Here is a 56515-nt window from a genome sequence, read left to right on the forward strand (position 1 = left end):
GAAGGCGCCACCGTGGTCAACAAAACCGGCGCAACCATGGGTGAACTGGTCGACGCGATCCGCCGCGTCAGCGACCTGATTGGCGAGATTTCATCGGCCAGCAGCGAGCAAAGCCTGGGTGTGCAACAGGTGGGCCAAGCCGTGGCCCAGATGGACGAAGCCACCCAGCAAAACGCCGCCCTGGTGGAGGAAAGCGCCGCCTCGGTGGAGTCGCTCAAAGAGCAGGCGCAACAACTGGTGCACGCCATTTCGGTGTTCCGGCTTGGGGATGACAATAGCCGTTCTTACGCCGCACCACGGCTGAGCTGATCGGCTGGAGTTGGCGCACACCATGTTCTCTCACATCTTTGTTGGCACCAACCATTTCGAGTCTGCTTTGGCCTTCTACCAGCCGCTGATGGAGGTGCTGGGGGTGCAGGCGCAGTTTGTTGAGGCTGATCGGCCTTGGGCCGGTTGGCAGTCGCAGCCCGACCCGAGGCCGCTGTTTTTGCTGGGCAAGCCGTTTGACCAGCAGCCCCATACACCGGGCAACGGGCAGATGGTGGCGTTTCTGGCCAGCAGCCGAGCCATGGTGGATGCAGCCTACGCGGTGGCGCTGCAGCATGGCGGAAGTTCAGAGGGGGCGCCGGGTCTGCGCCCGCAGTACCACGCCAACTATTACGGGGCTTATTTTCGTGATCCGGATGGCAACAAGTTATGTGTGGCTTGCCACACCGCCGGGGACTGAGCTGTCCGCCAGCTGATGGCGCGCTGGCTTAGGCGTCGAGGTCGAGCAGGGCGCCTGCCATTTTGTTGCTGGTCTTGAACACCGCCAGGTTCGCCAGGTAGGCGTGTTTGGCCTGCAGCTGCGAGACCACGTCTTCCTCCAACGCCGCACCGGGCTGGGACGCTTTACCCACACTGGCCGACACACCGCCTTCGGATTGTTCGGTCAGAGCCACCTGTTGCCGCGTGAACCCGTCGGTGTTGAGTTTGGCCACGTTGTGCGCCGCCACATTGAGCTGGGTCTGGGCGGCATTCATGCCCGAGAGGGAAATAGATGAAACAGAGGCCATGGTGCTTCCTGTGGCGAAGGGGGAGGGCGCCAATGTAATCACACTCTCAGGGTTTGACAAGCGCCGCGTCCAGACCAAGGGCTTTGATTTTCTGAATGCCAGCCTCGGCCTGGGCCGGTTTGACGTAGGGCCCGACCCGAATCCGCGTGCGTGGCCCCTGGCTGGTGTCGATCTCCTGCGCTGTGGCGGGCAAGCCAGCGGCTTGTAATTTGGCCAGCGCATTACGCGCGTTGTCCGGGTTGGCAAACAGGCCTGCGTTGATGTAGAGGCCTTTGGTGGGCGGCGCTGCCTTGGTGACCTGGCTTGCCTTGGCGGCCGTGGTTTTGGGGGCTTTGGCGCTGGCAACTTTGGCCACCGGTTTGGAGGCGGCGCGTGCTGCCGGTTTGGACGCAGAGGGTGCTGCCGAGCTGTGTACCGAGGCTGGCGCAGCGCTGCGACCCCGAGGCGCGCTGGCGGCGCGTTCCAACGCCGAAGCCGCAGCTTGGGGCGGGGCGGAGGCCACCAGCGCGGCAGAGGCTGCGGGCTGGGTGAAAGTGGCCGGCAACACGGTGGGCACCGAAGCCGCGGCCGATGCGGGCATTGCCAGGGGGGCAGAAGCAGCGGTAGACACCGCTGCCGAAGCTGGCGTGGTGTTGGCCGCTGAGGCAGCGGACGCCGCCGACAGAGCAGACACCTCCAGCGGTGTCGAGGCCGCTGACGCAGGCGCCAGCGCAGCCGATGCCACCTGGCTGGCCGCAGGCGCAGCGGGTTCAACGGCACTGGCCGCCAGGGCGGGCGCGGGAGTGCTGTCTGGCAGCGGGGTGTCGGTGCCATCCCACCCCACCCAGCGCAGGTAAGCCAGCCCCGCCAGTGTCAGCAGCAAGGTGTTGGTCAGCAGCAGCCGGATAAAACGCTGGCGGGTGCTGGCCCGCTGGCTGAGCTGGGCGCAGGCCTGCACAAGGGTCTTGTTGTCGGCCACCGCGCTCATCATGGCTTGGCGGCAGTGGTTGTAGAGCAGGGCGTTGCCCCACAGCCCGCTGGCCAGCATGCCCAACCCCAGGCAGGTCAGCAACAGCTGGTAGATCAGCTCGTGGGGCCAGTCCAACACCAGCAGGCCCAGCGCCACCAGCAGCACCGCACCGCCCAGCAAAGCCCCTGCAAACACCAGCGCCGGGCCCCACAAGCGCCGGAAAATCATCCAGTTGATGGTGTACAGGCAGGCCGACAGGTTCCACGACAAGGTGGCTTGACCGGCGGCTTCAAAGCGGCTGAAGATGGGAAGGTAATAATCCTTGCCAATCGGGCCAACCGCCGCGCCGTACAGCGTGGTCATCGCCATGGTGGGCGAGCTGTCCAGCGAGACGGTGTCTTGGGCACGGGTGATGGGTTCGGGCATGGTTTATTTTGGCATGGGCACCCTTGGCTGGGTAGGGTCTTTGCAAACTATTGATTAAATAGCAACAAGCGCATACAGAACGAGGGGCAACGTATTTTTTTATGGATATTTTTATTTCGGTCTTCATCATTGGTTTTGGCCTGAATTCGTTCACCCAGCGTGACCAGCAGGTGCGTATTGCCCTGCTTGGCGCCTACCTGGCCAAATTCCAGATCGAGAAGCTGATGGAGAGCCTGCTGCAGGGTTATTTGCGCGCCCTGGGTGAACCCGATGCACAGCGCCGGGCCGCCATCTGGAGCATGCTCGAGCCCGCCGAGACCGAGCTGTGCAACCAGTTCAATGCTTTTGTGTTGTCGTTCTCCAAAGTGCCTGAACCCCAGGCCCGCATCAGCAAGCTGCCGTTTGCGCTGCCTTACATCACCAAATGGCTGCCGGGTTACAGCTTTGACGCCCGCAAGGCGCTGAGCCTGCACGCCCACGCGATCACCCAGGCGGCCAGCCCGCAGCCTGGCCAGAGCCACAAGGACAAGGCCTTCACCCTGATGGCCGAGCTGTTCCTGATGCAACACACCTGCCACTGGTTTTGCCGTTCGCGCATGGTGGCATCCGCCCGCCTGTTGTCGCAGCACAAAAGCCCGTACCCGCAGGTGCTGCGCTCGGTCGCATCGTCCACGCGCGAGGCTTATCGCGCCCTGGTCGGGGTGTAAATGCCTGCGCCCAAGCTCTGGGGCCGGATCAAGGCCGCGTGCCTGGGCAGCCCACCGGTCCTGACCGATGTGCAGCGGGCCCAGGCGCTGATTGCGGCGATTGATGCCGGTGGCATCCCGCTCAACGCGGCCCGCATCAACGCCATTGCCCGCAGCCTCGGGCTGGAGGTGTCCACCCACGCCCCGGTCAACGACACCCTGGCCCGCATCCGGCTGGCACTGCAGCGTGTGACGCTGCCAGACTCCCCCAAGCTTTGATGACAATACCCGCCATGACATCCTCTCCCATCCAGACCCTCACCCTGACCCGCCCCGACGACTGGCACCTGCATGTGCGCGACGGTGACGCGCTGGCCACCGTGGTGCCCCACACGGCCGCCCAGTTTGGCCGCGCCATCATCATGCCCAACCTGCGCCCGCCGGTGACCACCACCGAGGCCGCGCTGGCCTACAAAGCGCGCATCCAGGCCGCCGTGCCGCCGGGTGTGGCCTTTGAGCCGCTGATGACGCTGTACCTCACCGACAAGCTGCCCGCCGACGAAATCCAGCGCGCCAAAGACGCTGGTGTGGTCGCCGCCAAACTCTACCCAGCCGGTGCCACCACTAACAGTGACGCCGGTGTGACCGACCTCAAGAAGATCTACAAAACCCTGGATGCCATGCAACGCGCGGGCCTGCTGCTGCTGGTGCATGGCGAAGTGACCTCGCCCGAGATCGACCTGTTTGACCGCGAGGCGGTGTTCATCGACCAGCAGCTGATCCCGCTGCGCCGCGACTTCCCCGAGCTCAAGATCGTGTTTGAGCACATCACCACGCGCGAAGCCGCGCAGTATGTGCAGGAGAGCGACCGTTTTCTGGGCGCCACCCTCACCGCGCACCACCTGCTCTACAACCGCAATGCCATCTTCACCGGCGGCATTCGGCCACACTATTACTGCCTGCCGGTCTTGAAGCGTGAAACCCATCGTTTGGCCCTGCTGGCGGCAGCCACCAGCGGCAACCCGAAGTTTTTCCTGGGCACCGACAGCGCACCCCACGCGGTGCACCTCAAAGAACACGCCAGCGGTTGTGCCGGCTGTTACACCGCCCACGCCGCGATGGAGTTGTATGCGCAGGCTTTTGATTCTGCAAACGCACTCGACAAACTCGACGGTTTTGCCAGCTTTTTTGGCGCCGACTTCTACGGCTTGCCGCGCAACAGCGGCCAGATCACGCTCAAGCGCGACAGCTGGACGCCGCCCGCCAGTTTTGCCTTTGGCCAGGCCGAACTCAAACCCCTGGCCAGTGGTGAAGCGCTGGCCTGGCGGCTGGTGGCCTGAGTCACAGCGCACGCGCCAGATTTACCCCTGCACAAGGAGTTGCCATGAATGTGTTCCTGATCGACGCCGACAACCTCAATTCGGGCGCCTGGGTGGACGAGGCCTTTCGTGTGCTGCAGGAAACGGAAGGCCCCTTGCCGGTGCGCCGTGCCTACGGCAGCGCGGAGAACCTCAAAGCCTTGGCCGACACCTTGTGTGCCTGGGCGGTACGCCCGTTTGTCAATTTGGCCTTGACAAAAAACACCACCGACATGGCGCTGGCAGTGGACGCGATGGAGCTGGCCTGCCAGAGCCCCACGCCCGGCCTGATCGTGATCGGATCGGGGGATGCCGACTTCACGCCGCTGGTGGTGCGCCTGCGTGAGCGAGGCATCCGTGTGGTCTGTGTCTCCGAGCGCAGCAAGATGGGCCGCGAGGCTTTGCCCGCCTATGACCGGGTGATCCTGGTCGGCCCGGAGCAGGGCACCGCACCCTCCGCGCCGGCCCGCAAGACCGCGCGCAAAACGGCCGCCAAAACCAGCAGCCCGGCGGCCAGCCCCAAACCAGCGGCGGCCAAAACCCCTGCCAAAAAAGTGGCGGCCAAAACCAGCACACGCACCAAAGCGCAGCAGGAGCAGCCAGCCACCAGCCCGGTGCCCGTGCCACCACCTGCACCCGAGAAACCAGCGCCCCAACCTGCTGAAGGTGCGGCCCATGCCATGCCGCTGTTGGACCTGGCAGCCATTCTGGCGGCCGTGCCTGCCTTGCAAACCGGGCAGGCGCAGCCGCTGGCGGCTGTGGCCAAGGCTTTGCTGGACGCCCGCTTGCGTGGCAAAAACATGACGGCCACCAAATTACTCAAAAAGTTTCCCCAGCAGTTTGTGCTGGCCCCACCCGAAAAACCCAGAACGGTGCAGTACATCCCGGCACCGCCAGCGGCTTGATTGCTGACATCGACTGGGCCGCACCCTGGCTGGCGCCCTGGCGCCAGCGTGGCGAGCCCATCACGCAGCAGGTGCTGGCCGGTGTGGCCCAGCCCGAGGCGCTCAATGCGGCTGCACAACAGCTCTGGCCCGCGCCCGGTCGTCCCCCCGTGCACTTTGTGCCACAAACCGATCTGCCCGCAGGCAAAGCCTACGAACAGTATATTTTTGAGAGCGGACAATGCCCGACCCGCGAGGGTTTGCACGACTTTTTCAACGGATTGATGTGGTTGCACCTGCCCCGCACCAAAACCCGCCTGAACCAGTTGCAGGCGGCGCAGATCGAGCGCCTGGGCATTGCCCCGGTACGCGGCCCCGCGCGGGATGCCCTCACGCTGTTTGACGAAAACGTGGCGCTGCTGCGTGCGCCCGATGCTTTGTGGAACGCGTTGGTGGCCAAAGACTGGTCACAGGTGTTTGGCAGACTGCGCCCGCTGTGGCATGAGTCCAGCCTGTGGTTGTTTGGTCACGCTTTGATGGAAAAACTGGTTGTCCCAAGAAAACCGGCTACAGCCCACGTCTACCGGGTGTGTCCTGCTACGGACGACATAGCAAGCCTGGATACCTGGCTGGCAACTGATCTGAGCGCAGACAGGCTGGCTGAGAAACCCTTTGCCCATCTGCCGGTGCTCGGTGTGCCGGGCTGGTGGCCGGGCAACGAGGTGCCTGGTTTTTATGAAGATGCCTCGGTGTTCCGGGCGCCGCGCTGCGCAGCACACAAATAGCTAAACCGCATGTGGATTTGGCCGCCGATTGGCTTGAATTCGCGCGCTTCACCCTTACCATTCGCGCCAACACGCGGCACATTGGTCGCACAACACACTGTTTTTACCAAGAGGAAACCATGAAACGCATTCTTTTGTTTGTACTCACCAACGTCATGGTGGTGGCCGTGCTGGGCATTGTGGCCAGCCTGCTGGGGGTGAACCGATTCCTCACCAGCAACGGCCTGAACCTGGGTGCTTTGCTGGGTTTTGCGCTGGTGATGGGTTTTGGTGGCGCGATCATTTCGTTGCTGATCAGCAAACCCATGGCCAAGTGGACCTCGGGCGTGCGGGTGATCAACCAGCCATCCAATGCCGACGAAGCCTGGATTGTGGACACCGTGCGCAAGCTGTCTGAGAAAGCCGGTATCGGCATGCCCGAAGTCGGCATTTTTGAAGGTGCCCCCAACGCTTTTGCCACCGGCGCGTTCAAGAACTCGGCGCTGGTGGCGGTCAGCACCGGCTTGCTGCAGGGCATGACACACGACGAAATCGAGGCGGTGATTGGCCACGAAATCGCCCACGTGGCCAACGGCGACATGGTCACCATGACGCTGATCCAGGGGGTGATGAACACTTTTGTGGTGTTCCTGAGCCGGGTGGTGGGGTCGCTGGTGGACAGCTTCCTGCGCAAGGGTGACCAGGAAAACACCGGCCCCGGCATTGGTTATTACGTGACCACCATCGTGCTCGACATCGTGCTGGGTTTTGCTGCTGCCATTGTGGTGGCCTGGTTCAGCCGCCACCGCGAGTTCCGCGCCGATGCGGGTTCTGCCCAGTTGCTGGGCCGCAAACAGCCGATGATCAACGCCCTGGCGCGCCTGGGCAGTTTGCAGCCGGGTGAGTTGCCCAAGAGTGTGGCGGCCTTTGGGATCGCCGGTGGCATCGGGCAGCTGTTCTCGACCCACCCGCCGCTGGAAGACCGTATTGCCGCTTTGCAAAACGCACAAAGCTGATTTTTCACACGTTGAGTTTTGATTTTGGTGCCCCAATCAGGTGTATCCTGGTTGGGGCTTTTTTGTGCTCTAGTCCTTGTGTTTAGATGGCTTGTTGCTATTTGTTTTGGTGTTCTCTTGTGGCTGAGTAGACTGCATTCGTGGTACGCCACAAGACTCAGGACGACGCGGCACTCAGCTCCGCGGCTGTCCTCCGCCCTGCGGGCTCCCCCTTTATGCCGCTGCGCTGAATGCCACGCCGTCCTGAGTCAGCCAGCGTGGTGGCATGGCATGGAAATCCGCTGCATGAGTCCCTACGTTGATGGTCACCGATAGCGTGGTGGCAGATGTGCTTGCCTGTTTGTCTCCAAGCAGGGATGGGGGTATACCGCTGGCCCCTGATGACATTGGGGTGAGTGGCGCAGCGGCATAAAGGGGGAGCCCGCAGGGCGGAGGACAGCCGCGGAGCCATTCGCCCCAGTGTCATCAGAGCGCGCACCAGAGACAGACCAAGCCAAACAAAGCCATAACCGCTAGACTCAACCCATGGAACTCTCAACCTGGCTTACCTTCTTCGCGGCCTCCTGGGCCATCAGCATCTCCCCCGGCCCGGGCGCCATTGCGTCCATGAGCGCGGGGCTCAACCACGGTTTCAAATACGGTTATGTCACGATATTTGGCTTGGTGCTGGGCATCTGGACGCAGTTGCTGATTGTGGGTGTAGGGCTGGGTGCGCTGATGGCCACCTCACACACCGCGTTTGTGGTGGTCAAGTGGCTGGGTGTGGCTTATCTGGTGTGGCTGGGCATCCAGCAGTGGCGCGCACCTGCGCGGCCCATGGTGGCGGCGTCCGACAGCGACGAGGTGGTGAGCCAGCGCAAGCTGATCCTCAAGGCCTGGATGATCAATGTGGTCAACCCCAAGGGTACGGTGTTTTTGCTGGCGGTGGTGCCGCAGTTCATCAGCACCGCTGAGCCCTTGTTGCCGCAGTACCTGATCATCGGCGCCACCCTGGCCTTCACCGACATGGTGGTGATGGCAGGTTACACCGCGCTGGCTTCGCGCGTGCTGGGCGCGCTCAAAAAACCGGCCCACATCCGTGCCATGAACCGCACCTTTGGCAGCCTGTTTGTGCTGGCCGGGTCCCTGCTGGCGCTGTTCAAACGCTCGGCCTGAGTGTTACGTCTTTGATAGCTGCTGGCCCTTGATCTATCAGGGCTAGAGGTCGATTTTCTCTATATCCACGGGTCAAGTGCTGGCGCGCACCACCAGCCGGTAACCCAGATCGACACCAGGTGCGGCCACCGGTTCGCGGTTGATTAGCGCCACCAACATGTTGGCCGCGGCTGTGCCGATTTCGCTGCGTGGCGTGTGCACGGTGGTTAGCGCTGGCAACATCTGGTCGCTGCCGGTCAGGTCGTTGAACCCGGCAATCGCCACCCGCTCTGGCACCGCCAGCCCCAGGCGCAAAGCTGCCAGCAGGGCGCCTTGCGCCAAGTCGTCGTTGCAGAAAAAGATGGCATCCACCTCGGGCTGCGCCTGCAGGATCTGGGTCAACATCTCCCCACCCAGGGCCATGGAAGAGGGCGCGGGGTTGAGCCACTCCAGCTTGGGGTCATACAGCTGGGCCTGCTGCAGCTCGGTTCGCCAGCCCGCCAACCGCTGGCGGGTGCGTGGGTCGAGCTGGGCACCCGCAAAAGCGATGCGGCGTTTGCCACGTGCCAGCAGGTGGCGGGTCATCTCGGCACCCGCGTCGGTTTGTGAAAAGCCCACGCTGTAAACGCCCTCGGTGTTGGACACCTCCATCAGGTGCACACAGGGCACCCCACTGGTCGCCATCATCTGACGGGTGGCTTCGTTGCGCTCAAACCCAGTGACCAGCAGGCCCGCCGGGCGGTGCTGCAGCAGCTCGCGCAGCAGGTGTTCCTCTTCGTTGGCGTCGTAATGGGTCACGCCCATCAGCATCTGGTAACCCGCCGGGCGCAGGCTGCGCTGCACCGCCTCCAGCACATCCACGAACAAGGCGTTGGAGAGCAGCGGCACCAGCACCACCACCTGGGCGCTGTGGCGCGAGGCCAGGGCGCGCGCGGCCGGGTCGGGCACATAACCCAGCTCCTTGGCCGCCGCCTGCACCCGAGCCACCAGCAGCGCGTCCACCGCGCGCTCACCCCGCAGTGCGCGCGACACGGTGATTGGGCTCACCTGCGCCAGTTGGGCCACATCGGCCAGGGTGACACGGCCGGTGGCACGAGATCGGGGGCTGGATTTTTTTGTGGAGGACATAGGGTAAATACTAGGGTACAACCAAAGTGAGCGGGACTAGGATAGCGCTATCCGAAGGTCGGAGTCAAGCCAGATTGCTCCTTCGCCGCTTGTTGTCAAGAGGCACGGTGGGGCAAGTCGGCAGCGACGCCGCCTTTTTATTTGATTTTTTGGGATAGCGCTATCCAAACAACGATGATGAATATTTCAATTGTGATTATGGGGGTGGCCGGGTGTGGCAAGTCCAGCCTGGGCAGTGGTGTAGCCAAGGTGTTGCAGCTGCCACTGGTGGAGGGCGACGACTTCCACAGCCCCGAGAGCCGCCAGAAGATGAGCCAAGGCATCGCCCTGACCGACGAAGACCGTGCGGGCTGGCTCGACCGTTTGGGTGAGCAGCTGCGCCAGCAACCGGGTGGCATTGTGCTGACCTGCTCGGCGCTCAAACAAGCCTACCGTGACCGCCTGCGCTTGGCCTCGCCGGGCTTGCGGTTTGCCTTTCTGCAGATCAGCCGCGAAGATGCTCAGGCGCGGGTGGGTTCACGCGACGCGCATTTTTTCTCGACCACGCTGGTCGACAGCCAGTTTGCCACGCTGGAAGTGCCCACCGGTGAGCCCGGTGTGTTGACGCTGGACGCGGCCAAACCGCTGCCGCAACTGCAGGCTGAAGTCGCGGCCTGGATGACTCACAAGGAGTTGACATGAGCAACAGCACACACATCGCACCCAAGGACAGCACCTTCCGGCGGCTGGCCAGCACCCTGATGGCGATTTGCCTGGGGGTGATGGCGCTCTCCGTCTTTATCAATGTGGTGCTGCGTTACGGCTTTGGCAGCGGTGTGGCCGCCAGTGAGGAGCTGTCGCGGCTGCTGTTTGTCTGGATGGTGTTTATTGGCGCCACCGCCGCCTACCCGGCCGGTGAACACATGACCTTCACCAGCCTGGTTGGTCTGCTGCGCGACAAGCCTCGGGCTTTGTTGGCCGCCACGCTGATGATCCGCCTGCTGGTGGTGACCTCGAGCGGCCTGATTGCCTGGGGTGCCTGGCAGCAGGTGGTGGTGGGCTTGGACAGTTATTCGGTGGTGCTGCGTTACCCCACCGCGTTGTTGCCGTTGCCCGCCTTTTTGTGTACCAGCGCGATTTGCGTGATGGCTTTGGTCGAATTTATCAAGCGCACGCCCTTGTTTTTGGGTGTGACCGCAGAGCAGGAGTAAGTCGTCATGTCAATCGAAGGTCTGGCTTTTTTTGTGTTCATCGGTGGCATGTTGTCGCTGCTGGGCATTGGCATGAACATGGGGTTGGCGCTGGCGCTGACCGGTGCCGCTATGTCCTACGTGCTTGGCTTCTGGGACACCCAGTTGCTGGCGCAAAACCTGGTGGCCGGGGTGGACAGCTTCCCGCTGCTGGCGGTGCCGTTCTTCATTCTGGCAGGGGAGCTGATGAATGCGGGTGGCATCAGCCAGCGCATCATCACCATGGCGCAGGCCTGGGTTGGTCACATCCGTGGTGGCCTGGGGTTTGTGGCGATTGGTGCTGCGGTGTTGATGGCCAGCATGAGCGGCTCGGCACTGGCCGACACCGCTGCCCTGGCGACCATTTTGCTGCCGATGATGCGCCAGCAAGGTTACCCCTTGCACACCTCGGCCGGGCTGATTGGTGCGGGCGGCATCATTGCGCCGATCATTCCACCCAGCATGCCGTTCATCATTTACGGCGTGACCACCAACACCTCGATCTCGCTGCTGTTCCTCTCGGGCATCGTGCCGGGGCTGATCATGGGTGTGGGCCTGATCTTTGCGTGGAAGCTGGTGCTGCGTGACCTGAGCCTGCCCAAGGGTGAGGCGCTTCCGATCAAGGCACGTCTCAAAGCCACGCTTAAGGCCTTCTGGGCGCTGCTGATGCCCATCATCATCATTGGCGGCATGAAGTCTGGCCTGTTCACCCCGACCGAGGCCGCCGTGGTGGCGGCGTTTTATTCGCTGGCAGTGTCGCTGTTTATCCACCGCGAAATGAAGCTGGTGCAGATCTACGACGTGCTGGTGCGTGCCTCTCGCACCACGGCCATCGTGATGTTCTTGTGTGCCGGTGCCCAGGTGGCCAGCTACATGGTGACCCTGGCTGACCTGCCCAATGTGTTGACCGCATGGCTCGGGCCCCTGGTGGAAAGCCCCAAACTGCTGATGGTGGTGATGATGCTGGTGCTGGTGATGATTGGCACCTCGCTCGACCTGACGCCCACCATCCTGATCTTCGCCCCGGTGATGTTGCCGATTGCGGTCAAGGCGGGTATTGACCCGGTCTACTTTGGCCTGATGTTCATTCTGAACGGCTCCATCGGGCTGATCACCCCGCCCGTGGGCACGGTGCTCAACGTGGTGGCCAGCGTGGGGCGGGTACCGCTGCACCATGTGATCCGGGGCATCAGCCCGTTCTTGATCACCTACCTGTGCATCCTGGCCCTGTTTATTGCGTTCCCGCAGATCGTTACCGCACCCGTCGCCTGGATGCGCTGACGTTCATTTTTCCAACTCTTTTCACGCGTTCCATTTCAACAACAGGAGATTCTTATGACATTCCTTCGCAGAACCCTCATCGCCGCCGCCAGTGTGGCCGTGCTCAGCGCCTCGTTTTCCGCGCTGGCGCAAGACATCAAGCCGCGCCTGATCCGTTTTGGTTATGGTCTGAACGAACAAAGCAACCAGGGCCGCGCCGCCAAGGTGTTTGCCGATGAAGTGGCCAAACTCTCAGGTGGCAAGATGAAGGTGCGAGCCATTGGCGCCGCCGCTCTCGGCCCGGACAACCAGATGCAACAGGCGCTGATTGGTGGCGCGCAGGAAATGATGGTCGGCTCTACCGCCACGCTGGTGGGCATCAGCAAAGAAATGGCGCTGTGGGACACACCGTTTCTGATTGGCAACGTGAAAGAAGCCGACACCCTGCTGGATGGCCCGATTGGTGACAAGGTACGCAACAAGCTACAGGACAAAGGCATGGTGGGCCTGGTCTACTGGGAAAACGGCTTCCGTAACCTGACCAACAGCAAACGCGCCATCACCAAGATGGAAGACATGCAAGGCATCAAGCTGCGTGTGATGCAGAACAACGTGTTCCTGAGCAGCTTCCAGACCCTGGGTGCCAACGCCATCCCGCTGGCATTTTCTGAACTGTTCAGCGCACTCGAAACCAACACGGTCGACGGCCAGGAAAACCCGTTCAACACCATTTTGTCGAGCAAGTTCTACGAAGTGCAGAAGTACATGACGGTGACCAACCACGTCTACAGCCCCTGGATCGTGACCGCCAGCAAGAAGTGGTGGGACCAGCTCTCCAAAGACGAACAAAAGGTGCTGATGGACGCTGCCAAGACCAGCCGTGACTTCGAGCGCAAAGACACCCGCGACGAAGCCGCCAAGGCCATGGGTGACCTCAAAGCCAAGGGCATGCAGATCAACGAACTGTCTCCCGTTGAAGCCGGCCGCATGCGCGACAAGCTGACCAAGGTGTACGCCACGATTGGTGCCGACATCGGCATGGACCTGTGGAACGAAACCCAGGCTGAGCTCAAGAAGATCCGCGGCGGCAAGTAAATGCTGCCGGGGCTGGGGGGCGGTTCGTTGGGAGCCGTGCCTCTGGCTCAGGTTGACCAGCATGTCACGATTGATAGCGCCTGACCCTCGATTCTTAAGGGGTATAGGCGCTTTTTTCATATGAAGTCGGTGGCAGGTGTCTCCTGCCGGGCTGTTGCGCCCGCGCCACCCCCTAAGAATTTCTCCCCATTCCTGCCGTACCTCTGTGAGGCGCGCGCTATAGTGATTGCGGCCCCCTAGCCCCCGCACCTGATCCAGCCAGCGGGACGACGGGGCACATCTGCCCACCCCGCCAGGGGGTTCGGCAACATCAAACAGGCCTCAAGCACATCGCTTCACATCCTTCAGGAATTTTTCCATCATGGACATCCCACGGATATTCACCATCACTGAAAGCGCGCACCGCATCCACAACCCGATCACCCCCGACAAACTCGCCACCCTCGGCGCGGCATTGCGCCTGGCACCGGGGGCCAGCCTGCTCGACCTGGGCAGCGGCTCGGGCGAGATGTTGTGCACCTGGGCGCGCGACCACGGTATCACCGGCACAGGCGTCGACATGAGCCAGCTGTTCACCGAACAAGCCCAAGACCGTGCAGAAGAACTCGGCGTGGCCCATCAGGTCAAGTTCATCCACGGCGATGCCGCCGGTTATGTCTCTGACCAGAAGGTCGATGTGGCCGCCTGTGTGGGTGCCACCTGGATTGCTGGCGGCGTTGCGGGCAGCATCGCTCTGCTGACGCAGAGCCTGCGCCCCGGCGGGATCATCCTGATTGGTGAGCCGTTCTGGCGCCAGTTGCCTCCGACAGAAGAGGTAGCCAAAGGCTGCCTGGCCCACGCCATCAACGACTTCCTCACGCTGCCTGCACTGGTGGCATCTTTTGGCCAGCTGGGTTACGACGTGGTTGAAATGGTGCTGGCGGACCAGGACGGCTGGGACCGCTACGAGGCCGCCAAATGGCTCACCATGCGCCGCTGGCTGGCGGCCAACCCGGGCGACGCGTTTGCGCCCGAGGTGCGCGCCCAGCTGAACTCGGAACCCGAGCGTTACGCCACCTACACACGTGACTACCTCGGCTGGGGCGTGTTTGTGCTGATGCCACGGTGAGTCAACCTACCCACCCCGCCCAGATGCAACTCGTCCTTGTGAGTGCCTGCCTGATTGGCAGCCCGGTTCGCTACAACGCCATCCACAAACGCTGCGATAGTGACGTGTTGGCACGCTGGTTAGCGCAGGGGCGCGTCGTGCCAGTCTGCCCCGAGGTCTCGGGCGGCCTGCCTGTGCCACGCCCAGCCGCTGAAATCAGTTTGGGCGCGGGTGGCGCCAAGGTCTTGTTGGGGCAAGCCAGCGTGTTTGACCGACAGGGCCAGGACGTGTCGGATGCGTTCATCTCCGGCGCCCAGCACGTGCTGCTGCAAGCCCAAAGCCAAGACATCCGCGTGGCCGTGCTCAAGGAAGGCAGCCCCTCCTGCGGCTCGGGCTACATCTACGACGGCACGTTCGCAGGCGTGCGCGTGGCCGAGCGAGGGGTGTTGGCTGCTCTGCTGGGAAGTGCGGGTATCAGAGTCTTCAGCGAAGAGCAATTTGTGGAGGCAAACGAGTTGCTGCTGCAGCTGGAGGCGGGGGAAGCGGCCTGACCCGAAGCCAACGCGCCATGACGCAGGTATGGATGGATTGGTATGGTATTGATAGCTTCTGACCCATGATCTATAAGGGCTGATGACGCTTTTTCTATCAATGGACTGAATGCAGATGTGACATGTCAAACGCGCAGGTGTTTCGCATCGCCGCATTCGACCGTTGCGCCCATGCCACCGCAGGAAAAACCTCGCCTCGACATGCCTACCCCCGTGACGTGCCAGCTATAGTGCTTGAACCCCATCACCCCTCGCAAATGATTCAGCCAGAGGTACGGTTGGGCAACCGAGGAGGCGGGTTTGGTAGACGTTTTGAATACGGTAATTGCGGCTAGGATTTGCAGTCCGAATGCTGGCAACCAGCAGTGCTGCGCCTCATTTTGCTACTGCGATCAAACCTGCAAACCCAGTTTATGCCATCGTCTATCTTGTGAATGCCAAGATACGCGTTCGGCTGTATTGCGCTAGGCAGCATCACCAGGCAGCCTATGGATATTGAGGAACTACCGCTCATTGACGCACTCAGAGGGTTGGCAATGCTCCAGCAAGAGTTCCTTCGTCTTGCGCTCTACGTTGCATCTCAGGGCCCTGCTACTTTTGAAGGGGAAAGGCTGGTATGCAGTCTTGGTGACAGCCAGAGGCGCATTAGCACGAGTCTAGCGATGGGAGCTGGCCAATCGTTAGAAACATTGCTTCGCATGGCCAAGCTTCGTGGCATTCCCGTTCGAGATGCGTATCCTGTTGCCCGTTCAGCATTCGAGTCTTTTCTAAACGCCAGCTATCTTCTAGCTGAGTCCGATGAAGTCGCATCGAGGGCTATTCGATATATCGACTATGCCGCTTGGAAACATTTCAACAGAAAAAGAGGGCGCGGAGAGTTTGCTCTGGAGATCCGCTCAGACGCCGATCAGCAGGCCACCCTCGAGGAGAAGTTTCCGGAGTTCAGTGGAAAAGGCAAAGGCCGTTGGACGAATCATGATGTTCCAAGCCGCATCAAAATGGTGGGAGAGCTTGCAGGCCGTCGCGCTGCGTCACGCTTGCTCGCGGCAGATTTCCTTCTCTACAGTCTTTCGTCAGAAATTATTCATGGCTCGCCCTTCGGCGTAAGTTACTTTTTTTCAGCTCATCAGACCGGCGAGAAAACTACCGACGGATTTAGGGCCGCGACAATATGTCAACTTGAAGAAATCTTGATCGGTGTGATTCACGCTGGTTGCGGTTATCTTTCAGCTTTTTTTGGGCTGCAGGATATGCAAGCGCCGTTGAAGGCAGAAGAAAAAATCTTCAATCGGCTCTTTGAGTTGAGCACAAAGCCGTCCGACGCATTTCCGCCAGCTTCACTATGCCCTGCTGGTTGACAGTAGCGGTTGGTGCGGGCGGTATGGCGAAGATGAGGCCTAACTTGGCCGATCCCTTTGATCGTTGGCCGCTGTCAGGAAATTTGTCCGATAGCTTTTGGTTTCAATCTGACTTGCTTTCCCCGACCATGTATCCAAAACCGTTGAAGGCGAGTGGTGGGGTAACCGGGCGCAGAACCCATTCGCGTGGTGAGACAGGTGGCGCACCACAGTCAGACGCGACACTTAGGCAAGCAGTTCACTCAAGCCGCTTCCCGCGAGGGGGCCGGAGAACGGTTACCCCGCCGCTCGCCTGGCGCCACGCGAATCAGTCAATCAAAAAAACGATAGCTACAAGCCCTCGAAGAATAAGGGCTAGAAGCCAATTTGACCAATAACTACCCAGCCACCCGCCGCGCCAACGCCTCAGCCAGCTTGATGCCATCCACCGCCGCCGACAGGATGCCACCCGCGTAACCCGCGCCTTCACCACCCGGGTACAGGCCTGCGGTGTTGATGCTCTGAAAATCCTCCCCACGCGGCATACGCAAGGGGGACGAGGTGCGGGTCTCAACCCCGGTCAACACCGCGTCAGGCAGGTCAAAACCTTTGATCTTTTTGCCAAACACCGGCAGCGCCTCACGCAGCGCGGTTATCGCGTAGTCGGGCAGGGCACCATGCAAATCACCGAGCTTGACGCCCGGTTTGTACGAGGGCAACACACTGCCAAACTGGTTTGATGCTTCCCCCCGGATGAAGTCACCCACCAGTTGGCCGGGCGCCTCGTAGGTACTGCCGCCCAGCACATAGGCATTGGCTTCAAGCTGGCGCTGCAGGTTGATGCCTGCCAGCGGGTGCACGGCTTGGGGATCATTTGCTCTTAATTCCAGAGCTTCCTGCGCATATTGCGCACCGGTTACATGCCCAAAAGCTGCAATAAACGCGGCGCTGTCCTGCGGGTAATCGACGGGTTCGATGCCCACCACCAGCCCGGCGTTGGCGTTGCGCTCGGCGCGTGAATACTGGCTCATGCCGTTGGTCACCACGCGGCCCGGCTCGCTGGTGGCGGCCACCACGGTGCCGCCCGGGCACATACAAAAGCTGTAGACCGCACGGCCATTCTGCGCGTGGTGCACCAGCTTGTAGGCCGCAGCGCCCAGCACCGGGTTGCCCGCGTGGCGGCCCCACAGGGCTCGGTCGATCAGGCTTTGCGGGTGCTCAATACGAAAGCCCACCGAAAAGGGTTTGGCCTGGGTGGCCACACCGCGCCCATGCAGCATGGCAAAGGTGTCGCGGGCGCTGTGGCCCAGCGCCAGGATGACCTGGTCGGCGCGCAAGTCGTAGGTTTGGCCGCTGGTCTGGTCCAGCACCGTCAGGCCACGCAGTTGGCGTTGGCCCTTGGCTGTGTCGACCTCCACATCCATCACGCGTTGCTCAAACCGGATCTCGCCACCCAGCGCGATGATGCGTTCGCGCAGGTTCTCCACCACCTTGACCAGCTTGAAGGTGCCGATGTGCGGGTGCGCTTCCACCAGAATCTCGGGCGGCGCGCCAAAGTTGACAAACTCGGTCATCACCTGGCGGCCCAGGTGGCGCGGGTCCTTGATCTGGCTCCACAACTTGCCGTCTGAAAAGGTGCCGGCGCCGCCTTCACCAAACTGCACATTGCTCTCGGGGTTGAGCACGTGTTTGCGCCACAGGCCCCAGGTGTCCTTGGTGCGTTCACGCACCTTGCGGCCACGCTCCAGCACGATGGGTTTGAACCCCATCTGCGCCAAAATGAGCGCGGCAAACATGCCACATGGGCCAAAACCCACCACCACCGGGCGCAGCGGCAAATTGGCGGGCGCGGTGGCCACCAACCGGTAGGCCATGTCGGGCGTGGGTTGGATGTGTGAGTTGCCCTGGAACTGGGCCAGCAGCCGGGCTTCCAGCGCCGGATCGTTCAGTGTGACATCGACGATGAACACCGCCAGCAGCTCGGCCTTGCGCGCGTCAAAACTGCGTTTGAAGACGTGTAAATGGGCGATGGCTGTTACGTCCACACCCAGCGCCTGCGCGCTCATTCGCGTCAGGGCCTCAAACGGGTGGATGATGGGCGCACGGTCGGCGTCGGTTTCAGCCGGAGCATCGGCTGCGCGGCGGGTCACCACCGGTAAGGCGGACAGGGGGAGTTTGAGTTCTGAGAGTCTGATCATGGCGGGCTCGTGGTTATCAAGCAGGGCGCCGATGATAAAGCCTCCCTTATGCCGTGCCGACTGCAGGCGCCACGGGGCCCGTGTGCGCCTGGGGTTTGCCGCCCTAACTTGGCAAGAAACCTTCTATCGACAAATAACGCTCACCGGTGTCGTAGTTGAAGCCCAGCACCGTGGCACCGGGCGCAATCTCGGGCAGTTTTTGTGCAATGGCGGCCAGGGTGGCGCCGCTGGAGATGCCGACCAGCAGGCCTTCTTCAGCCGCGCTGCGCCGGGCGAATTCACGCGCGGGCTCGGCATCGACTTGGATCACACCGTCGAGCAGACTGGTGTTGAGGTTTTTGGGCACAAACCCGGCACCAATGCCCTGGATCGGGTGCGGTGACGGTGCGCCGCCCGAGATCACCGGCGAGGCCGAAGGCTCCACCGCGTAGACCTTGAGCTGCGGCCACTTGGCCTTGAGCACCTCGGCCACACCACTGAGGTGGCCGCCGGTACCCACACCGGTGATCAGCACATCCACACCCTCGGGGAAGTCGGCCAGGATCTCCTGTGCCGTGGTGCGGGCGTGTACCGCTGGGTTGGCGGGGTTGTCAAACTGTTGCGGGATCCAGGCACCGGGGGTGCTGGCAGCGAGTTCCTGGGCGCGGGCGATGGCGCCTTTCATGCCTTTTTCACGCGGGGTCAAATCGAAACTGGCGCCGTAGGCCAGCATCAGGCGGCGGCGCTCGACACTCATGCTGTCGGGCATCACCAGGATCAGTTTGTAGCCCTTGACCGCAGCCACCAGCGCCAGCCCGACACCGGTGTTGCCCGAGGTGGGCTCGATGATGGTGGCACCGGGTTTCAGTTCCCCTGATTTTTCGGCGGCCTCGACCATCGCCAGCGCAATGCGGTCCTTGATCGAGCCGCCGGGGTTGCTGCGCTCGGATTTGACGTACACCTTGTGTGTGTTGCCAAACAGGCGGTTGATACGGATGTGTGGCGTGTTGCCAATGGTCTGCAGGACGTTGTCGACTTTCATCAGGGCTCCTCGAATGGGTCACGCCGTGTGCGTGGGTGAAGCTATTTTGAACCAGTTGTTCTGTCCGAATGCATATAAGCTTATGCCAGCACGTGGGGTGCGGTCTATCTGATGAATCACTGGGAAAGGCCGCGCCGATTGCCGCGATAATCCCCCGTGTGAAGCCCGCCAGACTGCCGCTGGTGCAATTCTGGAAACAGAGCACTGGAGGAACGTCCGGACTGCATAGGGCAGCGTAGCAGCTAACGGCTGTCCACTGAAAGCCTTGGGCGCAAGCCAGGGGTATAAGGTGAGGATCAGAGCAACAGAGACGAGCCGATTTAGTTCGGGTGAAACGGGCAATCTCTACGCGCAGCAATACCAAGTAGGCCAACGTTGACGGGGCCCCCGGAGTTGGCGGGTAGGTAGCACCGAGCTGTTGGGTGACCAACAGCCCAGATTAATGGCAGTCACACCCGGGGCAACCCGGGTGCACAGAATCCGGCTTATCGGTGGGCTTCACACTTTTTCATAGCGCTCAGCCCAGGTACTACCTGGGCTAGAGGCCAATCAGCCGCGTGCCAGCAGGCTTTGGCCGAGGGCAAACACCGAGTTGGGTGCGCTGGTGCGCAGCGGTGCATGCACCGGCTTCTTGAACACACCGCGGTTAGCTGCGGGTTTTTGTTCGATCTTGACACCCTTGGCCAGTTGTTCCAGCACCAAGCTGCGCAAGGTGACCGACTGCATGAACTCGAACACCTTGGCGTTCATCGAGTCCCACAGGTCCTGCGCCATGTCTTTGGTGTCAGCCACCTCTGCTGACTTGACCTCAGGCACAGCGTCTTCCACAGCGCAGATGATGTCGGCCACCGTGATGGCATCGGTGCGGTGACCCAGGGTGTAACCACCGCCTGGCCCACGGGTGCTGCGCACCAAGCCCTGCTGGCGCAACTTGCTGAACATTTGTTCCAGGTACGACAGAGAAATTTGCTGGCGCACGGAAATGTCAGACAGCGGCACCGGCCCTTGTTTCTCGCGCAAGGCGACATCAATCATGGCGGTGACGGCAAAACGACCTTTGGTACTTAAGCGCATATGTATTACTCCTGTCAGTGTCTGTGAAGATGACACGCGTTGAACTATAAAGTTCAACTCACTTCGCGTAAATTCGAATTTAAGACATTTAAACTTCGATAAAAACGAACAATCAGGCAGATACATGAGGCCAGCGACATGAATTTCAAGCACCTTTACTATTTTTGGGTCACCGCGCGCGCCGGCGGCATCATGCGCGCGGGTGAGCAGTTGCACATCACGCCGCAAACCCTGTCGGGGCAGATCAAGTTACTGGAAGACTGGCTCGGGCGCAAGCTGTTTCGCAAAAGTGGCCGCCAGCTGGAGCTGACCGAACATGGCCGCCTGGCGCTGGGGTATGCCGACCAGATCTTCAGCCTGGGGCAAGACCTGGAGACCGCGCTGCGCCAGACGCGTGGTGTGCAAAAGCGGCTGGACTTCCGGGTCGGGGTGGCGGATTCGGTGTCCAAGTCGCTGGCCTACCGTCTGTTGGAGCCGGCCTTGTCGATGGCACAACCGGTCAAACTGCTGGCCAGCGAGGGCACGTTTGATGATTTGCTGGCGGCGTTGGCCTTGCACCAGCTCGACCTGGTGATTGCCGACGAGCCGATGCCACGGCGGGTCAGTGTCAAGGCGTTTAACCATGCGTTGGGCCGCAGTGCCATGAGTTTTTTTTGCGCGCCGGGACTCAAGTCCCGCGTCAAGGGGGCGTTTCCGGGCTGCCTGGACGGTGTGCCGATGCTGGTGCCCGGCGCCTCGTCCTCGGTGCGGCGCCAACTGGAGGGCTGGTTTGCACGACACCAGGTGGCCCCCGTGGTGGTGGGCGAGATTGACGACGCCGCGCTCATGAAAGCCTTTGGCCGTGAAGGCCAGGGGGTGTTCATGACCCCAAGCGTGTTGGAAGACGAGACCTGCACCCAGTTTGGTGTGTCGGTGATTGGTCGCACCGACGAGCTGGTGGAGGAGTTTTATGCGGTGTCGGTGGAGCGGCGCATCAGCCACCCCTGTGTGCTGGCGATCACCGACGCCGCGCGGGGGCAGTTGTTCAGCCTGTGACGCCCGGGCAGCACAGCCCGGATAATCCCGGCCCATGCCTTTGCAAGAAATCTCCCACCCCGCCATCGACATCGATCTGCGTTACGCCACCACCAACAACCTCACCGGTATCCCGATTTACCAACACGCCATCGCCTTTTTGCACAAAGATGCCTTGGTGGCGCTTGTTGCCGCCGCCGAATTGGCGCAGGCGCGGGGCCTGCGCTTGTGTGTGCTCGATGCGTACCGGCCATCCGCTGCGCAGTGGCGGCTCTGGTCCGTCTTGCCCAACCCGATGTTTGTGGCCGACCCGCGCATCGGCTCGATGCACACGCGCGGTGTGGCGGTGGACCTGACGCTGTGCCAGGCCGATGGTGCGCCGCTGGACATGGGCACCGAGTTTGACGAGATGACCGAGCAGTCGCGCCATGGCCGCACCGACATATCAGAACAGGCGCAGCACAACCGGCGCCTGTTGCTTGATGTGATGACCACTGCGGGCTGGGCGCACCACCCGCACGAGTGGTGGCACTACAACCTGCCCGAGCCAACCCGTTATCCGCCGCTCAGCGACGAAGTCGAAGGCCGGGCGCTGCTGGCCTGAGGGTTTAAAACCGCTCGTGCGGTAGCAGGTAGCGCCATTGCCCTTCGGGCAGATGGGCCAGTGTGACGCGGCCAATACGCAGGCGCTTGACACTCAAGATCTGCAGCCCGGCGCGTTCACACAGGTAGGCTGCCAGCCCGGGGTGCGCACCCTTGACAGCAAAACGCAGCCGGGTTGAGGCCTCGCTGGTGCTGTTGACACTGACCTTGACCGGCGGCAGCGTGCTGCCCGCATTGGTGGACGGCACGTTCATGCGGTGCAATTGCTCGGGCGACACCTCACCTTGCACCTCCACCGCCAACTCATGTTCGATCTGCGCGGCGTCTTCGGTCAGTTTGCGCAGCACGCGCCAGTCCTGGGTGAACACCACCAGCCCGCTGGCTGCCAGCTCCAGCGGCACACCCGCGGTGAGTTTGGCCAGATGGCGTTTGAGCACGCGTTCGTTCGACTCGTCCTGCTCCCAGTGCGTGGCTGCTTGTAAGAGGGTGTGTGCGGGTTTGAGCCGTTTGTTGGCGGCACCCAAGGGCGCCATGGCCTCAAAACCGGGTGGTTTGTGCAACAGCAGCGTGACCTCGCTCAAAGCCATCGGGTTGGCCTGCGGGTCAACCACCACGCTCTGGTCCTGCACCCGCGCCATCGGTTCCTCCACCACCTTGCCATTGACCTGCACCCAGCCACCCTCAATGATCTGCTCGGCCTCGCGGCGTGAGCAGTTGACCTGGGCCGCCACCAGTTTGGACAGGCGCACCCCGGCCATCTCTGGGGCGGGTGGTGGCGTGTTTTTGTGCAGGCGTGGCTTGATGGGGGCGCCAGCGGGTTCGGTTCGGCGCGGGCGTGTTTGGCTCGGGGTTTTGGCGGAAACGGGTCGGGGCGCTTTGGCAGGCGCCGGTTTGGGCGCAGGAGCAGGGGCGCGAGCCACCACGTTGGGGGGGGCGCTGTGGGCAAGTGGGGCAGGCGCTGGCGCGCGCGCGGGAACTTTGAGCGTAGGGCGCTTGGGCGCGGCGGTGCGTGGCGGTCGGGGCAGGGTCATATGCCGGGCATGTTAACCGCGTGCCCCTGTGGCTGGCTGGCGTTTTTCAGCGCACGTGGGCGGTGATACGCGCCAGGTGCGCCATCAGTGAGCGTTTGGCCACTGGCCACATGCGTTCGGGTACATCGGCATAGGCCAGCGCCAGCCAGTCGTCGGGGCTGCCATCGGGCAGGCTTTGCATTGCCGCCAGGACCTTGGCTTCGCGCTGTTGGCGGTGGGCTTTCAGGCGGGCGATGGCGGCCAGTGCCTCGTCCTCAGGCCCACCGATCACATAGCCATGGGCGGGCAGGATGTAGCGCACGCCCAGCTCGTTGCAGGTGTGGCTGAGCAGATCCAGCGAGGCCATGTAGTCGTCCATGTCGCCATCGGGCGGGTCGACCACGGTGGTGCTGCCGTTGAGGATGTGGTCGCCCGAGAACAGCAGCCCGTCCTGCAGCAGCACCAGGCACAGGTGGTTGGCGGCGTGGCCGGGGGTGTGGATGACTTGCAGCGTGTGGCCAGCGTTATAAGCCAAATCGCCCTCCAGCCCTTTGAGATAAAGGGCTAGAAGCTCATGATGTTGTAGCGCCCTGTCGGGGCTGAACTGGCTGGCAGCCCGCGCCGTGGGCGCACTGGGCAGGCCCAGAACCGGCGGTTTGGGTTGGCACAAAGCCTGCAGTGGCCGGGCGCCGGGGGCGTGGTCGGGGTGGGAATGGGTGCAGACGATGGCGCGGATGTCGCCACCCGCTGCGCGCCAGAGCTGCTCCAGGTGCTGCGGGTCGGCCGGGCCGGGGTCAATGACGATGTAGCCGGTATTGGGGTCCCCCACCAGGTAGCTGTTGGTGCCCGGGCCGGTCATCGCGCCGGGGTTGGGTGCGGTCAGGCGCTGCACGTTTTTGAGCAGCGGCACCACGCGTTCACTCTGCCAATCGAGCGGGTGTTGCACTTGGCCGTCAGGGCAGATCAGGGCCAGTTCACCAAAGGCGCTCTCAAACTCCATGTAACGGACTTCGCGCCCGCCCACCAGTCCGGTGCGTGGGCAACTGACCCACAGCGGTGACTCGGTCTCGGCGCAGGCCAACAACACGGCCGCCACGTCGAGGAAGTTCCGCAGCCGCTCCAGCGTCCGAATGGTGGGGAAGATCATGAAGAAGTTGCCCGCCGCATGACGCGCCAGCGCGTCCGCAGGACGCAGCCAGACCGGCTCAAACTGTTCCGCTTCATCGGCCACCGGCGTCTGGCCCTCGGGCATACGCGCCACCAGAAACGGCACCTCATAACGCTGGGGCAGTTGGCGGTCGGTGGTCCAGCGCGCCAGCACAAACACCTGGTCGGCGGCCAACGTCAGGCCGCATGCCGCCACCTGGGCAAAAAAGTCGCGCTGGCGGTCCAGGGTGTCAATGTCCTGTTGGTCGGCCCAGCGCCCATCCGGGTGGCGCGCCAGCAACACACCTAGCTCTTCCAGACTCTCGCGGATGGCGGCAATGGCTTCGGTGAGGGGTTCATCGTGTTGCCCTGGGCGTCTGGTGGCCAGGTGATGGTGCAAGGCGTCGGCCGCGTCGACACCTCCGCCCGGAAACACATAGGCGCCCGGTGCAAAACGCGCCGTGTCCGAGCGCCGCGTCATCAGCACCTCCAGCCCCTCTGCGCCATCGCGCAGCAGCAACACCGTGGCCGCCAGCCGCGCCGGGGCGGGTTCGCGGTGGGGGTGAAGTTGTTGGTTGGGGCGTGGCATGGGGAAATGATATCGACTCGGTATGACGCTTTGGTGGAGGTGCGGAAGGGCCAAGTGGAAGGTGGGCGAATTGGATGTCCAAGACCAGAAGCGCCCGGGTCGCGGATCGCGCGGAGGTCGGGGGCGATTTCAAAAAGCGAAGCGTCATGAGCCCCCGGCCTCTGCGCGGTCCACGTCCCGGGTCAAAACTGACACGTTGACGAGTTCACCCGAGGAGAAAACGCCCGAGGGCATCACACGCTCTGTGAAGCGGCCCCGGCGCTCCCATAGATAATGCCACCCATGCGAATCCCCTTTACCAAAATGCAAGGTGCTGGCAACGACTTTGTGGTGCTGGACGAAACCCGCACCCACTACGGCCTCACCCCCGCGCAATACCGCTTTCTGGCCGACCGCCACTTTGGTGTGGGCGCCGACCAGATCCTCACGGTGCGCCCGGCCACCAGCCCCGACATGGATTTCTCCTACGTCATCCACAACGCCGACGGTGGCCAGGTCGAGCACTGCGGCAACGGCGCGCGCTGTTTCATGGCTTTTGTGCGCCGTCAGGGCCTCACCGCCAAAGACGTGGTGACGGTGCAGACCATGAACCGCGTCTTGCAGTTACAACGCCAGCCCGATGGCCGGGTCACGGTCGACATGGAGGCGCCGGACTTTGCGCTGGCCCACCTGCCGTTTGACGCCACTGGTTTGCAGGTCGACCCCTCCGGTTCTTGGGAAAAATGGCCTCTAGCCCTTAACAATCAAGGGCAGATCACTATTGTTCAAGTAGCGCTGGTGTCCATGGGCAACCCCCATGCGGTGACGCTGGTGGACGATGTCGACACGGCCCCGGTGTTGACCCTGGGGCCGCTGGTGCAGCAGCAGGGTGCCTTCCCGCGTGGTGTCAATGTGGGGTTTATGCAGGTGCTGGACCGCAGCCACATCCGCCTGCGCGTGTTTGAGCGCGGCGCCGGTGAAACCCTGGCCTGCGGCACTGGTGCCTGTGCGGCGGTGGTGGCGGGCATCCGCCTGGGGCTGCTCGACGTCACGGTCGATGTGGCGACCCACGGCGGCACCCTCACCATCAGCTGGCAGGGCGGCAGTGCGCCGGTGCTGCTGACCGGCCCGGCCACCGTGGTTTTTGATGGCGAAATTGAACTCCCGAACTGAAGGCAAACATGTCACCCACCTCCCATTTCCCCAGCGCCATTGGCAGCCCGATCACCGAAGACGACATCGCCAACTATCTGGCCAACACCCCTGATTTTTTTGAACGCCATGCCGAGTTGCTGGCCGCCGTGCAGCTCACCAGCCCGCACAGCCAGCGTGCGGTCAGCCTGCAAGAGCGCCAGGCCACCTTGTTGCGCGAAAAAATCCGCATGCTGGAGCAGCGCATCATGGACATGATCCGCAACGTCAACGAAAACATGGTGTTGTCCGACAAGCTGCTGTTCTGGGCGCGCACCCTGTTCCTCAACACCGATGTGCAGGCGCTGCCGCAGCTGATTGCCGACGAGCTGGCTGACCAGTTTTCGGTGCCGCAGGTCGGCATCAAGGTCTGGGGTGTGGCGCCGCAATACGCGGCCTGCGAGTTTGCCACCGGCGTCAGCGACGATGCCAAGTCCTTTGCCACCTCGCTGACCGAGCCGTTTTGTGGTGTCAACACCGGGCTGGAGGCGATCAACTGGCTGCCCGAACCCCAGGCGGCGGTGTCGCTGGCGATTCTGCCGCTGCGTGGTTTGCCGGAGACCAACGGCGCACACGGCGGTGTGGCGCCAGCGTTTGGTCTGCTGGTGCTGGCCTCCCCCGACGCACAACGTTTTGCCAGCACCATGGGCACCGATTTCCTGGCGCGTATTTCCGAGCTGGCCAGCGCAGCGCTCTCGCCGCTGCGTTAGTCTCTGTTGCACCGCTTGTACCGCGCATGATCGACCCCCTGGTTCAGCGTTATCTGGACCATGTGCGTTTTGAAAAACGCCTGGCCGAGCGCACGGTCACGCTCTACAGCCTGGACTTGGCCAAATTGGCGGACCAGGCCGCTACCGCCGGGGTGGGGCTGACCGAGGTCCAGCCGGCCCATATCCGGCGCTGGGCGGCGCAGATGCACAGCGCTGGTCGCAGCGGCCGGGGGATTGCGCTGATTTTGTCGGGCTGGCGTGGTTTTTATACCTGGCTGGGCCATGAAGGTCTGGTGCAGGTCAACCCGGTGCTCAATGTCAGGGCGCCCAAGGCCGCCAAACCCTTGCCCAAGGCGCTCACTGTGGATGACGCGGTGCAACTCGCCAGCTTCCAAAATGAGCGTGACAACCCCTGGCTGGAAGCGCGTGATGCGGCCCTGATCGAGTTGCTCTACGGCGGTGGCCTGCGTCTGGCCGAAGTCACCGGTCTGGATGTGGTGGCCAGCGCCACGGCGCGTGGCTGGCTCGATTTACAAGCCGGTGAGGCCCATGTGCTGGGCAAAGGTAGCAAACGCCGGATTGTGCCGGTCGGCAGCCAGGCGGTGGTTGCGGTGCAGCGCTGGCTATTGGTGCGCGATCAGGGCTTGACTCAGCGCGCGCAGGCCGCTGGCGCCGCTCCCACCGAAGTACAGGCCGCGCTGTTCATCGGGCGCAACGGCACGCGTTTGTCGGCGCAGTCGGTCTGGAAGCGGCTGCAGTCACGCAGTCTGCAAGCCGGGCTGGCCGCACCGGTGCACCCGCACATGCTGCGCCATTCCTTTGCCAGCCATGTCCTGCAGTCCAGCAGCGACCTGCGTGGGGTGCAGGAGTTGCTGGGCCACGCCAACATCAGCACCACCCAGATCTACACCCGGCTGGACTTTGGCCACCTGACCAAGGCCTATGATGCGGCGCACCCGCGCGCTCACCTCAAGCCGGGTAGTTCAAAATAGCGACTTTCCCCTCAACTTCTCATCAACAGGTGCCCTATGCAAAAGCAAATCAGCGTTGTCTTGGACAAAGGAGTTGAACTGACTTTCCCCGTGCCCGACGGTACCCCTCTGGCGCACGACGCCGCACGTGCCTGGCTTGACAAACAGTTCGTTGAGCTGGAATGTGAGCCGCTGCGCGCCAGCGGCAAGGTGCTGACCGCTGACAAGGTGCTGGTGGTGACCCAAGCCGCCGGTGCCGCGCTGTTGAAGGACCCGAAGTGGGCCGCTGGCTACGTGGCCGCGGTGAGTTCGGCGCTGGGCAAACCCATGATCCGTGTGGATGTGCCTGCCATGGCCATCACGTATTGAATGAAAGTTATCCGTCTGCGACCCGGCAAGGAACGTTCCCTCCTGCGTCAACACCCTTGGATTTTTGAGTCGGCCATTGCCCGTGGGAGTGCCGACCCCGGTGAAACCGTGCGTGTGGAATCGAGCGAGGGCCAGTTTCTGGCCTGGGCGGCGTTCAGCCCCAGCTCCAAAATCCGCGCCCGGGCCTGGAGTTTTGACGAGCAGCAACGCATTGATGCATCGTTTTTTGTAGCTACTTGCGCAAACGCCATCAGGGCTAGAGGCCGATTTGGCATACAAAGCAACGGTGTGCGCCTGATTCACGGCGAGTCTGACGGCTTGCCCGGGCTGATTGTGGACCGCTATGCCGACACGCTGGTGGCGCAGTTCACGAGCGCCGGTGTCGAGCGCTGGAAAGACGTGATTGCCGATGCGCTGCTGGCCGCCACCGGCCTGACCAAACTGTACGAGCGCAGCGACGCCAGCAGCCGCACACTCGAAGGCCTGGCCGAAGCCACCGGCTGGCTGCGTGGTGAGGGCGAGGTCGAGCTGTTGCTGCAGGAGCACAGCTGGCAGCTCGCGGTGAACATCGCCGAAGGCCACAAAACCGGCTTTTACCTGGACCAGCGCGACAGCCGCAAACGCTTTTTTGACTACTGCCAACGGCTCAAGTTTGAGCGGGTGCTCAATTGCTACTGTTATACCGGCGGCTTCACCGTGGCCGGGCTGCAAGGTGGTGCGGCGCATGTCACCTCGATCGACTCCAGTGGCCCGGCACTGGCCAAGGCGGCGGCCAATGTGGCGCTCAATGGGCTGGCATCAGATCGCGCCAGCTTCATGGATGCGGATGTGAACGCCTCGCTGCGCCAGTTTGCCGAGCAGGGCCGCACATTTGACGCCATCGTGCTCGACCCGCCCAAGTTTGCACCCACGGTGGCGCATGCCGAACGCGCCGCGCGGGCCTACAAAGACATCAACCGCCTGGCCTTCAAGATTCTGGAGCCCGGGGGGGTGTTGTTCACCTACAGCTGCTCGGGCGGCATCAGCGCCGACCTGTTCCACAAAATTGTGGCGTCGGCCGGATGTGACGCCGGGGTCGACGGTTTTATCCACGAACGTATGGGTGGCGCGCCAGACCACCCGATGACCATCCATTTCCCAGAGGGGGAATACCTGAAAGGTCTGGTGGTCATGCGTAAGTAAGCTGTTACAGGTTCGTCGTTACACTCGCTGCCTTTCCAACCCCCGCTCTACCATGTCTCTGATTCCTGCCACGATCCTCACCGGTTTTCTCGGCTCCGGCAAAACCACACTGCTCAAACGTGTGCTGGCCGAGGCGCACGGCCAGAAGATTGCAGTGATCGAGAACGAGTTTGGCGAGGAAAACATCGACAACGACATTTTGGTGACCGACTCCAAGGAGCAGATCATCCAGATGAGCAATGGCTGCATCTGCTGCTCCATCCGCGAAGACTTGCGTGAAGCGTTGCAGCTGCTGGCGGCCAAAAAGCGTCAGGGCCTGCTCGACTTTGACCGGGTGGTGATCGAAACCACCGGTGTGGCCGACCCCGGCCCGGTGGCGCAGACCTTTTTCATGGACGACGAGATCGCCGAGAGTTATCTGCTCGATTCGATCCTGACCCTGGTGGATGCCAAACACGCCAACCAGCAGCTCGACGACCGCCAGGAAGCGCGCCGCCAGGTGGGTTTTGCCGATCAGATTTTCCTCAGCAAGACCGATCTGGTGTCGGCCGACGAGGTGGCGGACCTGCAGCATCGCCTCAAACACATGAACCCGCGTGCGCCGCAAAAAGCCGTGCATTTTGGTGAGGTGGCCTTGAGCGAGGTGTTTGACCTGCGCGGTTTTAACCTCAACACCAAACTTGACATTGACCCGGACTTCCTCAAGGAAGACCAGCACGACCATGACCATGACCATGCGGGGCACAACCATGCGCCCGGCGAGGCTTGCGACCACCCGTCGCACCAGCATGATGGCCACCACCACGCCCACGATGACGACGTGAAAAGTTTTGTGTTCCGTTCGGACCGCCCGTTCGATCCGGCCAAGCTCGAAGACTTTCTGGGCGCGGTGGTCAACATCTATGGCCCGCGCATGTTGCGTTACAAAGGTGTGCTGTACATGCAGGGTACCGAACGCAAGGTGATTTTCCAGGGGGTGCACCAGTTGATGGGCAGTGACCTGGGCCCGGCATGGGCCAAAGACGAAAAACGTTGTAGCAAAATGGTATTTATTGGTATCGATCTGCCCCAGGACATTTTCCTGCAAGGTATGGAGCAAGCCTTGTGTGAGCCTGTCTTTTAACCCTGCCCCGGAGGGCTGATGTTTGTCTCTCTTTTGCAACTGATGGGTTTTTCGAAGGCTGCGCCAGTACACTCGCGCGCCGATGAAAAAGCGCCAACCGGCGTTTCCAGGTTGCCAACGACGGCACAAACAACTGTTTCCTCTGCCAAAGCTCATAAAAACCCCGCCAGGAGACCACCTGTGAAAGCGCCAGTCGTGAAACAGAAAGCTGTACCCGCCAAAGCGGTTGTTGCCGCCAAGCCCGCCCCTGCGGCCAAAGCCAGTCAAGCGGCGCCAACCAAGAAGGCGGTGGTGGCCTCTCCAGCCAAACCGGCGGCCAAGCCAGCTGCCAAAGCCAAAGCAGCGGACACGCCTGCGGCGGTTGTTAAGAAGGCAGCAGCGGTTAAAAAAACCGAAACTGCCAAAGCAGCGCCGGTGCCAAAACCTGCGCCATCCCGTTCCCCAAAGAAGCCTTTATCTGTGACCACTCTCGATCAAACCGCAACCGTGACCTCTACTCCCAAATTCACCAGAGCCCCGAAACCCAATGAGTCAGTGGCAGTGGTCAAACCAGCCGCTGTAGCGCAACTGACGCCGCTGGGTGTGCCGGTGCGTTCTGGGCGCCCGTCCTCGCGGCTGGCGCAGTTGACCGTTCCGTCCATGGCGCAGTCGGTGGCGTCCACAGCGGCCAAGGCCAGTTTTACCCAGATGACCTCGGTGCAGCCGATCGTGTCGCCGCTGGCCTCGGCCATCAAAAAAGATCCTAAGTTGGCCAACAACTGGAAGACCAAGTCGGTGGCCGAACTGACGGATGCCGAAATCATTGCCATGTCGGATGACGACTACATGAACGACACCCAGTTGGCGTTCTTCCGTCAGAAGCTGGTGGCGCTCAAGACCGACATCCTCAGCAACGCCGGTGAAACCACCGAGCATTTGCGTGAAGACACGGTGGTGGTGCCGGATCCGGCCGACCGGGCCACCATTGAGGAAGAACACGCCTTGGAGTTGCGCACCCGCGACCGTGAGCGCAAATTGCTCAAGAAGATCGAGCAGTCCATCAACCGCATCGACGCGGGTGACTATGGCTACTGCGACGAAACCGGCGAGCCGATTGGTGTGGGCCGACTGCTGGCCCGCCCGACCGCCACCTTGTCGCTGGAAGCACAACAACGCCGTGAACTCAAGCAGAAAATGTTTGGGGACTGAGACCGCGTGTTGGCAGGGCTGATAACACCAGACTGAGTGATGGCAACCAAAGACACTCCCACCGGTTTGTTGGCCAGGGTTGCCAATTTTGTGCGCAGCCCGGTGGCCGACGCGCCACCGCAGCTCGGTGCAGCTGCCGGGGAGCAGGGTGAACTGGGCAAATTGGCGATCAAACGCATGGTTGAGCGCAAAGCGCACAACGACGCGGTGCGCCAGCGCGAGTTCAGCCAGCTGCGCAAATTGCGCGAAGTGTCGCCGTCAGCCTTGTCCGAAATGGCGGCGCGCGCTTCGTTTTACCAGGACAGCTCAGGGTTTCCGGAGTCTGAGACACGTGCCTCAACCCTCAAAAAGATCGACGAGATCGAAGCCCAGATGTCCAGGCAGTGGTGGAACGGCCAGCAGCGCAAGCTGGGTGAACCTGCGCCAACGGCACCACCCAGCCCCAACGCATCAACCCCGTCAGCCACCTCCGTGGCGCGTGCGCCTGCACTTGCCACCGGGAGCAGCCTCTCCAGCACATCAGCGGCAGAGTCGCAGATCGACACCCGTCTTGCCTTTGCCCCGACCATGCCGACCAAGCTGGAGGCCGCGATGCCGCAGCTGCCGATCAGCGCCGCTCAGGACAAAGCGTGGTCGGCCAAGTCGCGCGCCAAGCTCTCGATGCCGGTCGGTGTGGCCAGTTTTGAGCCCACCGATTACAGCGACTTTTCCTGCTCCAACATGGTGTCGGTTGAAATGGGGCAGGTGTCCTCTGATCCGGTGATTGAAGATGCGGCCATCCGTTTTGCCAATAGCGATGATGCCGGTGCCGAGTTGGTGCTGACGCTGGCGCTCAAAGGGGAAGCCGCCGATCCAAGTGCCAAGGCGGTGTGGACCACCGCCTTGCAGGACCTGTACCGATCCACCGGCCAGGTCGCCCTGTACGAGCGACTGGCGCAGGTTCAAGCCCAGCGCAGCCCCGCAGTGGCACGGTGGCAGTCGCCCGCGATGCTCGACAAGCTGGCCGTCGCGCATTTGCAAGCCAGTGTCACAACGGGGGGCAACCTTCACCGGCTGGACTGGCGTCTGCTGGAAAACATCAGCCCGGACGCGGCGGTCGCTTTGGCGGCGGTGATGCGGCAGTGGTGTGATCAAGCTTTGTCCCTGCAATTTGACAACCTGGACCGTCTGGACGCGCAGTTGCGTGCCAACACGCCCCTGGGTGACCGGGAAGTTGCCCAGTTCTGGTGGCAATTGCGCCTGAATGCCTTGCGTGTGCTGGGCTCGCGCGAAGAGTTTGAGCTGGTGTCGATGGACTACTGCGTGACCTACGACATCTCGCCGCCGGCCTGGCAGGATGCGCGTTGTCAGCATGTGTTGGCTCAGAGCACGGGCACTGGGGGGCTTGACTGGCGTGATGATCTGAACCAGGCCTCGACACTGGCCGACCCCTTGACCGAGCGCACCCCTTTTGTTGATGCCAATGCCAGCCGCATGGAGCTGAGCGGTGAACTTCTCGGCACCGGGGCTGCCGGACTCAAGCCCTTGCAGCAGGCCTTGCAGGCCAAGGGTGATGTGCTGATCACTTGCGACGCCCTTGTGCGTGTCGACTTTTCCGCCGCTGGCAGCATTCTGAACTGGGTCGCCAGTGCACAGGCCACCGGCAAAAAAATCGAGTTTGCGCGCTTGCCCCATTTGGTGGCGGCATTTTTCAACTTGATCGGCATCAACGAACATGCGCGGGTGACAGCCCGTAGCAACTAGGACACACATCTCACGTATGGAACAATTTCACGGAACCACCATCATCAGCGTGCGTCGCCAGACACCGGACGGTGTCCAGGTAGCGATTGGTGGTGACGGGCAGGTGACCCTGGGCAACATCGTGGTCAAGGGCACGGCACGCAAGGTGCGCAAGCTCTACCATGGTAAGGTGCTGGCCGGTTTTGCGGGCGCTACGGCCGATGCCTTCACCCTGTTCGAACGTTTTGAGGCCAAGCTGGAAAAACACCAGGGGCATCTGGTGCGCGCCGCCATTGAGCTCACCAAAGACTGGCGTACCGACCGGGTGTTGCGTCGTTTGGAGGCCATGCTGGCCGTGGCCGACAAAGAAGCCTCGCTGATCATCACCGGCAATGGTGATGTGCTGGAGCCCGAAAACGGCATTGTGGCGATTGGCTCAGGTGGCGCCTATGCACAGGCTGCGGCGATAGCATTGCTCAGCAACACCGAGTTGTCAGCCACCGAGATGGTCAAAAAATCCTTGGAAATTGCTGGTGAGATTTGTATCTACACCAACATGAACCACACCATCGAGAGTCTCTGAACGCCAGCACACTGGCCTGAACCTCAGCTGCTGCACAGCTGCGCACCTTTCACTGATTGAACCATGTCATCTTTAACCCCCCAGGACATCGTCGCTGAACTCGACAAACACATTGTTGGCCAGCAGCAGGCCAAACGGGCCGTGGCGATTGCGCTGCGCAACCGCTGGCGCAGGCAGCAGGTCCACAGCGATCTGCGCGGTGAAATCACCCCCAAGAACATCCTGATGATTGGCCCCACGGGTGTGGGCAAAACCGAGATAGCCCGGCGCCTGGCACGTCTGGCCGATGCACCGTTCATCAAGGTCGAGGCGACCAAGTTTACCGAGGTCGGGTATGTGGGCAAAGACGTGGATTCGATCATCCGTGATCTGGCGGATGTGGCGGTCAAGCAAACCCGCCAGGCCGAGATGCACAAAGTGCGGGCCCGCGCCGAAGACGCCGCAGAGGACCGGGTGCTTGACATCCTGATCCCGATGCCGCGCAAGGAATTTGGCGTGATGGAAGCGCAGGAGCCCGAAAGCGCCGCACGCCAGACCTTTCGCAAGAAGCTGCGTGAGGGGCAGTTGCATGACCGCGAGATTGAGCTCGATGTGGCCCAGGCCTCGCCGCGCCTGGAGGTCATGGGCCCGGCGGGCATGGAAGAGATGGCAGAACAGCTGCGCGGTATGTTTGGGCAGCTCAATACTGGCAAAAAGCAGACCCGCAAGCTCAAGATCAGCGAAGCCCTCAAGCTGCTGGCCGACGATGAAGCCGCCAAACTCGTGAACGACGACGACATCAAAACCCAGGCGCTGCAGATGCTGGAGCAAAACGGCATTGTGTTTATTGACGAGATCGACAAGGTGACCTCGCGCGCCGAGAGTGGCAGTGCCGAGGTGTCACGCCAGGGCGTGCAGCGCGACCTGTTGCCGCTGGTGGAGGGCACCTCGGTGTCGACCAAATACGGCACCGTCAAGACCGACCACATCCTGTTCATCGCCTCGGGGGCTTTTCATCTGAGCAAGCCCAGTGATCTGATTCCTGAATTGCAGGGGCGTTTTCCGATCCGGGTTGAGCTGCAGTCGCTTTCGGTGGCGGATTTTGTCGCGATCCTGACCCAAACCCACGCATCCCTGGTCAAGCAATACCAGGCTTTGCTGGCCACCGAACAGGTGGCGGTGGTTTTCACCGATGAGGGCATCACACGCCTGGCGCAGATCGCCTTTGATGTGAATGAGCGCACCGAGAACATTGGTGCACGCAGGTTGTCCACGGTGATGGAGCGCTTGCTCGACGAGGTGAGTTTCAACGCCAGCCAACTGGGCGGTCAAACGGTGCAGGTGGATGCCGCCTATGTTGAGTCTCGCCTGGCAGAACTCAGCAAAAACGAAGATCTGAGCCGTTACATCCTGTAATCCTCTCTCGGCTGCCGACCGTCATCCGGTAACTTTGCACGTTTCTTGAGGATGTTTTTCATCCTCAAGCATCACTTTCAGTGCGTCTTCTAAGTGCTTCATTTACAACGATTTTGTCGGACTGTCGCCTTCAAAGTCGCTGCTAAGTTGTTGATTCCATTGTAAAAATTTGTAGTCCGTGTGTTTGCGGGAAACAATTTTGCTGATACAGTGCAAAAAAGTGCAATTTAGTGGTGAAAAGTGCCTTTTCTCTGCGTTTGCTCAACTGGTTTATCCAAAAAGGTCATTTCAAGTGTTTCAAGGGGCTTCCTCATTGAGTCTGGATGCAAAGGGTCGGCTGTCTGTGCCGACCCGGCATCGTGACGTCTTGAGTGCCACTGCGAGTGGCCAGCTCACCATCACCAAACACCCGGACGGCTGCCTGATGATTTTCGCGCGGCCCGAGTGGGAGAAGTTCCGCGAACGTATTGGCTCGTTGCCGATGTCGGCGCAGTGGTGGAAACGCATTTTTTTGGGCAATGCCATGGATGTGGAGATCGATGCCACCGGTCGTGTGCTGGTGTCGCCTGAACTGCGCGCGGCCGCCGGCATCACCAAGGAAGCGGTGTTGCTGGGCATGGGCAGCTACTTTGAGCTCTGGGACAAAGCGACCTACGACGCCAAAGAAGCCCAGGCCATGCAGGGCGGCATGCCCGATGTTTTCAAAGACTTTGCGTTCTGAAGGCCAGCGGTGGACAACGCATGGACACACACCACCGTGTTGTTGGGCGAGGCAGTTGATGCTTTGCTTGGCAACGCTGACACGACTGGCCCCAGCCCGGCGCAACCCGTGTATGTGGACGCCACCTTTGGCCGAGGTGGCCACAGCCGCCTGATTCTGTCGCGATTGGCCGCAGACGCGCGGCTGATTGCGTTTGACAAAGACCCCGATGCCCTGGCGGAGGCCGCCAACATCACCGACCCGCGTTTTTCGATTCGCCACCAGGGTTTCAGGCATCTGGATGAGTTGCCTGCAGCCAGCGTGGCCGGGGTTTTGCTTGATTTGGGTATCAGCTCGCCGCAGGTGGACAACCCGGCGCGGGGTTTCAGTTTCAGGTTCGAAGGTCCTCTGGATATGCGCATGGACACAACCCGTGGCACCTCGGTGGCGCAATGGCTGGCCCATGCGGAAGTCGATCAAATAACGGAGGTGATTCGTGACTATGGCGAAGAACGGTTTGCTGGCCCCATTGCAAAGGCGATTGTTGCGCGCCGACAGGCTCGGGGCCCCATTTCAACCACCACTGAACTGGCCCAACTCGTGGCTGACACGGTCAAAACCCGCGAGCCGGGCCAGAACCCTGCAACGCGCACATTTCAGGCTTTTCGGATTTTCATCAACGCCGAGCTTGAAGAGCTGCAACAGGCGTTAGACGGCGCGCTCAAGGTGCTTCAGCCCGGTGGGCGGTTGGTGGTGATCAGTTTCCATTCGCTGGAAGACCGCATCGTCAAACAGTTCATCACCCAGCACGCCAAAGAGGTGTACGACCGCCGTGCCCCGTTTGCCGCGCCCCAGGTGATGCACCTCAAGGCGCTGGGTCGCACGCGTCCGGGCGCCGCCGAGGTGGCGGCCAACCCGCGCGCCCGCAGCGCGATCATGCGGGTGGCTGAACGCACGGCTGAGCCGATCAAGGGGGGCGCATGATGCGTCTGAACCTGTTGCTGCTGCTCGGTGTGGTGCTCAGCGCCCTCTACCTGGTGAATGTGCAGTACGAGTCGCGCCATCTGTTTTCGGAGCTCGACCGTGCCCGGGCCCAGGCGCACAAGCTGGAACTTGAAAACGAGCGCTTGCAAGTGGAGAAACGCGCGCAATCCACCTCGGCGCGGATCGAGGGGCTGGCCAAGTCGCGTTTGCAGATGCGTCCGGCCAACCCGGCCATCACCACCTATGTGGCTTATGCCGCCAGTGCTGCTGAGCAGCCCGGTGCTGATCGACCGACCAACTCCAGCAGCAGCGGACGGGTGAGATGAGCCGCAGCATTGCCTACAACTCCAGCCCCCTGTTGGCCAGCCCGACCCCGGTCTGGCGCAGCAAGTTCATTGTGGCCGCGATTGCCCTGGCTTTTGCCGGACTGGCCGGGCGCGCGGTCTACATTCAGGTGCTTGAAAACGACTTTTTCCAGCGGCAGGGTGAGGTGCGTTTTGCCCGCACGCTGGCGCTGCCGGCCAGTCGCGGACGCATTTTGGACCGCAATGGGGTGATTCTGGCCTCCAGCATCCCGGTGCCCAGTATCTGGGCGATTCCCGAAGATGTGGGCCGCGATCCGGTCAAGCTCAAGAAGCTGGCCAAATTGCTGGGTCTGACGATGACCGATCTCAACAAGAAGCTGGAAGACGAGGACAAGAGTTTTGTCTGGCTCAAGCGGCAGGTCGATGAGTCGGTTGGCAAAGAGATCGAGGCTCTGGCCATCAAAGGCATCTACCAGCGCAAGGAATACAAACGCCAGTACCCGGAAGGTGAGGCAGCCGCCCATGTGGTGGGCTTCACCAGTGTCGAAGACATGGGCCAGGAGGGCATCGAGCTGGCCTTCAACAAGTACCTGGGTGGGCGCAGCGGTTCGCGCCGGGTCATCAAGGACCGCATGGGCCGGGTGGTGGAAGCCGTGGGTGAGCAGATCGCCCCGGTGGATGGCCGTGACCTGCAGCTCAGCATCGACAGCAAGGTGCAGTTTTTTGCCTTCCAGACCCTCAAGGAAGCGGTGTTGCAACACAAGGCCAAAGCCGGCAGCGTGGTGGTGCTTGATGTGCACACCGGCGAGGTGCTGGCGTTGGCCAACTACCCCAGTTTTGTGCCGGACAAACGCCAGAACCTCAGCGGTGAACAGCTGCGTAACCGGGCCTTGACCGATAGTTTTGAGCCGGGTTCGACCATGAAGCCCTTTGTCATAGGGCTGGCGCTCAACACCGGGCGCGTCACTCCCAACACCCCGATCCAGACCGCACCTGGGCGTTTGACCATTGGCAGCGCCACCATTTCCGACTCACACGCGCACGGTGTGCTCTCTGTCAGCGAGGTGATCCAGAAGTCCAGCAACATCGGCACCGCCAAGATCGCGCTGCAAATGCCCGCGCGCGAGATGTGGGAGATGTTCAGCAACGTGGGTTTTGGCCAGAAACCGCAGGTGCCGTTCCCGGGCGCAGTGAGTGGCCGCCTGCGCCCCTACAAAGGCTGGCGGCCGATTGAGCAGGCCACCATGAGTTACGGCTACGGCCTGTCGGTCAGCCTGATGCAGTTGGCCCATGCCTACACGGTGTTTGGCCGTGACGGTGACCTGGCTCCGATCTCGATGCTCAAGGTGGACAACCCGGTCGGCGGCCAGCCGGTGTTCCAGAGCAAGGTGGCACGCGATGTGCGCACCATGTTGCACATGGTGGTCGGCCCCGGTGGTACCGCCTCCAAGGCGCAGACCATGGGTTATTCGGTGGGTGGCAAAACCGGTACCGCCCACAAGCAGGAGGGCCGGGGTTATGCCGGTCACCGTTACCGGGGCGTGTTTGCCGGTCTGGCACCGATCGACGCGCCACGGATTGTGGTGGCGGTGATGATTGACGAGCCCAGCAATGGCAAATATTTTGGGGGCGACACGGCCGCGCCGGTGTTCAGCAAAACCGTGCAACAAACCCTGCGGGTGCTGGGCATTGCACCCGACATGACGGTGGTGCCCCAGGTGGTCACCGAGACCGTCGAGGAGTCCTTCTGATGCGGCATCTGTCCAGCCCCCAAGACGCCGTGTCCTGGTTGCGCGCGCAGGTAAGTGGCAACTTGCGCACCGACAGCCGCCAGTTGCAGCCCGGTGACGGTTTTCTGGCCTGGCCTGGTGCCGCAGTGGATGCACGCCAACATGTGACCGGTGCGTTGGCGGCGGGTGCGGCGGCCTGTCTGGTGGAGCAAGCGGGTGTCGAGGCCTTTGCTTTTGACGACCCCCTTGTGGCCAGTTACAGCGGTCTCAAGGCCGCCAGTGGTCCGCTCGCCAGCCTGTACTTTGGCCAGCCCAGCCAAGCCTTGCAGGTGCTGGCGGTCACCGGCACCAACGGCAAAACCTCCACCGCCTGGTGGTTGGCCCAGGCACTCTCGAATTTGAAGCAGGTGGCGCCCATTCCATGCGGGCTGGTAGGCACTTTGGGCATTGGTGTGCCGCCCGATGTGGTGAGCACCGGCCTGACCACGCCCGACCCGGTGGCGCTGCAGTCGGCGTTTGCGCGTTTTGTGGCTCAGGGCTTTGGTGCCTGCGCCATCGAGGCGTCGTCGATTGGCATCGAAGAGCACCGCCTGGACGGCACGCAGATTCACACCGCGATCCTGACCAATCTGACGCAGGACCACCTGGATTACCACGGCAGCATGGAAGCCTATTGGCAGGCCAAGAGCAAACTGTTTGCCTGGCCCGGCCTGCGCGCGGCGGTGGTCAATGTGGATGACACCTACGGCGCTGATCTGGCCCAAACCCTGGCGGGTACCGCACTCGATCTCTGGAGTGTGTCGATGTTGCCCGGTGCGGGCAACAGCGCGCGCCTGCAGGCGCAGGCGATTGACTACAGCCAGGGCGGCACCCGTTTCACGGTCGTGGAAGCTGAGCAGGCGCTGTCACTGGCCACCGGCCTGATTGGTGACTACAACGTGGCCAACCTGCTGGGTGTGATCGCGACTTTGCGCAGCCTGGGTGTGCCGCTGGCAGCGGCGGTGGATGCCTGCTCGGCCTTGACCCCGGTGCCGGGGCGTATGGAATGTGTCAACCAGCCGGGGCAGCCACTGGTGGCGGTGGACTACGCCCACACCCCTGACGCCTTGGCCAAGGCGCTCGATGCTTTGAAGCCTGTTGCCGAGCAACGTGGTGGCCAGCTTTGGTGTGTGTTTGGGTGTGGTGGTGACCGCGACACCCGCAAACGCCCGCTGATGGGCGCGGTGGCCGCGAGCCATGCCGACCGGGTGCTGGTGACCAGCGACAACCCGCGCAGCGAGGCGCCCGACGCCATCATTTGCCAGATTTTGCTGGGCCTGAGTGGGGTGCCGGGTGTCATGGTGGAGCCAGACCGCGCCCGCGCCATCGCGCAGGCACTGACGCAAGCCGCCGCAGCCGATGTGGTGCTGGTGGCAGGCAAGGGGCACGAGGATTACCAGGAAATCGCCGGCAAGCGTCACCCGTTCCTGGACCTGGACCAGGTGCGCCAGGCACTGGCGCAACGTGCTCCAAACGCCAACGGGGTGGACGCATGAGCACCCTGATGACCCTGCAACAAGCTGCCTGCTGGCTCGATCAGGCGCAAACCGTGGGAATGGACGCGACTGTGCCGGTGGCGATTGCCCGGGTGCACAGCGACACCCGTAGCCTGCAGCCCGGTGACCTGTTTGTGGCGCTGCGTGGTGAACGTTTTGACGCCAATGCTTTCCTGGCCGAGGCCAAGGCCAAAGGAGCGGTCGCTGCCATTTGCCAGGGCGAAGGCGCCGCTGCCCAACTGGTGCAAGCCGGTTTGCCTGGTTTGGTGGTGCCCGATGCGCGGCTGTCGCTGGCACAGCTGGCCACGCAGCACCGTGCCCGGTTTGCGCTGCCCTTGATCACGGTGACCGGCAGCAATGGCAAAACCACGGTGACCCAGATGGTCGCGGCCATCTTGCGTGCCCACCAAGGCGCCGCCGCTCTGTCCACCCAAGGCAACTTCAACAACGACATTGGCGTGCCGCTCACCGTGCTGCGTCTGACCCCGGCCAACACCATCGCGGTGGTTGAACTGGGCATGAACCACCCCGGTGAAATTGCCACGCTGGCGGCCATTGCCCAGCCCACGGTGGCGCTGGTCAACAACGCCCAGCGTGAGCACCTCGAATTCATGCACACGGTGCAGGCCGTGGCTGAGGAAAACGGCTCGGTGATCCATGCGCTGCCTGTTGACGGCGTGGCGGTGTTCCCGGCGGACGACGTCTACAGCCCGGTCTGGGCAGCCTTGGCGGGTCAGCGCCAAGTGCTGACTTTTGCGGCGCAGGCTCAGGCGGGTGCCGATGTGTTTGTGCTGCAAGCCGGTTGGCAGAACGCCGCCTGGCACGTCAGCGCCAGCACACCCGCCGGTGCGCTGTCCTACAGCTTGCACATCGCCGGTGCCCACAACGTCAAGAACTCCCTTGCAGCGGTGGCCTGTGCCCTGGCAGCCGGTGTGCCGCTGGCCGCCATCGCGCAGGGGTTGAGTGCGTTTGAACCGGTCAAAGGCCGCAGCCGGGCACTGCAGCTGCAGCACCTGGGTCGCGCCATCACCGTGGTGGACGACACCTACAACGCCAACCCGGACTCGGTACGCGCCGCCATCGACGTGTTGGCGGCTTTACCCGGGCCGCGTCTGCTGGTGCTCGGCGACATGGGCGAGGTGGGTGACCAGGGCCCGCAGTTCCATGCCGAGGCGCTGGCCCATGCCCGCCAGAAGAATATAGAAAAAGTGCTTGTGACCGGTATACAAACTGGGCAGGCAGCTATGAATTTTGAAGAGATCAAGGTGTACCCCGAGATGATGGATTTACAAGCGGCGGTGCTCAGCACCTTGCCGGAGGTGGCCAGTGTGCTGGTCAAAGGTTCGCGTTTCATGAAGATGGAGCGCGTGGTGGAGGCACTGCTGGCCACCGCTGACGCATCCAAGGGGGTCACATGCTGATCTGGCTGGCCCAATGGTTGCAAACCCTCTCGCCCGAACTGGGCTTTTTGCGGGTGTTCCAGTACCAGACCTTCCGCGCGGTGATGGCTGCGATGACTGCGCTGCTGATGGGCATTGCCGCCGGTCCCTGGGTGATTCGCCGCCTGACCGCCCTCAAGATTGGCCAACCGATCCGCGGCTACGGCATGGAGTCGCACCTGGTCAAAAGTGGCACACCCACCATGGGTGGTGTGCTGATTCTGCTGAGCATTGCGCTCTCGACCCTGTTGTGGTTTGACTGGAGCAACCGCTTTGTCTGGATCGTGTTGCTGGTGACCCTGGGTTTTGGTGCGATTGGTTGGTCGGACGACTGGCGCAAGGTGGTCAACAAAGACCCAGAGGGCATGCCCTCGCGCGAAAAATACCTGTGGCAGTCGCTGATTGGTTTGGCAGCGGCGCTGTACCTGGTGTTCAGCATTTCCGAGAACACCAACTACCGCGTGCTGGAGCTGTTCTTCACCTGGGTGCAGTCGGGGTTCGATCTGAGCCTGCCACCCAAGGCTGGGCTGATGGTGCCGTTTTTCAAGGAAATCAGCTACCCGCTCGGTGTGCTGGGTTTTGTGATCCTGACCTATCTGGTGATTGTGGGTTCCAGCAACGCGGTGAACCTGACCGACGGACTGGACGGCCTGGCGATCATGCCGGTGGTGATGGTCGGTGCCTGCCTGGGCATTTTTGCCTACGTCACCGGCAACGCGGTGTTTGCCCGTTACCTGTTTTTGCCGCACATCCCCGGGGCCGGTGAGCTGATGATTTTTTGTGCCGCGATGGCCGGAGCCGGGCTGGCCTTTTTGTGGTTCAACGCGCATCCGGCCCAGGTCTTCATGGGTGACGTGGGCGCGCTGGCGCTCGGTGGTGCTCTGGGCACCATCGCGGTGATTGTTCGGCAAGAGATTGTGCTGGCGATCATGGGTGGCATTTTTGTGGCGGAAGCCGTCTCGGTGATGCTGCAGGTGACTTATTTCAAATACACCAAGAAACGTTTTGGCAGCGGCAAACGCCTGCTCAAGATGGCGCCCTTGCACCACCATTTTGAGAAAACCGGCTGGAAAGAAACCCAGGTGGTGGTGCGCTTCTGGATCATCACCATGCTCTTGTGCCTGATTGGCCTGTCCACCTTGAAGCTGAGGTGACCATGACAACGACACCCCTTGACACCACGATCACCGCATTGCCCCCCGAGGGGGCTTTGGCCGTTTTGGAACAGCCCGCCAGCACCCCACACCCGCTGCAAGACCAGCCCGTGCTGATCCTGGGCCTGGGTGCCTCTGGCCTGGCGATGGCGCGCTGGTGTGTCCGCTGTGGTGCCCAGGTCACCGTGGCCGACACCCGCAGCGCACCGCCACAGTTGGCCACGCTGCACAGTGAGCTGCCCGGCGTCCAGTTTGTGGGTGGCGCCTTCACTGCGGCGCTGGTGCAGGGCACCAATCCGCGTGCGGTGTTCAAGAGCCCGGGTCTGAGTCCGGTCGAGGTTGCTCCTGTCTTTGAAGCGGCCAAGGCAATGAGTATCTGGGCTGCAGGCGAACTGGGCTTGTATGCGCAGGCGCTGGCACAGTTGAAGGCAGAGCGCGGCTACGCGCCTGCGGTGTTGGCCATCACCGGCACCAATGGCAAAACCACCGTCACCTCACTGACCGGTCAGCTGGTCGAGCGTGCCGGTAAAACGGTGGCGCTGGCGGGCAACATCGGCCCGACCTTGCTCGACACCTTGGCCCAGCATCTGGACAACAACACCCTGCCCGAGGTCTGGGTGCTGGAGTTGTCGAGCTTCCAGCTTGACGGTGAAACCGGTTTTGAGCCGACGGCTGGTGCGGTGCTCAACATCACCCAGGACCACCTGGATTGGCATGGCTCCATGGCCGCCTACGCCGAGGCCAAGCGCCATGTCTTTGGCCAAACGGGTCTGATGGTGCTCAACCGTGAAGACGAGGCGGTGATGGCGATGCTGCCACCACCCGTCAAGGTCAAGCTGCAAAAGCCTCTGCAGCGCAACTGCATTCTGTTTGGTGGCGATTTGCCGCGGCGCCCGGGTGACTTTGGCATTGAGAGTGTCAACGGCATGACCTGGCTGGTGCGGGCCCAGGACGCGGACGAAACCAAACGCAAGCGCAGCGAGGCGGCGGACGAGCTGTTCATTCAGCGCCTGATGCCGGCTGACGCCCTGCGCATCCGGGGCCGCCACAATGCGATCAACGCCTTGTCGGCGCTGGCCCTGGCCAGTGCGGCGGGTTGTGCGCTGGCACCGATGTTGTACGGCCTGCGCGAATACACCGGTGAACCGCACCGGGTGCAGCCAATCGGCACCGTCAACGCCGTCGAGTATTTTGACGACAGCAAAGGCACCAATGTGGGCGCCACCGTGGCCGCCTTGATGGGCCTGGGCGCCGACCGCAAGGTGATCGTGATTCTGGGGGGAGAGGGCAAGGGCCAGGACTTCGGACCCTTGGCCGAGCCGGTGCGCCGCTATGTGCGTTCGGTGCTGCTGATCGGGCGCGACGCACCGCAGATCCGCGCTGCGTTGTTGGATACCGGTGTGCCGCTGTTGGACGCCAGCTCGATGCTGGACGCGGTGGAACAGGCCAGCACCCTGGCGCAAGCCGGTGATGCGGTGTTGATGTCGCCGGCGTGCGCCAGTTTTGACATGTTTGACAACTACGAACACCGTGCCCAGGTGTTTGTGCAGTCGGTGGCCCAACTGGCCAGCGACGCGGGTGTGATGCTGGAGGCGGGTGCATGAGCAGCCGCAGCCTGCCCCTGGGCCAGCGCCTGCGTTTGTGGACGCTGGGTGGGCCTGCCGGTGATGTGTTGCCGGTGCGCCTGGGCGCCACCGGCTCGGCACCGGTGCGGGCGCAGGGTTTTGATCAGCCGCTGTTCTGGGTCACCACGGCGTTGCTGCTGTGGGGGCTGGTGATGGTGTATTCGGCCTCGATTGCGCTGCCGGAGAACCCACGTTTTGCCCAATACACACCGACCTACTTTCTGGTGCGGCACAGCATGTGGCTGGTGATTGCGTTTGTAGGCGCCTTGATGGCCTACCAGGTGCCGCTGTCGACCTGGGAAAAAGCCGCGCCCTGGCTGTTTGTGGTCTCGCTGGTGCTGCTGGCCCTGGTGCTGGTGCCTGGTGTGGGCAAAAAGGTGTACGGCGCACGCCGCTGGATCAGCCTGGGGCCGCTGAGTTTTCAGCCCTCCGAGATGGTCAAGTTCACCGTGCTGCTGTATGCGGCCAACTACATGGTGCGCAAGATGGATGTGAAAGAGCGCTTCCTGCGCGCGGTGTTGCCCATGGGGGCCGCCGTGGCGGTGGTGGGTGTGCTGTTGTTGGCCGAGCCCGACATGGGCGCCTTCATGGTGATTGCGGTGATCGCCATGGGCATCCTGTTCCTGGGCGGCGTGAATGCCCGCATGTTCTTCCTGATTGTGGCAGTGCTGCTGCTGGCCTTTGGCACCATGATTGCCACCAGCGAGTTCCGCCGCGAACGCATTTTTGCTTACCTCGACCCCTGGAGTGAAACCAACGCCCTGGCCAAGGGTTATCAGCTGACCCACTCGCTGATTGCCATCGGGCGCGGCGAGATTTTTGGTGTTGGCCTGGGTGGCAGCGTGGAAAAACTCAACTGGCTGCCCGAAGCCCACACCGACTTTCTGCTCGCGGTGATTGGTGAGGAATTTGGCCTGGTGGGTGTCATTCTGGTGATTGGCCTGTTTTTGTGGATGGTGCGCCGGGTGATGTACATCGGTCGCCAGGCGATTGCGCTGGAGCGGGTGTTTGCCGGCCTGGTGGCGCAAGGTGTGGCAGTGTGGATGGGCTTTCAGTCCTTCATCAACATGGGTGTGAACCTGGGCGCCTTGCCGACCAAAGGCCTGACCTTGCCCCTCATGAGTTACGGCGGCTCCGCCATCCTGATCAACCTCGCCGCCATCGCGGTGGTGCTGCGGATTGATCAAGAAAACAGAACCCTCATGCACGGAGGCCGTGTATGAGGGTTCTGTTTCACCAAAATCGGACCCAGCGCGCAGCGCGTCAGGGCGCGCCAGCGGCCTGGTTGATGCACGGAGGCCGTGTATGAGCAAGTGCGCCTTGATCATGGCCGGTGGCACAGGTGGCCACATCTTCCCGGGGCTGGCGGTGGCGCAGGCGCTGCGTGCGCAGGGTTGGCGCGTGCACTGGCTCGGTGGTCGCGGTCAACCGGGCCAGCCCAGCATGGAAAGCCAGCTGGTGCCGCCGGAAGGGTTTGCCTTTGAGGCGATTGAATTTGGGGGCCTGCGTGGCAAGGGCTTGAGCACGTTGGCCCTGTTGCCGCTGCGTCTGCTCAAGGCCTTCTGGCAGAGCATCCAGGTGCTGCGCCGGGTCCAGCCCGATGTGGTGGTGGGCTTGGGTGGCTACATCAGTTTCCCCGCTGGTTTGATGGCGGTGGCACTGTGCAAACCGCTGATCCTGCACGAACAAAATTCGGTGGCGGGTCTGGCCAACAAGGTGCTTGCCGGTGTGGCAGACCGTGTATTCACCGCGTTCCCGAATGCCCTCAAGGGCGCCCAGTGGGTTGGTAACCCCTTGCGTGCCGCCTTTTTGAACCTGCCTGCGCCGGAGCAGCGTTTTGCCGGGCGCAGTGGGCCCCTCAAACTGCTGGTGGTAGGTGGCAGTCTGGGCGCCAAGGCGCTCAACGAGATCGTGCCGCAGGCGCTGGCGCTGCTGCCAGCAGACCAACGCCCCAGCGTGCTGCACCAAAGCGGCGCCAAGCAGATCGACGCCCTGCGTGCCAATTACGCCCAGGCCGGTGTGGCGGCCGAGTTGACGCCTTTCATCGACAACACCGCCCAGGCTTTTGCCGAGGCCGACCTGGTGATCTGCCGCGCCGGTGCCAGCACCGTGACCGAGCTGGCCGCCGTGGGCGCCGCTGCCTTGTTTGTGCCGCTGCCGCATGCGGTGGATGACCACCAGACGGCCAACGCCCGCTTCCTGGTCGATCAGGGCGCGGGCTGGCTGGTGCCGCAGCGCGAACTGACGCCGCAGAAGCTGGCTGACATGTTATTAAAAATGGAGCGATCTACCCTTATGAATCAAGGGCTAGAGGCTAAAAAGTTGCAAAAACTGGAGGCCACCGAGCAGATCGTGGCAGCGTGTGTGGAGGTGACCCCATGACGAGGCTGACGCTGATGCGGACCGCTTTTTCTGGCCCCCGCTACACCCCCCTTAACTGGGGCAGGACAACCCACGCGGTGGGAGAAAAGAATCTATGAAACACGCCATCAAACACATCCACTTCGTCGGTATCGGCGGGGTTGGCATGTCCGGCATTGCCGAAATTTTGTTCAACCTGGGCTACACCATTTCCGGCTCGGACCAGGCCGACAGCGCCACATTACAACGCCTGGCCAGCCTGGGTATCCAGACCTGCATCGGCCATGCGGCCAGCCAGGTGGCGGGTGCTGATGCGGTGGTCACCTCCACCGCCGTGCAGGCCGACAACCCCGAGGTGCTGGCGGCCCGGCACAGCCGCATCCCGGTGGTGCCACGCGCGCTGATGCTGGCCGAACTCATGCGCCTCAAACGCGGTATTGCGATTGCCGGCACCCACGGCAAAACCACCACCACCAGCCTGGTCGCCAGTGTGCTGGCCGAGGCCGGGCTGGACCCGACCTTTGTCATTGGTGGGCGCCTCAACAGCGCCGGTGCCAATGCCCGCCTGGGCAAGGGCGACTACATCGTGGTCGAGGCCGACGAGTCGGACGCGTCCTTCCTGAACCTGTTGCCGGTGATGGCGGTGGTGACCAACATCGACGCCGACCACATGGAAACCTATGGGCACAACTTCGAGAACTTGAAGAAGGCCTTTGTCGACTTTCTGCACCGCATGCCGTTTTATGGCACCGCCATCCTGTGCACCGACGACCCGGCGGTGCGTGCCATCGTGCCGCAGGTCACCTGCCCGGTCACCAGCTACGGTTTTGAGGAAGGTGCCGAAGTGCGCGCGGTCGATGTGCGCGCGGTGGACGGCCAGATGCACTTCACCGTGCAACGCCGCAACGGCGAGGTCTTGCCCGACCTGCAGGTGGTGCTGAACCTGGCAGGCCGCCACAACGTGCTCAACGCCTTGTCGGCGATTGCGGTGGCGACCGAACTCAATATTGCTGACGACGCGGTGTTGCGCGCCTTGGCCGGGTTCAAGGGCGTGGGGCGGCGCTTTCAGCGTTATGGCGATCTGCCCGCGCGCAACGGTGGCCACTTCACCGTGGTCGACGACTACGGCCACCACCCCATCGAGATGGCGGCCACGCTGGCGGCGGCGCGCGGTGCCTTCCCCGGGCGGCGCCTGCTGCTGGCCTTCCAGCCGCACCGCTACACCCGCACGCGCGACTGTTTTGACGACTTTGTCAAAGTCATCGCCCAGGCCGACGCGGTCTTGTTGACCGAGGTCTATGCCGCTGGTGAAGCCCCCATCGTCGCTGCCGACGGCCGCAGTCTGGCGCGGGCGCTGCGTGTGGCCGGCAAGATCGAACCCGTGTTTGTCGACAGCATTGCCGACCTGCCACAAGCCATTGCCGACAACGCCCGCGACGGTGATGTGGTGCTGTGTATGGGCGCCGGGTCGATTGGTGCGGTGAGTGGCAAGGTGGTTGATTTGCTCTTGAATCAAGAGCTAACAGCGCAGGAGATATAGGGGCTATGAGCCAATTTGACCTAAAAACAGAGAAAGTCGCCGTGCTGCTGGGTGGCCAGTCTGGTGAGCGTGAGGTGTCGCTGATGTCGGGCTCCGGCGTGCTGGAGGCGCTGCGCTCGCTGGGTGTCAACGCCCACGCGTTTGACCCGAGCCAGCGTGACCTGAGTGAACTCAAGAAAGAGGGCTTTACCCGCTGTTTCATCGCGCTGCATGGCCGTTTTGGTGAAGACGGCACGGTACAGGGTGCGTTGGAGCTGCTGGGCATCCCCTACACCGGCCCGGGCGTGATGGCATCGAGCATTGCCATCGACAAGATCATGACCAAACGCCTGTGGCTGGCCGACGGGCTGCCCACACCGGCCTGGCGTCTGGTGGCCAGCGCCCAGGCCACCGAAGCCGCGTATGCCGAGTTGGCCCAGCCCGGTGCCCCCATGATTGTCAAACCCGCACGTGAAGGCTCGACCCTGGGCCTGAGCAAGGTCACCAGCGCCGACCAGTGCGCCGCCGCTTATGCCCTGGCCGCTGGCATGGATGAGGAAGTGCTGTGTGAACAGTTCATCGCGGGTGATGAAGTCACCGTGCCGGTGCTCGGCAGTGGTGTTTTGGCGCGGGTGTTGCCGGTGATCCGTATCCAGGCGCTCGACGGCAACTACGACTTCCAGGCCAAGTACTACACCAACACCACGCGTTATCTGGTGCCCGCCGGTTTGCCCGAGGGCGAAGAGGCCGCGATCCAGGCCTTGGTGTTGCGGGCCTACCAGAGCCTGGGTTGCCGTGGTTGGGCACGTGCCGACGTGATGATCGACGCGGCCACCCGCAAACCCTATCTGCTGGAGATCAACACCTCGCCGGGCATGACCAGCCACTCGCTGGTGCCGATGTCGGCCAAGGCCGCTGGCATCAGCTACCCCGAACTGTGTCTGCAGGTGCTGCAGACCGCCACCCTGGACCACGCCCTCGCATGAGCCAGACCACCCCCCTGCCGATGGACGTTCGCCTGATGCATGCTGTGGCCAGCCTGCTGTTTGCCGCTGCGGCATTGGCGGGCCTGAGCGCGCTGCTGGCCTGGGGGGCCCGACTGCCTGCGTTTGCCATCCGCGAGGTGCGCGTCACCGGGGATGTCAGCCATTACAACGCCATCACCTTGCGTGCCAATGTGATCCCGCGGCTGCAGGGCACGTTTTTCACACTCGATGTGGCGGCGGCACGCCAGGTGTTTGAGACCATCCCCTGGGTGCGCCAGGCGATTGTCCGGCGCGAGTTTCCGAACCGCCTGAATGTGCAATTACAGGAGCACCAAGCCCTGGCGTTCTGGGGGCCGGAGGGTTCTTCGAGCATGGTCAACAGTTTTGGCGAGGTGTTTGACGCCAACGTCGGTGAGCTCGAGCAGGACAACCTGCCGCGCCTGAGTGGCCCGCACGACCAGTCGGCCAGGGTGCTGGCCATGCAGCAGACGCTGCAGCCGTTGTTTGCGCGCCTGGACATGACGATCAATGCGCTGGAGCTCACCCCACGCGGTGGATGGCGCGCCCAGCTTGATACCGGCACCGAGGTGGAGCTGGGCAGCGGTGAGGCCCCCGAACTGGTGGCCCGTGCCGAGCGTTTTCTGGCCACCGTGACCCAGGTCACCGCACGGTACCAGCGCCGACCCGAGCAACTGGCTTCGGTCGATCTGCGCCACACAGACGGTTATGCAATGCGGCTGGAGGGGGTGACCACCCTCGACAGCACGGCCAGCAAACAACAGTAATGCAAGACAACAGGTGACATCATGGCAAAAGAGTACAAAGATTTGGTTGTTGGTCTGGACATCGGCACCGCCAAGGTGATGGTGGTCGTGGCCGAAGTGTTGCCCGACGGCCACCTCAAACTGGCGGGCCTGGGCGTGGCGCCCAGCAACGGCCTCAAACGCGGTGTGGTGGTCAACATCGACGCCACCGTGCAAAGCATCCAGCAGGCTTTGAAAGAGGCCGAGTTCATGGCCGATTGCAAGATCACACGCGTCTACACCGGCATCACCGGCAGCCACATCCGGGGCATCAATTCGCACGGCATGGTCGCCATCAAGGACCGCGAAGTCAGCGCCGCCGACGTGGCCCGGGTGGTGGAAACCGCCAAGGCGATCAACATCTCGACCGACCAGCGCCTGCTGCTGGTGGAGCCGCAAGAGTTCATCATCGACGGCCAGGACGTGAAAGAGCCGATTGGCATGAGCGGCATCCGTCTGGAGGCCAAGGTGCACATCGTCACCGGTGCCCAGAGTGCCGCCGAGAACATCATCAAATGTGTGCGCCGTTGTGGCCTGGAGGTGGAGCAGCTGATGCTCAACCCGCTGGCCAGCAGCCAGTCGGTGCTGACCGAAGACGAACGTGAATTGGGTGTGGCCCTTGTCGATATTGGGGCGGGCACGACTGATTTGGCCATTTTTACCAACGGTGCCATCCGCCACACTGCGGTGATCCCGATTGCCGGTGACCTGATCACCAGTGACATCGCCATGGCACTGCGCACACCGACCAAGGACGCCGAAGAAATCAAGGTCGAAAACGGTTTTGCCAAGCAACTGCTGGCCGACCCCGAGGCGCAGGTGGAAGTGCCCGGTCTGGGTGACCGGGGTCCGCGCATGCTGAGCCGCCAGGCACTCGCTGGTGTGATCGAGCCGCGGGTGGAAGAAATCTTCAGCCTGGTGCACCAGGTGATGCGCGAATCGGGCTTTGAGGAAATGCTCTCCAGCGGCATTGTGCTCACCGGCGGCAGCTGTGTCATGCCGGGCATGGTTGAGCTCGGTGAAGACATCTTCCTCAAACCGGTGCGTCGTGGCATTCCCAAATACACCGGCGCCCTGTCCGACATGGTGGCCCAGCCGCGTGCCGCCACGGTGATGGGGCTGCTCGAAGAGGCCCGCATGGCGCGTCTGCGTGGTTTCAAGGTGGCGCAGAAAAACGGTTCGATGAAAACCGCGTTCAGCGGCATCAAAGACTGGTTTGTAGGTAATTTTTAGCATGAAGCAACTCAATTCCCGACTGCAAGGCAGCCTGTCACGACGATGGCGATGTGTTGATCCGCCACCCGATCCTGCCCCCTTCATCAACCCTGATTTTTTTGACAACTTTTTCAGCATTCACCCCCAAGGAGCACACCATGCCTATCGAACTCATTGACGAAGAAACATTCAACCAAGGCACACAAATCAAGGTGATTGGTGTGGGCGGTGGCGGCGGCAACGCCGTGGCCCACATGATCGCCAGCGCGGTGCAAGGGGTTGAGTTCATTTGTGCCAATACCGACGCACAAGCCCTGTCCACCAGTGACGCGCACCGCGTCATCCAGCTCGGCACCACCGGTCTGGGCGCGGGCAGCAAGCCCGACAAGGCGCGTGATGCGGCTGAACTGGCGGTGGAGCACATCCGCGAAGCCATCGACGGCGCCCACATGTTGTTCATCACCGCTGGCATGGGCGGTGGCACCGGCACCGGCGCGGCACCCGTGATTGCCCGCGTCGCACGCGAGATGGGCATTCTGACCGTGGGTGTGGTGACCAAACCCTTCGAGTTTGAAGGTGCCCGGCGCATGGCCAATGCCGACAGTGGCCTGACTGAGCTGGAGGCCAATGTCGACTCCCTGATTGTGGTGCTCAACGAAAAACTGCTCGAAGTGTTGGGTGACGACGCCACACAAGACGATGCTTTTGCCCACGCCAACGATGTGCTGAAAAACGCCGTCGGTGGTATTGCCGAGATCATCAATGTGCCCGGCCATGTGAACGTCGACTTTGAAGACGTGCGCACCGTCATGGGTGAACCCGGCAAGGCGATGATGGGCACCGCCGTGGCCGCTGGCCCGGACCGCGCCCGCATCGCCGCCGAACAGGCGGTGGCATGCCCGCTGCTCGAAGGCATTGACCTGTCGGGTGCCAAAGGTGTGTTGGTACTGATCACCGCTGCCAAGGGCTCCCTCAAACTGAGTGAATCCAAACTGGCGATGAACACCATCCGTGCCTACGCTTCGCCCGACGCGCATGTGATCTACGGCACCGCTTATGACGACCACCTGGGTGACCACATTCGGGTCACCGTGGTGGCCACCGGCCTGAGCCGCCAGGGTGTGCGTCCCAAGCTGGTGGTGGCACCGCCGCAGCAGCAGGTGCAGTTGCGCACCGGCACCCATGACGTGCCGTTTAATGTGCCGACGCTGGACAACCCGGTGAACAGCAACCAGGTCACCGGTTTGGCTTCCACCACGTTGGGCCGCAGTGCCCCTGACTATGGCTCGATGGCCACACCGAGTGTCTGGCGCACGCGTGACCGCACCAGCGCCGCCGCCAAGGTGGATGCGCTGTCCAGCGGTGGCATGGACGACTTCGAGATCCCGGCGTTTTTGCGCAAGCAGGCGGACTGAGCCCGGCGGGCCGCCCGCCAGCGCATGCTGCGGGTGGCCAAATTGACTTGGCCACCGGCGCTTGGCTTGGCACACGCTGCTGTACAGTCCCTGTTTTGATCCGAGAGGTTTGACATGAGCAAGCAAGAGCAAGTGAGTGACGTGGTCTATGGCACCGAGGACCTGCTGATCAGTTTGTGCAATTCAGTCACCCGTGTGCTGAATGTCGCCACCAACTGCCAGATCAACTATTCCGGCATGGTCCAGCGCATCACCAAAACCTGCCTGAAGCCGGACATTGGCTGTTTTGTGCTGTTTGACGGCGGCTTTTCTGGCCTGGTGGTGCTGAACTTCTCCTCTCAAACCGCAATGGAGCTGTACGAGAGTTACATGATCAACATGGGCATGCCCAAGAGTGAGCTGGCCATGTCGCACACCGCTGATGAGGTCAGCAACATCATGGGTGAGCTGATGAACCAGATCGTGGGTGACTTCACCGGCAAGGTGCGTCGGGAGTTGCAGACCCACATCACCCAGAACCAGCCCAAGATGCTGGTGCTCAACAAACAGGTGATGCTCAGTGTGGACACCCAACTCGACAACCCGGAAGCCCGCCGGGTGACCTTCTACACCGGCAAAAACAACATCTTCTACCTGGAGCTGGCGGTGGACCGCGCCGAGTTCATCAAGTTACACGACTTTGATGCCAAGGAAGTCAACCCCGACGATGTGCTGGCTGAAGTGAATGCCGGGCGCAACACCGCCCCGGACACCTCGGTGAGCGACGCAGAAGCAGCCAGCCATGAGGAGTTGCTGCGCTCCCTGGGCATGTAAGCAGGCCGCGCCGCAGCACTTGTAGTCGCCCCGACTTGGCGTGGGGCTGTGCCCTCAAACGTAAAATCGAGCCGTGCTCAAACAAAGAACTCTCAAATCCCTGACCCGCGCCGTGGGTGTGGGCCTGCACAGCGGGCAGCGGGTGGAAATCACCTTGCGCCCGGCGCAGCCTGACACCGGCATTGTGTTTCGCCGGGTCGACCTGCCGCAGGTGGTGGACATTGCGGTGTCGGCACAGGCCGTCACTGACACCCGCATGGCCTCGACCATCTCGCATGGTCAGGCCAAGGTGCACACGGTGGAGCACCTGATGTCGGCCTGTGCCGGTCTGGGGGTCGACAACCTGTATGTCGACATCACCGCCGAGGAGGTGCCCATCCTGGACGGCTCAGCCGCCTCGTTTGTGTTCCTGCTGCAAAGTGCTGGCATCGAGTTGCAGAACGCGCCACGCCGGTTTGTACGCATCCTCAAGCCAGTGGAAGTGCGCCAGGGTGAGGGCAACAACGTCAAGTGGGCCCGGCTCACGCCCTACCACGGCTACCAGCTCAGTTTTGAGATCGACTTCAGCCACCCGGCGGTGGACTCCACCGGCCAACGTGTGGTGTTTGACATGGGCACCGGCTCCTACTCCAAAGACATCGCGCGTGCGCGTACCTTCGGTTTCACCAAGGATGTGGAGATGATGCGTGCCAACGGCCTGGCGCTTGGTGGTGGCCTGGACAACGCCATCGTCATGGACGACTACAAGGTGCTCAACGCCGGTGGTCTGCGTTATGACGACGAGTTTGTCAAACACAAGATCCTGGACGCGATGGGCGATTTGTACCTGCTGGGCAAACCCCTGCTGGCAGCCTACAGCGCGTTTCGCTCCGGCCACGGGCTCAACAACCTGCTGCTGCGTGAGTTACTGAACCACCCCGAGGCCTGGGACGTGGTGAGTTTTGACGACGAAAAAAATGCCCCAGAAGGTTTTGCCAAACTGGCGCGTGCTTGGTGAAGACCGCTTAGCCTGTCACCATGCTGCTGTTTCGCTGGACCATCCTGTTGCTGCTGCTCTCGGCAGTGGCCTGTTTTGTGTTCTACATCGGCACTGGTGAGCTGCGTTATCGGCTCTGGGGGCTCAAGGTGCTCAAGTGGACGCTGGTGGCAGCGTTTGGCTTTTTTTCGGTGCTGATCCTGGAGCGCTTGGCATAACGGGCTCGCGCCGCCGTTACCCTTGGCAACATGGGTATCAGCTGATTTGCAAGCGCAGCATTGCGCTTGAACACTTGTTGCAAGCTACAGCTGGCGTTCTGGCATCACTCACTCAACTGGCGCTTGATGTCGCGTCTCACGCGTCGGATGTGGATCGGAATAAACACCAGCAGCAAAGCAGGCGCGGTGAAGATCAGGTTCGCAACGATGGTGAAAGTGATCCGGTTGTCGTCCGTTGCACCTTGCAGAATGCTGCGGGTGACCAGGCCAACCACCACCAACCACACCGCGATGATGCCAAGCTCACCTGCTTGCAACTCGGATTTACTGGCTTTCTCGATGGCGTTCTTTCGCCTTGCCGCATGAATGCGCGTGAGGTCAGGAACCAACAATAACCACAGTTTTTTCATGATGGACGGATGGGTGAGGCCTGTGTGATGGTGTGTCATGGTTGGCGAGGTTCAACCCAGGTAGTACAGAGCCAGGTAGGCCAGCAGCATGACCATGACCCACAGCGCCATGCTGCCGGTCGGCCAAGAGCGCAACAGCAGACCATCGGGGTGGCGTTGACGTGACAGCGCTTGGCTGACAGACACAATGCCGCGCGAGGCACTTTGGCTCAAGCCACCACTGACCACGCGCAACCAGTGGCCTGAGACACGGACCATCGCCGGACCAACGGAGCGCCATAACAAGTCGACATCCAGCGTGATGGTGGGTGTGCGTTTGAGGTAATTGAGCATGACAAAAAAGGCCAGGCCGGAAAACAGCAGCAACTGCAATTGCGTGATGACGTGGGCCGCGGTGTAGGGCGCATAGTCCACCGCATAGGGCAACAGCGCATACAGTGGGTCTGGCCAGATACCCAGCGCCACACACAAGAAGGCAAAAACCAGCATCGCCCAACGCATGCTGGGCGCGGGATCGGACGGACGCAGGCCCGAGTCTTTCTGGAAGAAGACAAACCACGGGAATTTGATGCCTGCGTGCAGGAAGACGCCAGCGGATGCTGCTGCCAAAAGCAGCCAGACCATTTGCAAATGGCCATCGGCGGCGGCCTGTGTCACCATCGATTTGGAGACAAAACCCGAGGTCAGCGGGAACGAGGAAATAGCCAGGGCGCCAATCGTGCCGCATACCGTGGTCAGCGGCATGCTGTGAAACAGCCCGCCTAGTTCAGAGCACTTTCTTTTGCCGGTCGCCGCCAACACAGCACCGGCTGACATCAGCAGCAGTGCCTTGTAGATGATGTGACTGAACGCATGCGCTGCGGCGCCATTGAGGGCCATCTCAGTGCCGATACCGATGCCAACCACCATGAAACCGACCTGGTTCACGATGGAATACGCCAGGATGCGGCGCATGTCGTTCTCCAGCAGCGCGTAGACGATGCCATAGAAGATCATGAAGAGGCCGACCCAGATCAGGATCTCGTTACCTGGGAAACCCCGCAGCAGCACATACACCGCTGTCTTGGTGGTGAACGCGGACAAGAACACGGTGCCGCTCCAGGACGCCTCTGGGTACGCATCAGGCAACCAGGCCGACAGCGGTGGTGCGCCCGCGTTGATGAGAAAACCGATCAAGATCAACCAGGTGGCCAGCGAATCGACTTGCATGGCATGGAAGCCGACGTCGCCCGTGGCCAGAATTTGCCCTGCCACACCGGCGAAGAGAATCACGCCGCCCGCCAGATGCACCGCGACATAACGACGGCTGGCAGACCAGGCG

General features: G+C 62.1%; 56 protein-coding genes and 1 other RNA gene (2 of these 57 cut by a window edge). 47 read left to right on the plus strand and 10 right to left on the minus strand.

The genetic code is table 11. The features are described from left to right. Positions 1-309: the final stretch of a methyl-accepting chemotaxis protein gene (locus FDG13_RS14085; protein WP_180129046.1), read on the plus strand. The gene continues 1287 nt to the left of window position 1, outside the view; only the last 309 of its 1596 coding nucleotides appear in the window; its start codon lies off the left edge, out of view; the stop codon is at positions 307-309. A gap of 22 nt (positions 310-331) precedes the next feature. Beyond that, a complete protein-coding gene (locus FDG13_RS14090) occupies positions 332-727 on the plus strand; it encodes a VOC family protein (RefSeq protein WP_180129047.1) in 396 nt (131 codons plus the stop codon). Positions 728-755: 28 nt separating this feature from the next. Here the strand turns inward: FDG13_RS14090 and FDG13_RS14095 are convergent, their stop codons facing one another. Further along, positions 756-1055 carry a flagellar basal body protein gene (locus tag FDG13_RS14095; RefSeq protein WP_180129048.1) on the minus strand — a complete coding sequence of 100 codons (300 nt, stop codon included), beginning with the start codon at positions 1053-1055 and terminating at the stop codon, positions 756-758. 46 nt (positions 1056-1101) lie between these two features. Further along, positions 1102-2430, minus strand: a complete 1329-nt coding sequence (locus FDG13_RS14100; RefSeq protein ID WP_180129049.1) for an SPOR domain-containing protein — start codon at positions 2428-2430, stop codon at positions 1102-1104. A gap of 101 nt (positions 2431-2531) precedes the next feature. Here FDG13_RS14100 and FDG13_RS14105 point away from each other — a divergent pair, with 101 nt between their 5' ends. The 7 genes from FDG13_RS14105 (at position 2532) to rhtB (ending at position 8293) form a co-directional block, all read left to right on the plus strand. Next, entirely contained in the window at positions 2532-3137 is a 606-nt protein-coding gene (locus FDG13_RS14105; protein ID WP_180129050.1) for a hypothetical protein, read from the plus strand. Beyond that, complete coding sequence (locus tag FDG13_RS14110) at positions 3138-3395, plus strand: hypothetical protein (RefSeq protein ID WP_255435260.1); 258 nt, start codon at positions 3138-3140, stop codon at positions 3393-3395. It begins immediately after the preceding gene. 14 nt (positions 3396-3409) lie between these two features. Beyond that, on the plus strand, positions 3410-4456 hold the full coding sequence (gene pyrC, locus FDG13_RS14115) for a dihydroorotase (RefSeq protein WP_180129051.1): 1047 nt from the start codon (positions 3410-3412) through the stop codon (positions 4454-4456). Positions 4457-4500: 44 nt separating this feature from the next. Further along, positions 4501-5379, plus strand: coding sequence for an NYN domain-containing protein (locus FDG13_RS14120; protein WP_180129052.1), 879 nt, complete (start codon positions 4501-4503; stop codon positions 5377-5379). After that, positions 5376-6143: a DUF3025 domain-containing protein gene (locus FDG13_RS14125; protein WP_218942731.1), complete on the plus strand. Its 768-nt coding sequence runs from the start codon at positions 5376-5378 to the stop codon at positions 6141-6143. Before FDG13_RS14120 ends, FDG13_RS14125 begins: the two co-directional genes overlap by 4 nt. Positions 6144-6262: 119 nt before the next feature. After that, positions 6263-7138, plus strand: coding sequence for a protease HtpX (gene htpX / locus FDG13_RS14130; protein ID WP_180129053.1), 876 nt, complete (start codon positions 6263-6265; stop codon positions 7136-7138). 525 nt (positions 7139-7663) lie between these two features. Beyond that, positions 7664-8293, plus strand: a complete 630-nt coding sequence (rhtB, locus tag FDG13_RS14135; RefSeq protein ID WP_078364423.1) for a homoserine/homoserine lactone efflux protein — start codon at positions 7664-7666, stop codon at positions 8291-8293. A 72-nt stretch (positions 8294-8365) separates the two neighbouring features. Here rhtB and FDG13_RS14140 read toward each other — a convergent pair whose 3' ends face one another. Beyond that, a complete protein-coding gene (locus FDG13_RS14140; RefSeq protein ID WP_180129054.1) occupies positions 8366-9400 on the minus strand; it encodes a LacI family DNA-binding transcriptional regulator in 1035 nt (344 codons plus the stop codon). A gap of 177 nt (positions 9401-9577) precedes the next feature. Between FDG13_RS14140 and FDG13_RS14145 the strand changes: the two genes are divergently transcribed. From FDG13_RS14145 to FDG13_RS14175, 7 genes are all read left to right on the plus strand, one after another. Then, the gene (locus FDG13_RS14145; RefSeq protein WP_255435261.1) at positions 9578-10081 is read left to right on the plus strand and encodes a gluconokinase; all 504 of its coding nucleotides are present in this window, start codon (positions 9578-9580) and stop codon (positions 10079-10081) included. Next, entirely contained in the window at positions 10078-10590 is a 513-nt protein-coding gene (locus FDG13_RS14150) for a TRAP transporter small permease (protein WP_180129055.1), read from the plus strand. Before FDG13_RS14145 ends, FDG13_RS14150 begins: the two co-directional genes overlap by 4 nt. A gap of 6 nt (positions 10591-10596) precedes the next feature. Continuing rightward, on the plus strand, positions 10597-11889 hold the full coding sequence (locus FDG13_RS14155) for a TRAP transporter large permease (protein ID WP_218942732.1): 1293 nt from the start codon (positions 10597-10599) through the stop codon (positions 11887-11889). A gap of 54 nt (positions 11890-11943) precedes the next feature. Next, positions 11944-12963, plus strand: a complete 1020-nt coding sequence (locus FDG13_RS14160; RefSeq protein ID WP_180129056.1) for a TRAP transporter substrate-binding protein — start codon at positions 11944-11946, stop codon at positions 12961-12963. Between the two features lie 361 nt (positions 12964-13324). Continuing rightward, positions 13325-14071 carry a cyclopropane-fatty-acyl-phospholipid synthase family protein gene (locus FDG13_RS14165; protein ID WP_180129057.1) on the plus strand — a complete coding sequence of 249 codons (747 nt, stop codon included), beginning with the start codon at positions 13325-13327 and terminating at the stop codon, positions 14069-14071. A gap of 23 nt (positions 14072-14094) precedes the next feature. Continuing rightward, positions 14095-14601 carry a DUF523 domain-containing protein gene (locus FDG13_RS14170; RefSeq protein ID WP_180129058.1) on the plus strand — a complete coding sequence of 169 codons (507 nt, stop codon included), beginning with the start codon at positions 14095-14097 and terminating at the stop codon, positions 14599-14601. Between the two features lie 488 nt (positions 14602-15089). Next, positions 15090-15959: a DUF5677 domain-containing protein gene (locus tag FDG13_RS14175; protein WP_180129059.1), complete on the plus strand. Its 870-nt coding sequence runs from the start codon at positions 15090-15092 to the stop codon at positions 15957-15959. A 377-nt stretch (positions 15960-16336) separates the two neighbouring features. Here FDG13_RS14175 and FDG13_RS14180 read toward each other — a convergent pair whose 3' ends face one another. Together FDG13_RS14180 and cysK are read right to left on the minus strand one after the other, a co-directional pair. Next, entirely contained in the window at positions 16337-18136 is a 1800-nt protein-coding gene (locus FDG13_RS14180) for an NAD(P)/FAD-dependent oxidoreductase (RefSeq protein ID WP_180129060.1), read from the minus strand. Positions 18137-18239: 103 nt separating this feature from the next. Next, complete coding sequence (gene cysK, locus FDG13_RS14185; RefSeq protein WP_180129061.1) at positions 18240-19157, minus strand: cysteine synthase A; 918 nt, start codon at positions 19155-19157, stop codon at positions 18240-18242. Positions 19158-19317: 160 nt separating this feature from the next. On the opposite strand from cysK, the gene rnpB reads away from it, so the two are divergent. Beyond that, positions 19318-19661, plus strand: an RNA gene (gene rnpB, locus FDG13_RS14190) — RNase P RNA component class A. Between the two features lie 45 nt (positions 19662-19706). On the opposite strand, the gene FDG13_RS14195 is transcribed toward rnpB, so the two are convergent. Next, positions 19707-20231: an Rrf2 family transcriptional regulator gene (locus tag FDG13_RS14195; protein ID WP_180129062.1), complete on the minus strand. Its 525-nt coding sequence runs from the start codon at positions 20229-20231 to the stop codon at positions 19707-19709. Between the two features lie 138 nt (positions 20232-20369). On the opposite strand from FDG13_RS14195, the gene nhaR reads away from it, so the two are divergent. Together nhaR and ddpX are read left to right on the plus strand one after the other, a co-directional pair. Next, positions 20370-21266: a transcriptional activator NhaR gene (gene nhaR, locus FDG13_RS14200; RefSeq protein WP_180129063.1), complete on the plus strand. Its 897-nt coding sequence runs from the start codon at positions 20370-20372 to the stop codon at positions 21264-21266. A gap of 34 nt (positions 21267-21300) precedes the next feature. Beyond that, positions 21301-21849, plus strand: a complete 549-nt coding sequence (gene ddpX, locus FDG13_RS14205) for a D-alanyl-D-alanine dipeptidase (protein ID WP_180129064.1) — start codon at positions 21301-21303, stop codon at positions 21847-21849. Positions 21850-21853: 4 nt separating this feature from the next. Here ddpX and FDG13_RS14210 read toward each other — a convergent pair whose 3' ends face one another. After that, a complete protein-coding gene (locus tag FDG13_RS14210; RefSeq protein WP_370528227.1) occupies positions 21854-22879 on the minus strand; it encodes an RNA pseudouridine synthase in 1026 nt (341 codons plus the stop codon). Positions 22880-22925: 46 nt separating this feature from the next. Next, a complete protein-coding gene (locus FDG13_RS14215) occupies positions 22926-24593 on the minus strand; it encodes an MBL fold metallo-hydrolase (protein ID WP_180129065.1) in 1668 nt (555 codons plus the stop codon). A gap of 282 nt (positions 24594-24875) precedes the next feature. Between FDG13_RS14215 and dapF the strand changes: the two genes are divergently transcribed. The 28 genes from dapF to FDG13_RS14355 all read left to right on the plus strand — a co-directional run bounded on the left by dapF (position 24876) and on the right by FDG13_RS14355 (position 54784). Then, on the plus strand, positions 24876-25745 hold the full coding sequence (gene dapF, locus FDG13_RS14220) for a diaminopimelate epimerase (RefSeq protein WP_180129066.1): 870 nt from the start codon (positions 24876-24878) through the stop codon (positions 25743-25745). 8 nt (positions 25746-25753) lie between these two features. Beyond that, positions 25754-26473: a DUF484 family protein gene (locus tag FDG13_RS14225; RefSeq protein ID WP_180129067.1), complete on the plus strand. Its 720-nt coding sequence runs from the start codon at positions 25754-25756 to the stop codon at positions 26471-26473. A gap of 26 nt (positions 26474-26499) precedes the next feature. Continuing rightward, the gene (locus tag FDG13_RS14230) at positions 26500-27465 is read left to right on the plus strand and encodes a tyrosine recombinase XerC (protein WP_180129068.1); all 966 of its coding nucleotides are present in this window, start codon (positions 26500-26502) and stop codon (positions 27463-27465) included. A 36-nt stretch (positions 27466-27501) separates the two neighbouring features. Then, the gene (locus FDG13_RS14235) at positions 27502-27813 is read left to right on the plus strand and encodes a hypothetical protein (RefSeq protein WP_180129069.1); all 312 of its coding nucleotides are present in this window, start codon (positions 27502-27504) and stop codon (positions 27811-27813) included. Further along, positions 27814-28995, plus strand: coding sequence for a class I SAM-dependent rRNA methyltransferase (locus FDG13_RS14240; protein ID WP_180129070.1), 1182 nt, complete (start codon positions 27814-27816; stop codon positions 28993-28995). Between the two features lie 52 nt (positions 28996-29047). After that, positions 29048-30118: a GTP-binding protein gene (locus FDG13_RS14245; protein ID WP_180129071.1), complete on the plus strand. Its 1071-nt coding sequence runs from the start codon at positions 29048-29050 to the stop codon at positions 30116-30118. A gap of 414 nt (positions 30119-30532) precedes the next feature. Continuing rightward, complete coding sequence (gene dksA / locus FDG13_RS14250) at positions 30533-31306, plus strand: RNA polymerase-binding protein DksA (protein ID WP_370528234.1); 774 nt, start codon at positions 30533-30535, stop codon at positions 31304-31306. Between the two features lie 39 nt (positions 31307-31345). After that, positions 31346-33049: an STAS domain-containing protein gene (locus tag FDG13_RS14255; protein WP_180129073.1), complete on the plus strand. Its 1704-nt coding sequence runs from the start codon at positions 31346-31348 to the stop codon at positions 33047-33049. 16 nt (positions 33050-33065) lie between these two features. Further along, positions 33066-33611 carry an ATP-dependent protease subunit HslV gene (gene hslV / locus FDG13_RS14260; protein ID WP_078364392.1) on the plus strand — a complete coding sequence of 182 codons (546 nt, stop codon included), beginning with the start codon at positions 33066-33068 and terminating at the stop codon, positions 33609-33611. A 63-nt stretch (positions 33612-33674) separates the two neighbouring features. After that, on the plus strand, positions 33675-35006 hold the full coding sequence (gene hslU, locus FDG13_RS14265; protein WP_180129074.1) for an ATP-dependent protease ATPase subunit HslU: 1332 nt from the start codon (positions 33675-33677) through the stop codon (positions 35004-35006). A 292-nt stretch (positions 35007-35298) separates the two neighbouring features. Beyond that, positions 35299-35727 (plus strand): division/cell wall cluster transcriptional repressor MraZ, encoded by a 429-nt coding sequence (gene mraZ / locus FDG13_RS14270; protein ID WP_078364389.1) that lies wholly within the window; start codon positions 35299-35301, stop codon positions 35725-35727. 9 nt (positions 35728-35736) lie between these two features. Further along, entirely contained in the window at positions 35737-36690 is a 954-nt protein-coding gene (gene rsmH / locus FDG13_RS14275) for a 16S rRNA (cytosine(1402)-N(4))-methyltransferase RsmH (protein ID WP_180129075.1), read from the plus strand. Further along, a complete protein-coding gene (ftsL, locus tag FDG13_RS14280; RefSeq protein WP_180129076.1) occupies positions 36687-37016 on the plus strand; it encodes a cell division protein FtsL in 330 nt (109 codons plus the stop codon). The genes rsmH and ftsL overlap by 4 nt, the downstream gene beginning before the upstream one ends. Further along, positions 37013-38746: a penicillin-binding protein 2 gene (locus FDG13_RS14285; protein ID WP_180129077.1), complete on the plus strand. Its 1734-nt coding sequence runs from the start codon at positions 37013-37015 to the stop codon at positions 38744-38746. Before ftsL ends, FDG13_RS14285 begins: the two co-directional genes overlap by 4 nt. Beyond that, complete coding sequence (locus tag FDG13_RS14290) at positions 38746-40260, plus strand: UDP-N-acetylmuramoyl-L-alanyl-D-glutamate--2,6-diaminopimelate ligase (RefSeq protein WP_180129078.1); 1515 nt, start codon at positions 38746-38748, stop codon at positions 40258-40260. Before FDG13_RS14285 ends, FDG13_RS14290 begins: the two co-directional genes overlap by 1 nt. After that, positions 40257-41681, plus strand: a complete 1425-nt coding sequence (gene murF / locus FDG13_RS14295) for a UDP-N-acetylmuramoyl-tripeptide--D-alanyl-D-alanine ligase (RefSeq protein ID WP_180129079.1) — start codon at positions 40257-40259, stop codon at positions 41679-41681. The genes FDG13_RS14290 and murF overlap by 4 nt, the downstream gene beginning before the upstream one ends. Next, complete coding sequence (gene mraY / locus FDG13_RS14300) at positions 41675-42853, plus strand: phospho-N-acetylmuramoyl-pentapeptide-transferase (protein ID WP_078364382.1); 1179 nt, start codon at positions 41675-41677, stop codon at positions 42851-42853. The genes murF and mraY overlap by 7 nt, the downstream gene beginning before the upstream one ends. Positions 42854-42855: 2 nt before the next feature. Next, complete coding sequence (gene murD / locus FDG13_RS14305) at positions 42856-44457, plus strand: UDP-N-acetylmuramoyl-L-alanine--D-glutamate ligase (protein ID WP_180129080.1); 1602 nt, start codon at positions 42856-42858, stop codon at positions 44455-44457. Then, positions 44454-45701: a putative lipid II flippase FtsW gene (gene ftsW, locus FDG13_RS14310; RefSeq protein ID WP_180129081.1), complete on the plus strand. Its 1248-nt coding sequence runs from the start codon at positions 44454-44456 to the stop codon at positions 45699-45701. Before murD ends, ftsW begins: the two co-directional genes overlap by 4 nt. An 82-nt stretch (positions 45702-45783) precedes the next feature. Then, positions 45784-46860 (plus strand): undecaprenyldiphospho-muramoylpentapeptide beta-N-acetylglucosaminyltransferase, encoded by a 1077-nt coding sequence (gene murG / locus FDG13_RS14315; RefSeq protein ID WP_180129082.1) that lies wholly within the window; start codon positions 45784-45786, stop codon positions 46858-46860. 94 nt (positions 46861-46954) lie between these two features. Beyond that, complete coding sequence (gene murC, locus FDG13_RS14320) at positions 46955-48379, plus strand: UDP-N-acetylmuramate--L-alanine ligase (RefSeq protein WP_180129083.1); 1425 nt, start codon at positions 46955-46957, stop codon at positions 48377-48379. Between the two features lie 5 nt (positions 48380-48384). Continuing rightward, positions 48385-49344, plus strand: a complete 960-nt coding sequence (locus FDG13_RS14325) for a D-alanine--D-alanine ligase (protein ID WP_180129084.1) — start codon at positions 48385-48387, stop codon at positions 49342-49344. Next, entirely contained in the window at positions 49341-50129 is a 789-nt protein-coding gene (locus FDG13_RS14330; protein ID WP_180129085.1) for a cell division protein FtsQ/DivIB, read from the plus strand. The genes FDG13_RS14325 and FDG13_RS14330 overlap by 4 nt, the downstream gene beginning before the upstream one ends. A gap of 21 nt (positions 50130-50150) precedes the next feature. Continuing rightward, the gene (ftsA, locus tag FDG13_RS14335) at positions 50151-51380 is read left to right on the plus strand and encodes a cell division protein FtsA (RefSeq protein ID WP_180129086.1); all 1230 of its coding nucleotides are present in this window, start codon (positions 50151-50153) and stop codon (positions 51378-51380) included. A 140-nt stretch (positions 51381-51520) separates the two neighbouring features. After that, entirely contained in the window at positions 51521-52777 is a 1257-nt protein-coding gene (gene ftsZ, locus FDG13_RS14340; protein WP_180129087.1) for a cell division protein FtsZ, read from the plus strand. Positions 52778-52891: 114 nt separating this feature from the next. Continuing rightward, on the plus strand, positions 52892-53590 hold the full coding sequence (locus FDG13_RS14345; RefSeq protein ID WP_180129088.1) for a DUF3334 family protein: 699 nt from the start codon (positions 52892-52894) through the stop codon (positions 53588-53590). A 73-nt stretch (positions 53591-53663) separates the two neighbouring features. Next, positions 53664-54587 carry a UDP-3-O-acyl-N-acetylglucosamine deacetylase gene (gene lpxC / locus FDG13_RS14350; protein ID WP_180129089.1) on the plus strand — a complete coding sequence of 308 codons (924 nt, stop codon included), beginning with the start codon at positions 53664-53666 and terminating at the stop codon, positions 54585-54587. Positions 54588-54607: 20 nt separating this feature from the next. Then, positions 54608-54784 carry a hypothetical protein gene (locus FDG13_RS14355; RefSeq protein WP_180129090.1) on the plus strand — a complete coding sequence of 59 codons (177 nt, stop codon included), beginning with the start codon at positions 54608-54610 and terminating at the stop codon, positions 54782-54784. Between the two features lie 104 nt (positions 54785-54888). Here FDG13_RS14355 and FDG13_RS14360 read toward each other — a convergent pair whose 3' ends face one another. Then, a complete protein-coding gene (locus tag FDG13_RS14360) occupies positions 54889-55194 on the minus strand; it encodes a hypothetical protein (RefSeq protein WP_180129091.1) in 306 nt (101 codons plus the stop codon). Between the two features lie 51 nt (positions 55195-55245). Continuing rightward, on the minus strand, positions 55246-56515 hold the 3' portion of the coding sequence (locus FDG13_RS14365; protein WP_180129092.1) for a Na(+)/H(+) antiporter subunit D. It continues 434 nt past the right edge of the window; only the last 1270 of its 1704 coding nucleotides appear in the window; its start codon lies beyond the right edge, outside the window; the stop codon is at positions 55246-55248.

It is taken from the genome of Rhodoferax sp. BLA1, assembly GCF_013416775.1.
Taxonomy (GTDB): Bacteria; Pseudomonadota; Gammaproteobacteria; order Burkholderiales; family Burkholderiaceae_C; genus Rhodoferax.

Bases quoted from the DNA above. Each gene is read 5' to 3' on its own strand.
- FDG13_RS14095 (WP_180129048.1), bottom strand. From the start codon at position 1,055: ATGGCCTCTGTTTCATCTATTTCCCTCTCGGGCATGAATGCCGCCCAG.
- FDG13_RS14090 (WP_180129047.1), top strand. From the start codon at position 332: ATGTTCTCTCACATCTTTGTTGGCACCAACCATTTCGAGTCTGCTTTG.
- FDG13_RS14215 (WP_180129065.1), bottom strand. From the start codon at position 24,593: ATGCCACGCCCCAACCAACAACTTCACCCCCACCGCGAACCCGCCCCG.
- FDG13_RS14195 (WP_180129062.1), bottom strand. From the start codon at position 20,231: ATGCGCTTAAGTACCAAAGGTCGTTTTGCCGTCACCGCCATGATTGAT.
- FDG13_RS14230 (WP_180129068.1), top strand. From the start codon at position 26,500: ATGATCGACCCCCTGGTTCAGCGTTATCTGGACCATGTGCGTTTTGAA.
- nhaR (WP_180129063.1), top strand. From the start codon at position 20,370: ATGAATTTCAAGCACCTTTACTATTTTTGGGTCACCGCGCGCGCCGGC.
- ftsA (WP_180129086.1), top strand. From the start codon at position 50,151: ATGGCAAAAGAGTACAAAGATTTGGTTGTTGGTCTGGACATCGGCACC.
- FDG13_RS14150 (WP_180129055.1), top strand. From the start codon at position 10,078: ATGAGCAACAGCACACACATCGCACCCAAGGACAGCACCTTCCGGCGG.
- FDG13_RS14255 (WP_180129073.1), top strand. From the start codon at position 31,346: ATGGCAACCAAAGACACTCCCACCGGTTTGTTGGCCAGGGTTGCCAAT.
- rhtB (WP_078364423.1), top strand. From the start codon at position 7,664: ATGGAACTCTCAACCTGGCTTACCTTCTTCGCGGCCTCCTGGGCCATC.
- FDG13_RS14345 (WP_180129088.1), top strand. From the start codon at position 52,892: ATGAGCAAGCAAGAGCAAGTGAGTGACGTGGTCTATGGCACCGAGGAC.
- ftsZ (WP_180129087.1), top strand. From the start codon at position 51,521: ATGCCTATCGAACTCATTGACGAAGAAACATTCAACCAAGGCACACAA.
- FDG13_RS14225 (WP_180129067.1), top strand. From the start codon at position 25,754: ATGTCACCCACCTCCCATTTCCCCAGCGCCATTGGCAGCCCGATCACC.
- FDG13_RS14290 (WP_180129078.1), top strand. From the start codon at position 38,746: ATGCGGCATCTGTCCAGCCCCCAAGACGCCGTGTCCTGGTTGCGCGCG.
- ftsW (WP_180129081.1), top strand. From the start codon at position 44,454: ATGAGCAGCCGCAGCCTGCCCCTGGGCCAGCGCCTGCGTTTGTGGACG.
- FDG13_RS14240 (WP_180129070.1), top strand. From the start codon at position 27,814: ATGAAAGTTATCCGTCTGCGACCCGGCAAGGAACGTTCCCTCCTGCGT.
- FDG13_RS14245 (WP_180129071.1), top strand. From the start codon at position 29,048: ATGTCTCTGATTCCTGCCACGATCCTCACCGGTTTTCTCGGCTCCGGC.
- FDG13_RS14170 (WP_180129058.1), top strand. From the start codon at position 14,095: ATGCAACTCGTCCTTGTGAGTGCCTGCCTGATTGGCAGCCCGGTTCGC.
- FDG13_RS14105 (WP_180129050.1), top strand. From the start codon at position 2,532: ATGGATATTTTTATTTCGGTCTTCATCATTGGTTTTGGCCTGAATTCG.
- ddpX (WP_180129064.1), top strand. From the start codon at position 21,301: ATGCCTTTGCAAGAAATCTCCCACCCCGCCATCGACATCGATCTGCGT.
- FDG13_RS14360 (WP_180129091.1), bottom strand. From the start codon at position 55,194: ATGAAAAAACTGTGGTTATTGTTGGTTCCTGACCTCACGCGCATTCAT.
- FDG13_RS14175 (WP_180129059.1), top strand. From the start codon at position 15,090: ATGGATATTGAGGAACTACCGCTCATTGACGCACTCAGAGGGTTGGCA.
- FDG13_RS14145 (WP_255435261.1), top strand. From the start codon at position 9,578: ATGAATATTTCAATTGTGATTATGGGGGTGGCCGGGTGTGGCAAGTCC.
- FDG13_RS14325 (WP_180129084.1), top strand. From the start codon at position 48,385: ATGAGCCAATTTGACCTAAAAACAGAGAAAGTCGCCGTGCTGCTGGGT.
- FDG13_RS14160 (WP_180129056.1), top strand. From the start codon at position 11,944: ATGACATTCCTTCGCAGAACCCTCATCGCCGCCGCCAGTGTGGCCGTG.
- FDG13_RS14210 (WP_370528227.1), bottom strand. From the start codon at position 22,879: ATGACCCTGCCCCGACCGCCACGCACCGCCGCGCCCAAGCGCCCTACG.
- dapF (WP_180129066.1), top strand. From the start codon at position 24,876: ATGCGAATCCCCTTTACCAAAATGCAAGGTGCTGGCAACGACTTTGTG.
- FDG13_RS14330 (WP_180129085.1), top strand. From the start codon at position 49,341: ATGAGCCAGACCACCCCCCTGCCGATGGACGTTCGCCTGATGCATGCT.
- htpX (WP_180129053.1), top strand. From the start codon at position 6,263: ATGAAACGCATTCTTTTGTTTGTACTCACCAACGTCATGGTGGTGGCC.
- ftsL (WP_180129076.1), top strand. From the start codon at position 36,687: ATGATGCGTCTGAACCTGTTGCTGCTGCTCGGTGTGGTGCTCAGCGCC.
- hslV (WP_078364392.1), top strand. From the start codon at position 33,066: ATGGAACAATTTCACGGAACCACCATCATCAGCGTGCGTCGCCAGACA.
- FDG13_RS14165 (WP_180129057.1), top strand. From the start codon at position 13,325: ATGGACATCCCACGGATATTCACCATCACTGAAAGCGCGCACCGCATC.
- FDG13_RS14155 (WP_218942732.1), top strand. From the start codon at position 10,597: ATGTCAATCGAAGGTCTGGCTTTTTTTGTGTTCATCGGTGGCATGTTG.
- cysK (WP_180129061.1), bottom strand. From the start codon at position 19,157: ATGAAAGTCGACAACGTCCTGCAGACCATTGGCAACACGCCACACATC.
- murC (WP_180129083.1), top strand. From the start codon at position 46,955: ATGAAACACGCCATCAAACACATCCACTTCGTCGGTATCGGCGGGGTT.
- FDG13_RS14100 (WP_180129049.1), bottom strand. From the start codon at position 2,430: ATGCCCGAACCCATCACCCGTGCCCAAGACACCGTCTCGCTGGACAGC.
- FDG13_RS14235 (WP_180129069.1), top strand. From the start codon at position 27,502: ATGCAAAAGCAAATCAGCGTTGTCTTGGACAAAGGAGTTGAACTGACT.
- murD (WP_180129080.1), top strand. From the start codon at position 42,856: ATGACAACGACACCCCTTGACACCACGATCACCGCATTGCCCCCCGAG.
- hslU (WP_180129074.1), top strand. From the start codon at position 33,675: ATGTCATCTTTAACCCCCCAGGACATCGTCGCTGAACTCGACAAACAC.
- murF (WP_180129079.1), top strand. From the start codon at position 40,257: ATGAGCACCCTGATGACCCTGCAACAAGCTGCCTGCTGGCTCGATCAG.
- FDG13_RS14140 (WP_180129054.1), bottom strand. From the start codon at position 9,400: ATGTCCTCCACAAAAAAATCCAGCCCCCGATCTCGTGCCACCGGCCGT.
- pyrC (WP_180129051.1), top strand. From the start codon at position 3,410: ATGACATCCTCTCCCATCCAGACCCTCACCCTGACCCGCCCCGACGAC.
- murG (WP_180129082.1), top strand. From the start codon at position 45,784: ATGAGCAAGTGCGCCTTGATCATGGCCGGTGGCACAGGTGGCCACATC.
- FDG13_RS14285 (WP_180129077.1), top strand. From the start codon at position 37,013: ATGAGCCGCAGCATTGCCTACAACTCCAGCCCCCTGTTGGCCAGCCCG.
- FDG13_RS14120 (WP_180129052.1), top strand. From the start codon at position 4,501: ATGAATGTGTTCCTGATCGACGCCGACAACCTCAATTCGGGCGCCTGG.
- FDG13_RS14355 (WP_180129090.1), top strand. From the start codon at position 54,608: ATGCTGCTGTTTCGCTGGACCATCCTGTTGCTGCTGCTCTCGGCAGTG.
- FDG13_RS14180 (WP_180129060.1), bottom strand. From the start codon at position 18,136: ATGATCAGACTCTCAGAACTCAAACTCCCCCTGTCCGCCTTACCGGTG.
- mraY (WP_078364382.1), top strand. From the start codon at position 41,675: ATGCTGATCTGGCTGGCCCAATGGTTGCAAACCCTCTCGCCCGAACTG.
- FDG13_RS14110 (WP_255435260.1), top strand. From the start codon at position 3,138: ATGCCTGCGCCCAAGCTCTGGGGCCGGATCAAGGCCGCGTGCCTGGGC.